The organism is Escherichia sp. WS1265 (assembly GCF_046487585.1).
GTDB lineage: Bacteria > Pseudomonadota > Gammaproteobacteria > Enterobacterales > Enterobacteriaceae > Escherichia > Escherichia coli.
Map to the genome: position 1 here is coordinate 170,377 of NZ_JBJQJE010000002.1, position 57,671 is coordinate 228,047.

The 57,671-nt window shown below is 52.2% G+C and carries 47 protein-coding genes, 1 tRNA gene, 1 pseudogene and 1 riboswitch (2 of these 50 only partly in view); of the genes and pseudogenes, 17 read left to right on the plus strand and 32 right to left on the minus strand.

What is annotated here, in order from left to right; translation table 11 throughout:
* The 3 genes from uxaC to ACJHX3_RS03215 form a co-directional block, all read left to right on the plus strand.
* Window positions 1-564, plus strand: partial view of a glucuronate isomerase gene (gene uxaC, locus ACJHX3_RS03205; RefSeq protein ID WP_000187442.1) — the 3' end only. It extends 849 nt beyond the left edge of the window; only the last 564 of its 1,413 coding nucleotides appear in the window; its start codon lies off the left edge, out of view; its stop codon occupies window positions 562-564.
* A 14-nt stretch (window positions 565-578) separates the two neighbouring features.
* Complete coding sequence (uxaA, locus tag ACJHX3_RS03210; RefSeq protein ID WP_001199356.1) at window positions 579-2,066, plus strand: altronate dehydratase; 1,488 nt, start codon at window positions 579-581, stop codon at window positions 2,064-2,066.
* An 82-nt stretch (window positions 2,067-2,148) separates the two neighbouring features.
* Complete coding sequence (locus ACJHX3_RS03215) at window positions 2,149-2,700, plus strand: YgjV family protein (RefSeq protein WP_000128138.1); 552 nt, start codon at window positions 2,149-2,151, stop codon at window positions 2,698-2,700.
* Between the two features lie 4 nt (window positions 2,701-2,704).
* Here the strand turns inward: ACJHX3_RS03215 and sstT are convergent, their stop codons facing one another.
* The 5 genes from sstT to ACJHX3_RS03240 all read right to left on the minus strand — a co-directional run bounded on the left by sstT (window position 2,705) and on the right by ACJHX3_RS03240 (window position 8,150).
* Complete coding sequence (gene sstT, locus ACJHX3_RS03220) at window positions 2,705-3,949, minus strand: serine/threonine transporter SstT (protein ID WP_000211655.1); 1,245 nt, start codon at window positions 3,947-3,949, stop codon at window positions 2,705-2,707.
* 615 nt (window positions 3,950-4,564) lie between these two features.
* Window positions 4,565-5,530, minus strand: coding sequence for a TerC family membrane protein Alx (alx, locus tag ACJHX3_RS03225; RefSeq protein WP_001098805.1), 966 nt, complete (start codon window positions 5,528-5,530; stop codon window positions 4,565-4,567).
* Between the two features lie 282 nt (window positions 5,531-5,812).
* Entirely contained in the window at window positions 5,813-6,799 is a 987-nt protein-coding gene (locus ACJHX3_RS03230) for a Gfo/Idh/MocA family protein (protein ID WP_001308965.1), read from the minus strand.
* Window positions 6,800-6,877: 78 nt separating this feature from the next.
* Window positions 6,878-7,570 carry a vancomycin high temperature exclusion protein gene (locus tag ACJHX3_RS03235; protein ID WP_000942561.1) on the minus strand — a complete coding sequence of 231 codons (693 nt, stop codon included), beginning with the start codon at window positions 7,568-7,570 and terminating at the stop codon, window positions 6,878-6,880.
* Between the two features lie 76 nt (window positions 7,571-7,646).
* The gene (locus ACJHX3_RS03240; protein WP_001308964.1) at window positions 7,647-8,150 is read right to left on the minus strand and encodes a M48 family metallopeptidase; all 504 of its coding nucleotides are present in this window, start codon (window positions 8,148-8,150) and stop codon (window positions 7,647-7,649) included.
* A gap of 84 nt (window positions 8,151-8,234) precedes the next feature.
* Here ACJHX3_RS03240 and rlmG point away from each other — a divergent pair, with 84 nt between their 5' ends.
* Complete coding sequence (gene rlmG, locus ACJHX3_RS03245) at window positions 8,235-9,371, plus strand: 23S rRNA (guanine(1835)-N(2))-methyltransferase RlmG (protein WP_000018671.1); 1,137 nt, start codon at window positions 8,235-8,237, stop codon at window positions 9,369-9,371.
* A 117-nt stretch (window positions 9,372-9,488) separates the two neighbouring features.
* Here rlmG and fadH read toward each other — a convergent pair whose 3' ends face one another.
* The 8 genes and pseudogenes from fadH to ebgR all read right to left on the minus strand — a co-directional run bounded on the left by fadH (window position 9,489) and on the right by ebgR (window position 23,417).
* Window positions 9,489-11,507, minus strand: a complete 2,019-nt coding sequence (gene fadH, locus ACJHX3_RS03250; protein ID WP_000121430.1) for an NADPH-dependent 2,4-dienoyl-CoA reductase — start codon at window positions 11,505-11,507, stop codon at window positions 9,489-9,491.
* Window positions 11,508-11,811: 304 nt separating this feature from the next.
* Complete coding sequence (locus ACJHX3_RS03255; RefSeq protein WP_024044313.1) at window positions 11,812-13,353, minus strand: hypothetical protein; 1,542 nt, start codon at window positions 13,351-13,353, stop codon at window positions 11,812-11,814.
* 290 nt (window positions 13,354-13,643) lie between these two features.
* Window positions 13,644-15,995 carry an alpha-glucosidase gene (ygjK, locus tag ACJHX3_RS03260; RefSeq protein ID WP_024044314.1) on the minus strand — a complete coding sequence of 784 codons (2,352 nt, stop codon included), beginning with the start codon at window positions 15,993-15,995 and terminating at the stop codon, window positions 13,644-13,646.
* A gap of 16 nt (window positions 15,996-16,011) precedes the next feature.
* Window positions 16,012-17,082: pseudogene (ygjJ, locus tag ACJHX3_RS03265) on the minus strand (protein YgjJ).
* Between the two features lie 133 nt (window positions 17,083-17,215).
* The gene (locus tag ACJHX3_RS03270) at window positions 17,216-18,649 is read right to left on the minus strand and encodes an amino acid permease (protein ID WP_001285446.1); all 1,434 of its coding nucleotides are present in this window, start codon (window positions 18,647-18,649) and stop codon (window positions 17,216-17,218) included.
* Between the two features lie 62 nt (window positions 18,650-18,711).
* Window positions 18,712-19,161: a beta-galactosidase subunit beta gene (locus ACJHX3_RS03275; protein WP_001219943.1), complete on the minus strand. Its 450-nt coding sequence runs from the start codon at window positions 19,159-19,161 to the stop codon at window positions 18,712-18,714.
* On the minus strand, window positions 19,158-22,250 hold the full coding sequence (gene ebgA, locus ACJHX3_RS03280) for a beta-galactosidase subunit alpha (protein ID WP_094321856.1): 3,093 nt from the start codon (window positions 22,248-22,250) through the stop codon (window positions 19,158-19,160). Before ebgA ends, ACJHX3_RS03275 begins: the two co-directional genes overlap by 4 nt.
* A 183-nt stretch (window positions 22,251-22,433) precedes the next feature.
* Window positions 22,434-23,417 (minus strand): transcriptional regulator EbgR, encoded by a 984-nt coding sequence (ebgR, locus tag ACJHX3_RS03285; RefSeq protein WP_000212444.1) that lies wholly within the window; start codon window positions 23,415-23,417, stop codon window positions 22,434-22,436.
* A gap of 218 nt (window positions 23,418-23,635) precedes the next feature.
* On the opposite strand from ebgR, the gene ACJHX3_RS03290 reads away from it, so the two are divergent.
* On the plus strand, window positions 23,636-23,968 hold the full coding sequence (locus ACJHX3_RS03290) for a tRNA-binding protein (RefSeq protein ID WP_000450588.1): 333 nt from the start codon (window positions 23,636-23,638) through the stop codon (window positions 23,966-23,968).
* A gap of 41 nt (window positions 23,969-24,009) precedes the next feature.
* Here ACJHX3_RS03290 and ygjG read toward each other — a convergent pair whose 3' ends face one another.
* Window positions 24,010-25,389: a putrescine aminotransferase gene (ygjG, locus tag ACJHX3_RS03295; protein ID WP_001309772.1), complete on the minus strand. Its 1,380-nt coding sequence runs from the start codon at window positions 25,387-25,389 to the stop codon at window positions 24,010-24,012.
* 417 nt (window positions 25,390-25,806) lie between these two features.
* Here ygjG and aer point away from each other — a divergent pair, with 417 nt between their 5' ends.
* Window positions 25,807-27,327: an aerotaxis sensor receptor Aer gene (gene aer / locus ACJHX3_RS03300; RefSeq protein WP_000094690.1), complete on the plus strand. Its 1,521-nt coding sequence runs from the start codon at window positions 25,807-25,809 to the stop codon at window positions 27,325-27,327.
* Between the two features lie 28 nt (window positions 27,328-27,355).
* Here aer and nfeR read toward each other — a convergent pair whose 3' ends face one another.
* Window positions 27,356-27,979 carry a DNA-binding transcriptional regulator NfeR gene (nfeR, locus tag ACJHX3_RS03305; protein ID WP_000018005.1) on the minus strand — a complete coding sequence of 208 codons (624 nt, stop codon included), beginning with the start codon at window positions 27,977-27,979 and terminating at the stop codon, window positions 27,356-27,358.
* Between the two features lie 276 nt (window positions 27,980-28,255).
* Here nfeR and nfeF point away from each other — a divergent pair, with 276 nt between their 5' ends.
* A complete protein-coding gene (gene nfeF, locus ACJHX3_RS03310) occupies window positions 28,256-29,020 on the plus strand; it encodes an NADPH-dependent ferric chelate reductase NfeF (RefSeq protein ID WP_001065912.1) in 765 nt (254 codons plus the stop codon).
* 53 nt (window positions 29,021-29,073) lie between these two features.
* On the opposite strand, the gene ACJHX3_RS03315 is transcribed toward nfeF, so the two are convergent.
* Window positions 29,074-29,149, minus strand: a tRNA-Ile gene (locus tag ACJHX3_RS03315).
* A gap of 124 nt (window positions 29,150-29,273) precedes the next feature.
* On the opposite strand from ACJHX3_RS03315, the gene mug reads away from it, so the two are divergent.
* Window positions 29,274-29,780 (plus strand): G/U mismatch-specific DNA glycosylase, encoded by a 507-nt coding sequence (gene mug / locus ACJHX3_RS03320; RefSeq protein WP_000228933.1) that lies wholly within the window; start codon window positions 29,274-29,276, stop codon window positions 29,778-29,780.
* A 77-nt stretch (window positions 29,781-29,857) separates the two neighbouring features.
* Here the strand turns inward: mug and rpoD are convergent, their stop codons facing one another.
* The 3 genes from rpoD to rpsU all read right to left on the minus strand — a co-directional run bounded on the left by rpoD (window position 29,858) and on the right by rpsU (window position 33,965).
* Window positions 29,858-31,699 carry an RNA polymerase sigma factor RpoD gene (gene rpoD, locus ACJHX3_RS03325; RefSeq protein ID WP_000437371.1) on the minus strand — a complete coding sequence of 614 codons (1,842 nt, stop codon included), beginning with the start codon at window positions 31,697-31,699 and terminating at the stop codon, window positions 29,858-29,860.
* Window positions 31,700-31,893: 194 nt separating this feature from the next.
* Window positions 31,894-33,639, minus strand: coding sequence for a DNA primase (gene dnaG, locus ACJHX3_RS03330; RefSeq protein WP_000918848.1), 1,746 nt, complete (start codon window positions 33,637-33,639; stop codon window positions 31,894-31,896).
* A 110-nt stretch (window positions 33,640-33,749) separates the two neighbouring features.
* Complete coding sequence (gene rpsU, locus ACJHX3_RS03335; protein WP_001144069.1) at window positions 33,750-33,965, minus strand: 30S ribosomal protein S21; 216 nt, start codon at window positions 33,963-33,965, stop codon at window positions 33,750-33,752.
* A 237-nt stretch (window positions 33,966-34,202) separates the two neighbouring features.
* Between rpsU and tsaD the strand changes: the two genes are divergently transcribed.
* Window positions 34,203-35,216: a tRNA (adenosine(37)-N6)-threonylcarbamoyltransferase complex transferase subunit TsaD gene (tsaD, locus tag ACJHX3_RS03340; RefSeq protein ID WP_001264372.1), complete on the plus strand. Its 1,014-nt coding sequence runs from the start codon at window positions 34,203-34,205 to the stop codon at window positions 35,214-35,216.
* Between the two features lie 42 nt (window positions 35,217-35,258).
* Here the strand turns inward: tsaD and ttdT are convergent, their stop codons facing one another.
* Genes ttdT through ttdA form a run of 3 tightly spaced genes read right to left on the minus strand, consistent with a single transcriptional unit; the run spans window position 35,259 to window position 38,284 of the window.
* Window positions 35,259-36,722, minus strand: coding sequence for an L-tartrate/succinate antiporter (gene ttdT, locus ACJHX3_RS03345; RefSeq protein WP_087890874.1), 1,464 nt, complete (start codon window positions 36,720-36,722; stop codon window positions 35,259-35,261).
* A gap of 48 nt (window positions 36,723-36,770) precedes the next feature.
* Window positions 36,771-37,376: a L(+)-tartrate dehydratase subunit beta gene (gene ttdB, locus ACJHX3_RS03350; RefSeq protein ID WP_000722957.1), complete on the minus strand. Its 606-nt coding sequence runs from the start codon at window positions 37,374-37,376 to the stop codon at window positions 36,771-36,773.
* Window positions 37,373-38,284 carry a L(+)-tartrate dehydratase subunit alpha gene (gene ttdA, locus ACJHX3_RS03355; RefSeq protein WP_000986801.1) on the minus strand — a complete coding sequence of 304 codons (912 nt, stop codon included), beginning with the start codon at window positions 38,282-38,284 and terminating at the stop codon, window positions 37,373-37,375. Before ttdA ends, ttdB begins: the two co-directional genes overlap by 4 nt.
* Window positions 38,285-38,490: 206 nt before the next feature.
* On the opposite strand from ttdA, the gene ttdR reads away from it, so the two are divergent.
* On the plus strand, window positions 38,491-39,423 hold the full coding sequence (gene ttdR, locus ACJHX3_RS03360; RefSeq protein ID WP_000935209.1) for an L-tartrate utilization transcriptional activator TtdR: 933 nt from the start codon (window positions 38,491-38,493) through the stop codon (window positions 39,421-39,423).
* A gap of 12 nt (window positions 39,424-39,435) precedes the next feature.
* Here the strand turns inward: ttdR and plsY are convergent, their stop codons facing one another.
* Window positions 39,436-40,053, minus strand: coding sequence for a glycerol-3-phosphate 1-O-acyltransferase PlsY (plsY, locus tag ACJHX3_RS03365; protein WP_001272796.1), 618 nt, complete (start codon window positions 40,051-40,053; stop codon window positions 39,436-39,438).
* Between the two features lie 104 nt (window positions 40,054-40,157).
* Between plsY and folB the strand changes: the two genes are divergently transcribed.
* Together folB and bacA are read left to right on the plus strand one after the other, a co-directional pair.
* Window positions 40,158-40,526, plus strand: coding sequence for a bifunctional dihydroneopterin aldolase/7,8-dihydroneopterin epimerase (gene folB, locus ACJHX3_RS03370; RefSeq protein WP_001469253.1), 369 nt, complete (start codon window positions 40,158-40,160; stop codon window positions 40,524-40,526).
* A 90-nt stretch (window positions 40,527-40,616) separates the two neighbouring features.
* Window positions 40,617-41,438 carry an undecaprenyl-diphosphate phosphatase gene (gene bacA / locus ACJHX3_RS03375; RefSeq protein ID WP_088541766.1) on the plus strand — a complete coding sequence of 274 codons (822 nt, stop codon included), beginning with the start codon at window positions 40,617-40,619 and terminating at the stop codon, window positions 41,436-41,438.
* A gap of 80 nt (window positions 41,439-41,518) precedes the next feature.
* Here the strand turns inward: bacA and cca are convergent, their stop codons facing one another.
* Both cca and ACJHX3_RS03385 read right to left on the minus strand, forming a co-directional pair.
* Window positions 41,519-42,757: a fused tRNA nucleotidyltransferase/2',3'-cyclic phosphodiesterase/2' nucleotidase/phosphatase Cca gene (gene cca / locus ACJHX3_RS03380; RefSeq protein WP_000708491.1), complete on the minus strand. Its 1,239-nt coding sequence runs from the start codon at window positions 42,755-42,757 to the stop codon at window positions 41,519-41,521.
* 63 nt (window positions 42,758-42,820) lie between these two features.
* Window positions 42,821-43,441, minus strand: a complete 621-nt coding sequence (locus ACJHX3_RS03385) for a TIGR04211 family SH3 domain-containing protein (RefSeq protein WP_001125331.1) — start codon at window positions 43,439-43,441, stop codon at window positions 42,821-42,823.
* 241 nt (window positions 43,442-43,682) lie between these two features.
* Here ACJHX3_RS03385 and ygiF point away from each other — a divergent pair, with 241 nt between their 5' ends.
* From ygiF to hldE, 3 genes are read left to right on the plus strand one after another with little or no spacing between them, the layout of a single operon-like run.
* Window positions 43,683-44,984, plus strand: a complete 1,302-nt coding sequence (gene ygiF, locus ACJHX3_RS03390; protein WP_024044407.1) for an inorganic triphosphatase — start codon at window positions 43,683-43,685, stop codon at window positions 44,982-44,984.
* A gap of 22 nt (window positions 44,985-45,006) precedes the next feature.
* Window positions 45,007-47,847 (plus strand): bifunctional [glutamate--ammonia ligase]-adenylyl-L-tyrosine phosphorylase/[glutamate--ammonia-ligase] adenylyltransferase, encoded by a 2,841-nt coding sequence (glnE, locus tag ACJHX3_RS03395; protein ID WP_094308177.1) that lies wholly within the window; start codon window positions 45,007-45,009, stop codon window positions 47,845-47,847.
* A 47-nt stretch (window positions 47,848-47,894) separates the two neighbouring features.
* Window positions 47,895-49,328, plus strand: a complete 1,434-nt coding sequence (gene hldE / locus ACJHX3_RS03400; protein ID WP_000869178.1) for a bifunctional D-glycero-beta-D-manno-heptose-7-phosphate kinase/D-glycero-beta-D-manno-heptose 1-phosphate adenylyltransferase HldE — start codon at window positions 47,895-47,897, stop codon at window positions 49,326-49,328.
* Between the two features lie 119 nt (window positions 49,329-49,447).
* On the opposite strand, the gene ibsE is transcribed toward hldE, so the two are convergent.
* The 3 genes from ibsE to ACJHX3_RS03415 all read right to left on the minus strand — a co-directional run bounded on the left by ibsE (window position 49,448) and on the right by ACJHX3_RS03415 (window position 52,063).
* On the minus strand, window positions 49,448-49,507 hold the full coding sequence (gene ibsE, locus ACJHX3_RS03405; RefSeq protein WP_001387082.1) for a type I toxin-antitoxin system Ibs family toxin: 60 nt from the start codon (window positions 49,505-49,507) through the stop codon (window positions 49,448-49,450).
* A 238-nt stretch (window positions 49,508-49,745) separates the two neighbouring features.
* Complete coding sequence (locus tag ACJHX3_RS03410) at window positions 49,746-51,407, minus strand: flotillin family protein (protein WP_000341036.1); 1,662 nt, start codon at window positions 51,405-51,407, stop codon at window positions 49,746-49,748.
* A 26-nt stretch (window positions 51,408-51,433) separates the two neighbouring features.
* Window positions 51,434-52,063, minus strand: coding sequence for an OB-fold-containig protein (locus ACJHX3_RS03415; RefSeq protein WP_000599927.1), 630 nt, complete (start codon window positions 52,061-52,063; stop codon window positions 51,434-51,436).
* 268 nt (window positions 52,064-52,331) lie between these two features.
* On the opposite strand from ACJHX3_RS03415, the gene glgS reads away from it, so the two are divergent.
* Window positions 52,332-52,532 (plus strand): cell surface composition regulator GlgS, encoded by a 201-nt coding sequence (gene glgS / locus ACJHX3_RS03420; protein ID WP_001296424.1) that lies wholly within the window; start codon window positions 52,332-52,334, stop codon window positions 52,530-52,532.
* A gap of 34 nt (window positions 52,533-52,566) precedes the next feature.
* Here the strand turns inward: glgS and ubiK are convergent, their stop codons facing one another.
* On the minus strand, window positions 52,567-52,866 hold the full coding sequence (gene ubiK / locus ACJHX3_RS03425; protein WP_001298379.1) for a ubiquinone biosynthesis accessory factor UbiK: 300 nt from the start codon (window positions 52,864-52,866) through the stop codon (window positions 52,567-52,569).
* Window positions 52,867-52,987: 121 nt separating this feature from the next.
* A riboswitch (FMN riboswitch) is annotated at window positions 52,988-53,136 on the plus strand.
* Window positions 53,137-53,239: 103 nt separating this feature from the next.
* Between ubiK and ribB the strand changes: the two genes are divergently transcribed.
* The gene (gene ribB / locus ACJHX3_RS03430) at window positions 53,240-53,893 is read left to right on the plus strand and encodes a 3,4-dihydroxy-2-butanone-4-phosphate synthase (protein WP_001076997.1); all 654 of its coding nucleotides are present in this window, start codon (window positions 53,240-53,242) and stop codon (window positions 53,891-53,893) included.
* A gap of 53 nt (window positions 53,894-53,946) precedes the next feature.
* On the opposite strand, the gene ACJHX3_RS03435 is transcribed toward ribB, so the two are convergent.
* The 3 genes in view from ACJHX3_RS03435 to ACJHX3_RS03445 are tightly spaced (at most 15 nt apart) and all read right to left on the minus strand, a layout consistent with a single transcriptional unit that may run on beyond the window.
* Window positions 53,947-54,996 carry a pilus assembly protein gene (locus ACJHX3_RS03435; RefSeq protein WP_087890875.1) on the minus strand — a complete coding sequence of 350 codons (1,050 nt, stop codon included), beginning with the start codon at window positions 54,994-54,996 and terminating at the stop codon, window positions 53,947-53,949.
* Window positions 54,993-55,733, minus strand: a complete 741-nt coding sequence (locus ACJHX3_RS03440; RefSeq protein WP_001366880.1) for a molecular chaperone — start codon at window positions 55,731-55,733, stop codon at window positions 54,993-54,995. Before ACJHX3_RS03440 ends, ACJHX3_RS03435 begins: the two co-directional genes overlap by 4 nt.
* A 15-nt stretch (window positions 55,734-55,748) precedes the next feature.
* A protein-coding gene (locus ACJHX3_RS03445; protein ID WP_001060686.1) for a fimbria/pilus outer membrane usher protein crosses the window boundary here: on the minus strand, window positions 55,749-57,671 show its 3' portion. The gene runs 600 nt beyond the window's last position; the window shows 1,923 of its 2,523 coding nt (coding positions 601-2,523); its start codon lies beyond the right edge, outside the window — the gene reads right to left on this strand; it ends in the stop codon at window positions 55,749-55,751.

The window sequence follows — 57,671 nt, forward strand, 5'->3', positions numbered from 1 at the left end:
GGTGCCGAATATGCGCGTCGCGGCTGGGTACAGCAGTACCACATTGGCGCGCTGCGTAATAACAACCTGCGTCAGTTCAAACTGCTGGGGCCGGATGTAGGTTTTGATTCCATCAACGACCGTCCGATGGCGGAAGAGCTGTCTAAGTTGCTGAGCAAGCAGAACGAAGAAAACCTGCTGCCGAAAACCATTCTCTACTGCCTGAACCCGCGCGATAACGAAGTGCTGGGCACCATGATCGGTAACTTCCAGGGCGAAGGTATGCCGGGCAAAATGCAGTTCGGTTCCGGCTGGTGGTTTAACGATCAGAAAGACGGTATGGAACGTCAGATGACCCAACTGGCGCAGCTCGGTCTGCTGAGCCGCTTTGTCGGTATGCTGACTGACAGCCGTAGCTTCTTGTCATACACCCGTCACGAATACTTCCGCCGCATTCTGTGCCAGATGATCGGTCGCTGGGTGGAAGCGGGCGAAGCACCGGCGGACATCAACCTGCTGGGCGAGATGGTGAAAAATATTTGCTTTAACAATGCGCGTGACTACTTCGCCATTGAACTGAACTAAGGTCTGGGGTTGATATGCAATACATCAAGATCCATGCGCTGGATAACGTCGCGGTCGCTTTAGCAGATTTGGCGGAAGGCACAGAAGTCAGTGTCGATAACCAGACTGTTACGCTGCGCCAGGCTGTTGCTCGTGGACATAAATTTGCGTTAACGGATATCGCAAAAGGGGCCAACGTCATCAAATATGGCCTGCCGATTGGTTATGCATTGGCGGATATTGCGGCGGGGGAACACGTTCACGCCCACAATACGCGCACGAATCTGAGCGATCTGGATCAGTATCGCTATCAACCTGATTTTCAGGATCTGCCTGCGCAAGCGGCAGATCGTGAAGTGCAGATCTATCGTCGCGCTAACGGCGATGTCGGGGTGCGCAATGAGCTGTGGATCCTGCCAACCGTGGGCTGTGTTAACGGCATCGCGCGGCAGATCCAGAACCGTTTCCTGAAAGAGACCAACAACGCCGAAGGTACTGACGGCGTGTTCCTCTTCAGCCACACCTACGGCTGCTCACAGCTGGGCGACGATCACATCAATACGCGGACTATGTTGCAAAACATGGTGCGCCACCCGAACGCGGGCGCAGTGCTGGTGATTGGTCTGGGCTGCGAAAACAACCAGGTTGCCGCATTCCGTGAAACGCTGGGCGATATCGATCCTGAACGCGTTCATTTCATGATCTGCCAACAGCAGGATGATGAGATCGAAGCCGGGATCGAGCATCTGCATCAGCTGTATAACGTGATGCGCAACGACAAGCGCGAGCCAGGCAAACTTAGCGAACTGAAGTTTGGTCTGGAGTGCGGTGGTTCTGACGGTCTTTCTGGTATTACTGCTAACCCGATGCTGGGGCGTTTCTCTGACTACGTGATTGCTAACGGCGGTACTACCGTACTGACCGAAGTGCCGGAGATGTTCGGCGCAGAGCAGTTGCTGATGGACCATTGCCGTGACGAAGCAACGTTTGAAAAACTGGTCACCATGGTCAATGACTTCAAACAGTACTTTATTGCCCATGACCAGCCGATCTACGAAAACCCATCGCCGGGGAACAAAGCGGGGGGTATCACCACGCTGGAAGATAAATCCCTTGGCTGTACCCAGAAAGCCGGTTCCAGTGTCGTGGTTGACGTGCTGCGTTACGGCGAGCGTCTGAAAACGCCGGGGCTGAACTTGTTAAGTGCGCCAGGTAACGATGCCGTAGCGACCAGCGCTCTGGCGGGTGCGGGCTGCCATATGGTGCTGTTCAGTACTGGTCGCGGCACGCCATACGGCGGCTTTGTACCGACGGTGAAAATCGCCACCAACAGCGAACTGGCGGCGAAGAAAAAACACTGGATCGACTTTGACGCGGGTCAGCTGATCCACGGTAAAGCGATGCCGCAGTTGCTGGAAGAATTCATCGATACCATCGTTGAGTTTGCCAACGGTAAGCAAACCTGTAACGAGCGTAACGACTTCCGCGAACTGGCGATCTTCAAAAGCGGCGTAACGCTATAAAGTCGAAATGAGTTGTTAATAAAAAACGGCGTTTCATAATGTGAAGCGCCGTTTGCTTTTCCAGACCTGCTAAGGATTTATCATGACCGCGTATTGGCTGGCCCAGGGCGTGGGTGTCATCGCCTTTCTGATTGGTATCACAACATTTTTCAACCGTGACGAACGCCGCTTTAAAAAGCAGCTTTCGGTCTATAGCGCCGTTATTGGCGTACATTTTTTTCTTCTGGGCACCTATCCCGCCGGTGCCAGTGCCATCCTTAATGCCATTCGTACATTGATTACCTTACGCACGCGCAGCTTATGGGTAATGGCGATTTTTATTGTGCTGACTGGCGGAATTGGCCTCGCGAAGTTCCATCATCCTGTCGAACTACTGCCGGTAATCGGCACGATTGTCAGTACCTGGGCGTTGTTCCGCTGTAAAGGGCTGACCATGCGCTGCGTAATGTGGTTTTCAACGTGTTGCTGGGTGATTCACAACTTCTGGGCGGGGTCGATAGGCGGCACGATGATTGAGGGGAGTTTTCTGCTCATGAATGGCCTGAATATCATTCGTTTCTGGCGGATGCAGAAAAGGGGAATTGATCCTTTTAAAGTAGAGAAAACCCCTTCCGCCGTAGACGAAAGGGGTTAAACAATTAATTACGCAGGGCGCTATTTGCCAGACGATCGTCTTCTGCCTGGCAAGCTGCCGCAGTGAACAGCACGTCAGTTGAAGAGTTCAGCGCGGTTTCGCAAGAGTCCTGCAATACGCCGATGATAAAGCCAACGGCAACCACCTGCATGGCGATATCGTTCGAAATACCGAACATATTACAGGCCAGTGGGATCAGCAGCAGAGACCCCCCCGCCACGCCGGATGCGCCACAGGCACACAGAGAAGCCACTACGCTCAACAGCAGCGCTGTGGGCAGATCGACCGGAATACCCAGCGTATTAACCGCAGCCAGCGTCAACACGGTAATGGTGATTGCTGCGCCCGCCATATTGATGGTGGCTCCCAGCGGAATAGAAACGGAATAGGTATCGCGATCCAGATTCAGCTTTTCACACAGCGCCATATTCACCGGAATGTTCGCTGCAGAGCTGCGGGTGAAGAAGGCATACACACCGCTTTCACGCAGGCACAGCAGCACCAGCGGGAACGGGTTACGACGAATTTTCCACCACACCAGCAATGGGTTAACCACCAGCGCCACCAGTAACATACAGCCAACCAGCACGACCAGCAGTTGCGCGTAGCCCCACAGTGTGGAGAAACCGGTGGTTGCCAGGGTAGAAGAAACCAGACCAAAAATACCGATCGGTGCGAAGCGAATGACCAGTTTCACCATAAAGGTGACGGCATTCGACATATCGTTGACCAGGTTTTTGGTGGTCTCGTTACCGTGACGCAGTGCGAAACCGAGGCCAATTGCCCACACCAGAATCCCGATGTAGTTACCTTTCAGCAGCGCGTCGATGGGGTTGGAAACCATGCTCATTACCAGCCCGCGCATCACTTCGACAATGCCAGACGGCGGCGAAATATCACCCGCGCTACTGGACAAGTGCAGGGTAGAAGGGAAGGCAAAGCTGAAGACTACTGCGGCCAGAGCAGCAGAGAAGGTGCCCAGCAGATAGAGGAACAAAATAGGGCGGATATTGGTTTTCTGCCCGTGCTGGTGGTTAGCAATAGATGCCATTACCAGCATCAACACCAGGATGGGGGCAACGGCTTTCAGTGCGCCGACGAACAAAGTACCTAACAGACCAACAGCTTCCGCCGCGGGTTTTGAGATCCATGCCAGAAGAATCCCCAGAACAAGGCCGACCAGGATTTGTTTTACCAGGCTGCCATGAGCCAGACGCCGGAATAGCCCCGGTGAACGTTGCGTAGTCATTTTTCGATCCTTTCATTGTGTTGTCGCACATCCCTGGTGCGTTCTGTCGACGCATCTTTCAGGATGTAACAAAGTGTTTGCAAGGTCGAGTATAAGGAAAGTTACAGCTTCGGGAAGCGAAAAATGCTGGATTTTAAAGAGAGGTCATATTTTGCAACTTAATGGTTACATTTATTTGACATAAACAGAGGGAAGGACTGGCTACTAAGGCTGATTAGATAACATATGGGCAAAACTATTTGGAATATGAGAACGGTTGCGCTCCTTTAATGTGCTATGCCATATAAAGTCACTGCCGCAGGGAGCGCGCAGGGGGCGGCCAATCGCCGCCGCCCCCTGCACCCCCAGGCTCTGGCGAACAAAATCGCCGCTGCGCGGTTCCCTCAGCTTATCCCTTGCGGCTACCGGGTCGGGCGCAAGGGAACGTCCCTGTAAGATGCGCCCTCGCCGCGCATCCATGCGCGTCGCCCCGGCCTCCAGGGAACGCTTCGGCGATTTTGACGCCACCAACACCCGTGCGGTCTTTTTGTAAAGAGCTATAAGCCGATTACATAATTAATAGCTCACCTTTGTCTGGAATGAGTTATCGCTAGTAATGGCTTAATATACAGCGAATCATTCTCCCCGCTGCTTATCATGCCGATAATTCACCCAGGCGTTGATAATAAACGTCATCACCAGAATGCCAAAAACCACGCCCAGCGAGACGGCGATTGGAATATGGTAGAAGTCGACAATCAGCATCTTGATACCGATAAACACCAGAATCACCGCCAGGCCATATTTGAGCATCGAGAAACGTTCTGCTACGCCCGCCAGCAGGAAATACATCGCACGCAGGCCGAGGATCGCAAACAGGTTTGAGGTCAGCACAATGAACGGGTCAGTGGTCACGGCGAAGATAGCCGGAATGCTATCCACGGCGAAAATCACGTCGCTCAATTCCACCAGAATCAGCACCAGCATCAGCGGCGTGGCATACAGCAAGCCATTCTTACGCACAAAGAAATGCTCGTTGTCGATGGTGTCGGTCATGCGCAAATGACCGCGCAGCCAGCGCACCAGCGGCTTGTCGCCAATGCCTGATTCATCTTCATGGGCCAGCGCCATCTTCACGCCGGTAAACAGCAGGAAGGCACCGAAGATATACAGGATCCAGTCGAACTGCGAAATCAGCCAGCTGCCAGTGAAGATCATGATGGTACGCAGAACAATCGCCCCGAGTACGCCATACACCAGCACGCGCCGTTGTAACGCCGCCGGAACAGAGAAATAGCTGAACAACATCAGCCAGACAAAGACGTTATCGACCGCCAGCGATTTCTCAATCAGATAACCCGTGAGAAAGGCCAGTGCCTGTGGATCGGCAACGGCGCGACCTTCGGTTTGCACCAGATACCACCAGAAAGCGGCGTTAAACAGTAACGACAGCGTCACCCAGACCAGCGACCAGGCCGCAGCCTGTTTCATGGTCATGGCATGTGCCCCACGACGCCCCTGCAACAACAGGTCGATAGCCAGCATAATGGCGACAACAACAGCGAATCCGCCCCATAGCAACGGCGTGCCGACAGTATTCATAGAAGTTCCTTACACATAAAAAAACGGCCAACGTCGGAAGACGTCAGCCGCTGCTTTTTATGCATAGACCTCGCCTTCCGGCAAGGTCTCACTTACAACAAAAAAGGAATACGTCTGCGTATTCCTTTCGGGTTGCCCGGTGACCGGATGTGGTTTTGCACACATCGTAATGACGATCGACCGGCAATGAAGTTACTCCCCTTTGCAGGTAACAAAGTATGACAGACCATTCAGTCAGTCAATGGTCTGTTACATGCCTTTTACACTGCTTTACGGTAACCATTATTGTTTTACGCTATCTGCCGGAAAAATCACCCCAGTCTGGCGGCGGATCTCAGTCAGCAGTTTGGCGGTGATGCGACTGACCGCCAGCCCTGGATGATCCACCAGATGTTCATCCACCAGTTCAGCAAACAGCTCTGCTTCGTAGAGCATGGTATTAATATGCTGCGGTTGGGTGAGATCCTGCATCTGGCTGCCACGCGGAACAAAGCAAACTTTCTGGCATTCAGACAGTTTTTCAATCACCAGCGATCCTGCTTCGCCCTGAATCTCGCTTGCCAGGACAGAATCGCTCACTTTTGAGTGCTGCAACGTAACGCTGAAATCACCGTAATCCATCACCACCACGCCGTGGGCATCCACACCGCTTGCCAGCAAACTGGCGGTTGCCTGCACGCTTTTCGGTTCACCGAATAATGCCACCGCCGACGCCAGGCAGTAAAAGCCGATATCCATAATTGAACCGTTAGAGAATGCCGGATTAAAGGTGTTGGGATTCTCACCATCCAGGTAACGTTGATACCGCGAGGAATACTGGCAATAGTTGAAAAAGACTTTACGCAGTTTGCCGACTTTCGGCAGTGCCTGGCGTAACAGATGAAAGTTCGGCAGGCTGGCGGTTTTAAATGCCTCAAACAGCACCACCTGATTTTCCCGCGCACAGGCAATGGCGGCATCCACTTCCGCCAGATTCGATGCCAGCGGCTTCTCGCAAATCACATGAATTTTGTGGCTAAGGAAAAGTTGTGTCTGGGAAAAGTGCAGGGCATTCGGGCTGGCAATATACACCGCGTCAATGGCATCGCTTTCTGCCATCGCTTCCAGCGACGTAAACAGATGCTCGACAGAAAAATCATTGGCAAAGTGCTGGGCCTGTTCAAGGCTGCGGGAATATACGGCGGTTAACTTGTATTTACCGCTCTCATGGGCGGCCTCGACGAACTGGCGAGTGATCCAGTTCGTACCAATCACAGCGAAACGTATCATAACGCGTGGATACTCCATAAAGGGATTCTGCCGTCAATGTAGCACGCCTTTTTCATCTTCGACGTGCGCAGATACGCATTATTTCTGCGCCGGACAGCCATGCTCACTAAACGGCCCAATCATGACCGATGGCCCGAGATATTTCGGCTGGCGATGGAGGATTTTGGCGTCAATCACCGCGCTGACTCTGGCGAGTTTCTCCCGTAACTGAGTATAAAAACCGTGCTTCATATTGAGGTCTGGCGCGTTAAAGCCGATAGCGTCGATGCCGTACTGTTTTGCCAGCCAGATGGCGCGTTGGTTATGAAATTCTTGCGAAATAATGGTGATATGGTTTTCACCAAACACCTTTTTGGCACGCACCACGGAATCAAGCGTTGAGAATCCGGCATAGTCGCAGAAGATCACTTTCGCCGGTACGCCTTTAGCGATCAAAGCCTGCTGCATACCTGAGGCTTCATCGTAATTTTTACGTCCGTTATCGCCACTTACCAGTAGCCATTTCACTTTTCCGGCGTGGTACAACGCTGCTGCGGTATCAATACGTCGGGTAAAGTAGCGATTACCCGGCCTCGCCCCCAGCAATAAACCCACGTTACGCGCCGGAACTGCATTGACATCGCTCCAGGTCAGCTGCTTGCTGGCGTTGACCATAACGCGATCGGCAATAAAAATGGTCGCTCCTGCTATAAGCAACAATAAACAGCCAAGCTTTAGAGTCCGGCGAGAAAAACAAATACGGAGAAGAAGGCGGGCAAAGGCGCGCAGCATGGTCGTTATCCTTAACGAAAGGGGGGAGGTCGATTTTAGGCGCTAAAGGAAGAAAAGATAACGCCTGACATCATTTTCAGATTTTGTCCTGCCCAAGCGACAACTGGGTTAGCCACAGTCGGGTGTCGAACTCAAGCTGGTGGTACTGGGGTTCCATATGACAGCACAACTGGTAAAACGCTTTGTTATGCTCTTTCTCCTTCAGGTGCGCCAGCTCGTGCACCACGATCATGCGCAAAAACGGTTCCGGCGCGTTGCGAAACACGGTAGCGACGCGGATCTCCGCCTTTGCTTTCAGCTTACCGCCCTGCACACGCGAAACGGCAGTATGTAATCCGAGCGCGTTTTTCAGCACGTGGATCTTATTGTCATACATCACTTTATTGATCGGCGGGGCATTGCGCAGAAACTGATTTTTCAGATCCTGGGTATATTGCCAGAGGGCTTTATCGGTGGCGTAGTCGTGTGTTCCCGGATAACGTTTTGCCAGCACATCGCCCAGACGCTGTTCGTTAATCAGCGTTCGCACCTGGGAAAGTAGCTGGTCGGGATAACCCTGAAGATAAGTAAGATTGCTCATAACCGCCCACGAAAAAGAGAAAAAGGGTATACTCACGCACCCTTTTCAGGGGCAACGTCGAAATTTTATCATTCAGGAGGGCCGATGAGCCACTTAGACAACGGTTTCCGTTCACTGACACTACAACGTTTTCCGGCGACGGATGACGTTAACCCACTACAGGCGTGGGAAGCGGCGGATGAATATTTGCTGCAACAGTTGGACGACACAGAAATCCGCGGCCCGGTGTTGATCCTGAATGATGCCTTTGGTGCGTTAAGTTGTGCGCTGGCGGAACATAAGCCATACAGCATTGGCGACTCATACATCAGCGAACTGGCGACGCGCGAGAATTTACGCCTCAACGGGATTGATGAGTCGAGCGTGAAGTTTCTCGACAGCACCGCCGACTACCCGCAACAGCCGGGCGTGGTACTGATCAAAGTACCGAAAACACTGGCGTTGCTGGAACAACAACTGCGTGCGCTGCGCAAAGTGGTCACGCCGGATACACGTATTATTGCCGGTGCCAAAGCCCGTGACATCCACACTTCCACGCTGGAACTGTTCGAAAAAGTGCTCGGCCCGACCACCACCACGCTGGCATGGAAGAAGGCACGCTTAATTAACTGTACTTTCAACGAGCCGCCGCTGGCCGATGCGCCGCAGACCGTTAGCTGGAAACTGGAAGGTACTGACTGGACTATCCACAACCATGCGAATGTCTTCTCCCGCACCGGGCTGGATATTGGCGCGCGCTTCTTTATGCAGCATCTGCCAGAGAATCTCGAAGGTGAGATTGTCGATCTCGGTTGTGGTAATGGCGTTATTGGTCTGACGCTGCTTGATAAAAACCCGCAGGCGAAAGTGGTGTTTGTCGATGAATCGCCGATGGCGGTTGCTTCCAGCCGTTTGAACGTTGAAACCAACATGCCAGAGGCGTTGGATCGCTGCGAGTTTATGATCAACAACGCGCTCTCCGGCGTGGAGCCTTTCCGCTTTAATGCTGTGCTCTGCAACCCGCCGTTTCATCAGCAACATGCGCTGACCGATAACGTCGCCTGGGAGATGTTCCACCACGCCCGCCGCTGTCTGAAAATCAACGGCGAGCTATATATCGTTGCCAACCGTCACCTGGATTACTTCCATAAACTGAAGAAGATTTTCGGCAACTGCACCACCATCGCCACGAATAATAAATTTGTGGTGCTGAAAGCAGTGAAGCTGGGGCGTCGTCGGTAAGATTGGCAGCTACCTGCCAGATAAGGCGTAAACGCCTTATCTGGCATACGTTCAGCACGTTACCCCCAGGTCGGATAAGACGCGGCAAGCGTCGCATCCGGCGCTTCAAATAACGATTTAAATCTCCAGCGCCAGCCGTGTTCCCTGGGCAATTGCCCGTCGTGCGTCCAGCTCCATAGCTACATCGCAGCCGCCAATTAAATGCACAGTTTTCCCGCTATCAATCAGCGGTTGCGCCAGCGCGCGGTTTGGCTCTTGCCCTGCGCAGATCACCACATTGTCCACTGCTAATACCTGCGTTTCGCCGTTGATCACCACATGCAGCCCGTCATCGTCGATCTTCTGATAACTTACGCCTGGGATCATTTTCACGCCGCGCGAGAGCAGGGTGGTGCGATGGATCCAGCCGGTGGTTTTGCCTAACCCCTGTCCCGGTTTGCTGGCTTTGCGCTGGAGCATCACAATCTGCCGTGGGCTACGCGGGATCTGCATTCCCTGCGGGCTTAAGCCACCAGCCTGTTGCAGGCTGCTGTCGATCCCCCACTCATTACAGAACTCGGCAATGTTCTTGCTGGTGGACTCACCCGGCTGACTTAAAAACATCGCCGTATCAAAACCAATCCCGCCACAACCGATGATTGCTACCTTTTTGCCCACAAGCGCTTTGTCGCGCAGTACGTCGAGATAACTCAACACCTTCGGATGATCGATTCCGTCGATAGGTGGAATGCGCGGTACGATCCCGCTAGCGAGGATCGTTTCATCGAACGACTGTAACTGATCCGCCGTCACGGTGTGATTGAGTTTCAGCGTCACGCCCGTCACTTCGATCATCCGGCGGTAATAGCGCAGCGTTTCGTAAAACTCCTCTTTGCCAGGGATCTGTTTGGCGATATTAAACTGACCGCCGATCTCACTGTGAGCATCAAACAACGTTACCTGATGACCACGCGCCGCCGCGTTAATGGCAAACGCCAGCCCTGCCGGACCTGCGCCGACCACCGCCAGATTTTTTTTCTGCACGGCAGGAAGGATCGGCATTTTGGTTTCGTGGCAGGCGCGAGGATTCACCAGGCACGAGGTGACTTTGCCAACGAAGATCTGATCGAGGCAGGCTTGATTGCAGCCAATACAAGTGTTGATCTCATCGGCTCGCCCTGATTGCGCTTTTGACAGCAGCTCCGCATCAGCAAGAAACGGTCGCGCCATCGATACCATATCGGCATCACCGCGCGAGAGAATGTCGTCGGCAACCTGCGGATCGTTAATCCGGTTGGTGGTCACCAGCGGCAGCGAGACGTGGCCTTTCAGTTTGCGCGTGACCCAGCTAAAGGCACCGCGCGGCACGGGCGTGGCAATGGTCGGAATACGTGCTTCATGCCAGCCAATGCCGGTGTTGATAATGGTCGCGCCCGCCGCTTCAATGGCCTGCGCCAGCCCTACCGTTTCGGCAAAAGTACCGCCGCCTTCTACCAGGTCGAGCATCGACAGACGGTAGATAATAATGAAGTCATTGCCGACGCGTTCGCGCACTGCTCGCACCACTTCAACTGCAAAGCGCATCCGGTTAGGGTAATCGCCGCCCCACTGGTCGCTACGCTGGTTGGTGCGCAGGGTCAGAAACTCGTTGATCAAATACCCTTCGGAACCCATCACTTCTACGCCGTCGTATCCGGCCTCCCGCGCCAGTTGCGCGCAGCGGGCGAAATTGTCGATCAGTTGCAGGATCTCTTCATGGCTTAACTCATGGGGAACGAAACGGTTGATGGGAGCCTGCAATGCGGAAGGAGCGACCAGATGCGGTTGGTAGCTGTAGCGCCCGGTATGCAAAATTTGCAGGGCGATTTTGCCGCCTTCCTGATGTACGGCTTCGGTTATGGTGCGATGGTGCGGGATCTGGCTTGCGTCATTGAGCATTGCGCCGCCTTCCATGCCAACGCCTGTTAAATCTGGTGCAATACCGCCGCTAACAATCAACGCCACGCCATGACGGGCGCGTTCCGCGTAAAACGCTGCCAGCCGTTCAGCGCCGTCCGGGTATTCCTCCAGTCCCGTGTGCATTGAACCCATCAGTACTCGGTTTTTTAACGTGGTGAAGCCTAAATCCAGCGGGGCGAACAGCGACGGGTAGCTCATAAAATTGTCCAGTATGTAAAATAATTGTTATGTGGTCGGATGAGTTCTAATTTAGCCGTCGCCAGAGAAAAGGGAAAAGGGGAGTGCGGGGTTTGTGATGGGATTCAAAAAGAATACGCCCATTGGAAATGCCGGATACGACGCTTGTCGCGTCTTATCTGTATATGGACACCTCTCGTTGTGCAAGTACGGTGTTCGAAAAATTAATAGGTAACGTGGTGGTCGTCCTGACAGGACGGCAGGCTATGAAGATAGTCAATCACGCTATCTTTAGCCCGCTCATCCGGGGGCAACTTCGACCATTTCAGGATGACTTCGCCGATAATGGGGGCTTTTTGGTCCCTTTCTGTCTTGCCCGGACGGAGGGCAATTGCGGGCCAGGCGCATGTTCCGCACTCTGATTTCCATCCATCAGTAAGGGCTGTGAAGACCTGAAACTTCGGATGTTTTTGACGTGGGGGCTGGCCCTTTTGGCCACTTTCCGCCTTACCTGGACGCGGGGGCGGGTGGGCAGTGGCGGGGTAGCCTCATTTTCCGTGCTCAGGTTTCCTTCCGCCAGGAAGGGGAGGGAGGATCTGAAATCAAGTGTTCCTTGCTGGTTGCTTGATACCAGTGCTGCGGCAATGGTGCGAAACAGAGTACGGTCAGCTGTTGCACAAGCTGGCACCCCGCCCCCACAGACCTTAAGGTTCACAGAGCGACTATACCTTCCCGGCGTGACGGTGATGGTATGGCCGGAAAATCCGAAACTGAACGATTCAGGGATTATCTGCTTATCACCCCTCACCGTCTGGTACCGATATAGTGCGTTCGTCATGGCAACTGCCAGTTCGTTAACCCGGTCAGGAACAGCTATGCTGCGGTCCGTATCCGCGTTGATTAATTTTATCATCAGCTTCAGAATTACCCGACTGTGCAGGGTCTGCTGCAGGGCCAGGGAAGTTGCAGCGGCCTCACTGATACGGCATGACACCATTGCCGCGGCAATGGTGCGAAACCGGGCACTGCCAACACATTCACGGACCGTCACCCCGCCCCTACTGATCTCAATCTGCACTAATTTGCTATTACTCTCCGCCTTCGTAAAGGTGATGGTGTGGCTGGAAAAAAAGAAACTGAACCTGAACGGCTCAGTGAATGGCTCAGTGCGTTGCAGCTCAGTCCTCACCACCGTCTGATACAGAAACAGCGCGTTCGTCATGGCAACTACCAGTTCATTAACCTCGTCCGTATCCGCGTTGATTAAATTTATTATCTTATTCAGAATTTCACAGCCGTGCTGGGTCTGCAGCAGGGGCCGAGACATTATCGCGCCCGCGCTGATGCTGGAGTTACGTGGTGTTACCATGAAATGCATTCCTTCCCCTTGTTTTTCTTCCTTGAGTGAGGGAAAGAAATCATATGTTCCTGGCTGGCGACTGCGTGACATCATTTTTGTGACAAAGGCGTGAAACAGGGCACAGTCAGCATCGCCACGGGCATTCCCCCCGTCCTTGCTGACCGCAATGTTCACGAGATTGGCCCCGTTGTAATCCCTTTTCGTGTTCGTGAAGGTGATGGTGTGGCCGGAAAAACAGAAACTGAACGGCTCAGGAATGTACAGGACACGTCCCGGCATGTTCGGATACTCCGGCAGTTCGTTCGTCATCATTGTGTACGGCTGCAGAGCGTCCGCCATGGTAGCCACCAGTGCGTTAACCTGGTCAGGAACACCCGTGCTGCAGTCTGTATTCCTGTTGATTAAATTTATCATCTCTTCCAGACGTGTCCTGCAGCTCTCCTGGTTCTCCAGGGCCAGGGGCAATGTCATACCTGCACTGGCTTTGATGTGGCATGGTGTTACCATGTAATGAATTCCTTTCTTTCAGGGGGCAGATAGTGCCGTGTTTGCTCACTGGCCCCCCGGAGAGCGGCTGACCCGTTTGTTCAACTCAACAGCTCCAGCACCAGTCAGTGAACAGGGCGCATAACCGTCGGACCATTAAACGTCAGACGGCAAATCAGTATTATTTTATTAATTTCGGTCAGTTGCATTCCGGTTTTTACCGCAGTTTAAAAGAAAAGAGTGCGTATACCCCCGATGCCGCGGGCTAGGGCGGATAAGGCGTTCACGCCGCATCCGCCAGCTGTTGCAAATTACTGCTTACGGAAAAAATCGTTATACAACATATACAAATGCGCGGCACTCCAGGAGAAATTTGGTGCGCCTTGCTGTGCGCCAGTCAGCGGGTTGTAATTCTCCTGAATTGGGCCATCGGCGGTTAATCCTTTGGCGTGCCGGAAGAACGTATCCGCCAGCTTCAGGGCATCATCGCGATAACCGTAACGCTCCATCCCTTTCAGACCAAACCAGAACTGATCCACCCATACGCGCCCGCGCCAGTAGATATCAGCGCCAAAAGCCGGATTGGTTAACGCCGCCGTTCCCAGCGGTACAAAGGTGTTGAACTCTTTAGGATCGAGCATCACCTTCACCACCGCGTCGGCGTTGGCCTGCGTTGCCGCACCGTTAAACAGCGGTGACCAGCCTTCTGGCCCTTTACCGCGCTCGACAATCGGTTTGCCCGCGCAGCCGTTCGCCAGTGGTTTATCTTCAATGCGCACGTCATAGTAAAACTGTGTAGTCGGGTCGAACATACAGGTGTTGATGTAGTCCGCGAGCTGCTGTGCCAACTGGCGATAGCGTTTGGCCTCTTCCGGCTTACCGAGTATGGTTGCCATCTCCGCCAGATAATGGTTATCGCTGTACATATAGCTGGCCTGATCCACCGACTCCTGCAATAGCGAGTATCCCAGCAACGTTCCTTCCTGACTGCGGTTTTCGGCGAATTTCACCGTCCAGTCGCTACGTTTGCCGCCATTAGCGACATATTTATCCAGCTGTTCTTTGTCGATAAACCCAAAGACGGCGGCGTCATCACGACCTGATTCCCACGACGCAGCAACCTGTGCCGGAATTTCCAGACTGTCGTACTGGCCTTTCTCCACCACACGGGCGTAGTTGTTCAGCCCAGACTGCGTCTCTTCTTTGTCGCCTTTTTTCACCGTAAACAGCATCTCGCCGCTCTCGGTGTTGTGGGCTTTGTCGCGGGTCGCACCATATTCCGGCACGCCGTTGCCGTTGTGATCGCGATTACGTAACCACCAGTCGTGATAGGCCACCAGCTTCGGGTACATCTCTGCCAACCAGGCTTTATCCTGGGTGACGTTATACACTTCCATTACTGACCAGGCGGCAAGGCTGGGTTTGGTATTACGTTCGTTCCAGTTGCCGCCATCGCCGCCACGCTCGGGGCTAAGGTTCCACGCTATCAGATCGGGGACAAAGCCCACATCCTGCGGACGCACGCTATCGCCAGGCTGGATCTGCCAGGAGAAGACCGCGCGGATATTCTCTTTGGCGATGTCCGGATTGAAATGCGCCATCGCAAACGCCTGCTTCCAGGTATCCCACGGCCAGGTCTGATTGCCGGAGAACCAGCGTCCGGTCACCGACGGCGTGACGGTGTTATATTTCACCGCCCCCCCAGGCGAGCGCCAGTTACCGTTGAGCGTTTCGATCGCTTTCACCGCGACGCGCGTCTGTTCCGGCGTCGCATCCGGATTGGTTAACCCTTTCTTCAGGTATTCTTCCCAGCGTTGCTGCGAGGCGGTGAGATAGAACGCCGGACGCGCCAGAATATCGCGGATCTGCATTTGCTCTTTGCTAACTTCCTGAGCGGTCAGCAGATGGGAATAGGTGGTGTAGAGCGTCGTCGAACCGTTGATATGCGCCATACTGGTAAAGCGATTACCGTTGATTTCAGTCTGCACCGGCAGGGATTTATGCACCTGATATTCTGATTCACCGGAGGTCAGCAGATCCCAGGTGGCGCGCACTTTGCCAAAGGTGACTTTCAGGCCATCACGGGTGGCGCTGATTTTGCGCTGATAGTCAGGGTATTCGCCAGCAATGGTTTTATCGGAAAGCGGTTTCCCTTCTTTCGCTTCCAGTTTTTCCAGTAGTTCGCCGTCCCACACCAGATCCAGCGGTTTATTGCTGGTGATTTTGGTTTCCAGTAGTGACGTGCGCGGCGTGGCGAAGCGAAGAGTCATTTCAACCTGCACATCTTTTGCTGTCAGTTTTTGCACCAGCGCGCCGGGAATACTGTATGCCTCCAGCGTGAAGTCGACTTTCTTGCCGTCCTGCCAGACAGTCAGGCGGTCGAAATTGCTGGCCATAAAGTTGATGTACTCTTCCGTCAGCAGCGCAACGCCCGGAAAGCCGCCCATGGTGTTCGGGCCGTCTGGCAACAGATGACCATGCCAGGCTCCGAGATCGAAAAACGGATTAAAACGCTGGTGATCGTCGTAATCGTAATCCTTCATGTACTGCGGCGCGCCAGTACGGTTAATCACGTTTTTATAATTGTCGGCGTCAGCGGCATGGGCGGAAAAACTTATCAGCAGAGCGCAGGTTACTGGCGTTAAAATAGTTTTTATTTTCATGAGATTACAGTCCTTATTACCAGTAAAAATATTGCATCAGGAAGATTTGGTCGCTGGGATCGTGAGAGGCATTTTTCATGTAGAAGCGGCTATCAAAAGCCGTTGCGAAACGTCCGCCGCCGTATTCGTACCAGATACCAAACTGCATGAAAGAGGTGGTTTCATCGTCAGCGTGGTCAGGGCGATGTTTGGCGTAGGTGTAAGCGGTGGAGAGATAAACGCCCTTTAACGCTTCATACATGGCGCTCACCATCATCCCGCTTTCACTTCCCGGTACGTCCAGCCCGTCGGCGCGTCCGGTATGGTGCCAGGCGCGAGCGGCAAAGTTAGGGGTAAGCAGGCCCGTCAGATAGAGTTGTCCTGTGCCGTCGGTGATTTCCAGACCGTTCATCCAGGTGATGCCTTCGGCAAGGTCATACTGGATGTAACCGTTCATCATTGCCGGATAGGTGTATTTGTCGTCGTAGCGATCGTACTTGCCAAAATGTAGCTAGGCTTTGCTTTCGTCATGATGTCCGGCAGGTGTGGCGGTGACGCTATAACGAAAGTTGCCGCTTAAGTTCTGCACCTTCAGCGCAGTCATAATGTCGCGGGTATTGGGAATGACGTAGCCCAGATCGGGCGTGAAATCGCCCCACCATTGCAGGTCATCCAGCGAGGAATCCTGACGCAGACTGAGCATGATTTCGGTGCCATCATTGGTACGATAACCGCCATAGAAACGGTTAATCCCGCCCTCGAAACCGCCCCAGCTATGGTCAGGCACCCAGGCATTACCGTCGTGGTCGGCCTGCACGGTCCAGCCTTCGCCGTAAATCAGGCCGAACCAGGAGCCGTACTTCATCTCCAGGCCACCTTCAATATAGGTGCCGTCACTGTATTTATGTTTATTCTCACCCTCTAAATCCATATATCCACCAACCCCTAATTCGCCGTAAAAACGAAATGAAGGAGAAGATGTCGAGGTCATTACGGGTGTTTTTGTGTCGTCATGTTCTGCCGGACGTGCTTCTTCTCCTGCCGCAGAAAAGGCGTAGCAAAACGGCAGAGCAAGTAATGCTCTGCATGGTGCAGTGATTAATTTCATCGTGTTAATCCATGAGCTAAAGAAAAAGTACAGCCTTTTATCGTTGTAATTATAAAAATATAAAGGCAGAAACTATTTTCCCTCTCCCCATCCAGGAAGAGGGAAAATGCCTGCTCATTTTTTATTAGTCTGCTTAATCAACATTGCTGGCTGGCGTCGCTTCAATATGGCGCTCTTCAGCCGTTAATCCCTTTATATATTTACTGTATTTCCACCACGCAAAGCCGAGGAAGATAACAATACCGCCGACGTTATAAAAAATGATGGTCAGAATATTCGCGCCAGTCGGGAATGTCGAAGCGACAAACCCTACGGCAAATATCGCAATCAGCATTGAAACAACGATAATACCGGTGCGGCGGGAACCCATACGGAAATCACGTGGCAGGTGATCTAATTTGGCGCGTAAATTCAGGTAAGCCAGCATGATGAATAACGGCGGAAGCATGGACGCTGCGGCGGTCATATTAATAATGGTATTCATCAGATCCTGCACGGTATTGGAACCGAGCATCGGGATAATCATCAGCGGGATGACGATCAGGAACTGGATCCACGCTGCGCGCGCCGGAACGCCGTTTTCGTTAAGTTCGACGGTTTTCTTACCAAAGATACCTTCCGGGATTTCGGAGAAGAAAATTTTCACCGGCGTTGCGGTCCACATCAGCAGGGAACCGAACATCGCGGTAAAGGACACCAGACCGACAAAGCGATTCATCAACGCTTCCGGCAGACCAAAATACGCCGCCATGCCGTGGAATACCTGTACCGAGCCGCCAGTAAATTTCAACTCTTTGCTGCTGACGAAGACGTTAATCAGCACCGAGGAGACGGAATACAGCACACCGATAAAAATCCCGGCGAGGATGATCACTTTAACGAACGATTTCGAACCGCCTTTGACGTCGTTAACGTACACCGCGACGGACTCCGCGCCACCTGCGGCCATAAAGATCCAGGTGGTAACGCCGAGGAACGCCCAGTTGAAGTTCGGGATCATCGCGTCAACGGTGATCGGATCGGCAGGCTGTACGCCGCCAACCAGTGCCGTACCTGCCAGTAAAATGTAGGAGAGCGTTAACAGCAGCATCAGCGTTGAAGTGACGGAGGTAATTGGCCCCAACATTTTCGCCCCGTTGGTAGAAACCCAGGTGGAGAAGGCGAACAGCACCATACTGATAATGGTGGTGGCAACCGGTGTCATAATATATTCGTAGCCGAGGAAGGCATACGAAGCATAAGCAATAACGCGCGGTAACAGCGAGGTGAAAAAGAACAGGTTTACGAACCAGTAGGTATAGGCAGTAATAAATGCCCAACGCCCGCCCAGCGAACTTTTTACCCACGCGTAGACACCAGCTTCTGAGTTTTTATTTAACGAAACAAATTCTGCGATGATCAGACAGAAGGGAATAAAATAAAAAATCGTCGCGAGGAAAAACATCGGTGCCGAGGCCAGTCCAAGCTCAATATTATTATTGATAACGTTGTTAAAGCTGTAAACGGCGGCAAAAGTCAGCGAGAGCAAGCCGAATTTGCCGATTGTATTACGTTTGGTATCAGACATAACACATCTCCGAAAATGAGTAGGGTAGCGGTGGCGGCAAACTCCTTTTGCCGCCGTAGTTGTTATTTGTTATGGAAATAACCATCTTCGATGGTGACTTTGAGAACCACTTTTTTGACCGCGTTATTGCAGATAAACCGATAAGCTTCATGGATATCGCAAATAACGATTTGCCCTTCGTGGACCTCAACGGTTTCTCCGCAGCCTTTTAAATATTCACGGTCAGTTTCATCACGATAATATTCCACTACTTGTAATGTCTCTTTCGGCGCATATTCAATTTTTTGCTGCCCTTGCAGGTAGTAATGCACTTCAAAATAGCGTCGATGCCCGGTAAATAGCGCATCGGTCGCGGAGTCATTTTCCACACGGTAGGTCAATGAATCACCGATGGAGTGGGCGACGCCAGGCTGAATGTTGTCGATATTTTCAATCGCTTCAACGCAGCGTTGCCACTTCTTGCCAGAGGCGTAAATCTGGCGGAACTGTTCTAAGTTATCGATGATCCTCATTGCTTATTCTCGCTGTGCAAATTCGTGGAAAAGAACCCTGCGCCGAACTCATACGACGCCAGGCTTTGCGCGGTAGCTTCTCCGCCAGAAACCGGCAGCAACGTAAAGCCGTAGCTGAAGTCACGGAACCAGACGCGCCAGGAGTCCAGCACCTCGCTGCCCCAGGAGTTGGAGCCGAGGCCAAGCAGCTGGTGGTCGAGATTCAGAGTGATGTCATCACTGCGCTGAAGCTCGTTACAGTGCTGGGCAGCGTGGATGTTTTCCTGGGTATAGCGCCAGGCGCTGAAGTTAATGGGGCGCTGTGGAACCACCAGCAGACCGTTGCCGTGGCGGTTAGTGAGTGCCGTCCAGCGGACATGCTGACGGTTACCGTTGTTCTGCGGGAAGGGATAGTTCTCGAACATGGCATCGACGGTGCTGCGCCAGATATCAATGATGTTAGCCTGCTGGCTGTCGGCGTAGTTTTCGCCCGGTCCACGACCGTAATACGCCACCTGGTCGTATTCGCCGTTAATCCCCATGGTGAAACCGATGCACGGAATGATGTGCGGATAGTCGCCGTAACGCTCGCCGGAAAGCGCCACGTTAACCTGGCCATCGGCAGCGATGCGCCAGATGTAGGTGCAGCGCATTCCGAAGTCAAACACCGGCGGTGCTATAACCGTGCGGCTGATGATCAACACTTCACCATCGCTCTGTTCTACGGCAAAGTCGCGCAGATGTTCCTGCATGATCTGCAAATGATTCGGTTGCCACAGCCCTTCGTATTCCTGCTTGTGGTTGTCGATCATCGGCTTGAAGAAGTTGATCTTTGGCTCGCGGGTCAGCAGCGACTCGCCATTCACCTGCCAGGATGTCGGTTTGCCACTCATTTTTGAGAAGGTGATTGCGAAGTTGTAGCCGCGAACGGTGCAGCTCAAACGATCGTCTTCCAGCGTCAGCGGACGCGCATTATTCGGCGCGAAAGGCACAGGCTGCGCGGTGTTTTCCTTCAGCGGGAACTGATAAGTGGCGATAGGGTGTCCGGCTTCGCTGTAGCGGGTGCGGGAATCTTTGGTCACCGTAATGTTGAGAAACGCTTCACGAGCGTCCAGTTGCGGCAGCGTGATCTGCAAGGAGGCTTCGCTGTTCGGTGCAACGTCGCACAGTTTAATCTGCTGCGTCGCGAGCGTTTCACCTTCGGCGCGCACCTCTGCGTGCAGGGTGTAGTCATCAAGCGTGGTAAACCACAGTTTATTTTCGACTTTCAGTTCGCCGCGAGTCAGATCCAGCGCGTGGATTTTTACCGGCGCAATAACCTGTTTGTACTCTTTCAGGCCCGGTCCCGGCGTCTGATCGGAATAGATCAAACCATCAAGACAGAAGTTATAGTTGTTGGGATAGTCGCCGTAGTCGCCGCCGAATTTATACCAGACATTGCCGTTGTCATCCTGCGCCTGGATCCCGTGGTCGCACCATTCCCAGACATAATGTCCCTGAATGCAATCGTGCTTATAGAAGACGTTCTGGTACTCCGTCAGCCCGCCCGGTCCGTTCCCCATCGCATGAGCATATTCACAGATGATGCGCGGCTTCGGATGCGGGTATTCACCAAACTCATTCATCAGCGGCACGCGGGTGTACATGGTGGAAATAATATCGACCACTTCAGCATCGCGATCTTCTTCGTAATGCACCAGTCGCGTGTCATCCAGCGCCTTCGCCGCATGGTACATCGCGCGGATGTTACAGCCATAGCCGGATTCATTGCCCAGCGACCAGATGATGATCGAAGGATGGTTTTTCTGCGCGTGAATATGGCGAACAATGCGCTCGACGTAGACGTTTTTCCACTGCGGATCGTCGGTAATACGGCTGATATCGCCGACATTGGCAAAGCCGTGCGATTCGACGTCGGTTTCCGCCATCACAAACAGGCCGTAGATATCACACAGTTCGTAAAAACGCGGATCGTTCGGGTAGTGAGCGGTACGTACGGAGTTGATGTTGTGCTGCTTCATCAACTGGAGATCTTTCTCGACGCGATCCATCCCAACGGCACGGCCTTTGCGATGATCGTTGTCGTGACGGTTGACGCCGTGCAGCATCACATAACGGTTATTGATCCAGAACAGGCCGTCGCGCACTTTGATATCACGGAAGCCAACGCGTTGTGGTACCACTTCCAGAACGTTGCCGTCGGCGTCTTTCAGCGTCATGACCAGATGGTAAAGATAAGGGGATTCTGCTGACCATTGCTGGGGCTGTTCGACAGTAAAAGCAAAGCTGGCGCTGGTCAGTTTTTCAATTGCCAAATGATCAATGGCGCTGCTGTGCACCAGGCGTTCCCCATCAAACAGGGTATATTCCAGCGTCGTGACGACAGGGGAGGAGGCGAGATTTTCCAGCACCACTTCGCAGGAAAGCGTGGCATCGCAATAGGCTTCGTCAAAGTCGGTACGAACGGTGAAATCGTTAATATGCGTTAGTTGTTTACCGACCAGATAAACATCGCGGAAGATCCCCGCCGACCACCACATATCCTGGTCTTCCACGTAGGTGGAATCCGCCCACTGCATCACGCGCACACACAACAGGTTGTCGCCGGTTTTAACCATCGCGCTGATGTCAAACTCTGCGGTCAGGCGACTGCCCTTGCTGAACCCCACATACTGACCGTTAACGTAGACTTCAAAATAGGTTTCGACGCCGTCAAATTTAATCAGCGTCTGTTTACCCTGCCAGCCGTCGCTGAGGGTGAAAATACGTTGATAGGCACCGGTTGGGTTATCGCTGGGAACAAACGGTACATCGATGGGGAATGGAAAACCTTCGTCGGTATATTGCAGTTTGCCGTGACCTTCCATTTGCCACATGGCGGGGACGGTAATATGCCCCCAGTCAGCCATTAACTCAGAGGTGAAGGCTTCTGGCACTTGCAGCGGGTGGTCAAAAAAGTGGAAATTCCACTGACCGCTTAAGGGCAGAAACAGGCTGCTGGTTTCACGGGCAAAGGTACGCGCTTGCGCAACAGAATCATATGAAAAAAAGTACGCACGCGGCGCAAGTCGGTTTTCGTGGGTGAGCTGAATATTTTCCCAGCGATTCATAGGGCCTCCCGGTAGAGAGAAATCGGAACCATTCATGGTGATGGTAGTTTGTGTAATTGCTGGGGAGTTTAGTAAAATTTTTACTAAAAAGTAGCGGATAAATGCATTTACTTTAACTGGATCACGAAAATAAACGGCAGCACTGTCCGGCAAAAACGATTGCCGGACAGTGTGTAAGGGGATTTAGCGGGTCGTGCCGCGCAGTTTTAATTTGCTGGGAACGAAGACTAACAGCGGCAGCGCGCGACCATCGCGAGCCTTTTCATACAACAGGTTAACGCCCTGACTTCCCATCATCTCGGAATGGATGCGCACGGTTGAGAGCGGCGGAAAGGTAAATCGCGCGGTGGGGATGTCGTTCACGCTGATAAGCGAAATATCCTGTGGGATGTTCAGGCCTCGTTCATGAATTGCCCGCAGTACGCCGATAGCAATGGAATCAGAAGCGACAAACAACGCCTTCGGGTAGTCTTCCCGCGCCAGCATTTGCTTTGCCAGTTCATAGCCCGACGAACTGGAAAAACCGCCGCGCCAGATATCCTCTTCGCGTACCACTTGTTTCAGTCGGCCATATTCCGCAAAGGCGACCTCACGAATATCCGCCTTGCCAGGCTCATCTTCACCGCCAATAAAACCAATACGATTAACGCCCTGATTGATATAGAAGTCGATGATTTCTTTACTGATACGTGCCAGATCGATATCCACCGCATCGTAACCGCTGCCGGGTTCGTGAAAGTCGATAAAACAGATATTGTCGGTCAATGCGCTGGCAGCGGCGCGCAGGGCGGGCGTGGGTTTGCCGACAATTAAAATACCGGTGACGTTTTTAATGTCTGGTAAGCCGTTGTGTTCATAACAGTTGGTCAGTTCGATCGCCAGCTTTTCGCACTGAGTTTCAATGCCGTGGCGGATCGCCAGATAGTAAGGATCGTTGATCTCCAGCTCCTGCTGGTAGCTGTAGATAGCCAGAATATGGTGTTGGTTAACTGCGCCTGTCTGGAGTTTACGGGCGCTACTGGTCTTGTACTCCAGCTTTTCGGCGATCTCGAGAATGCGATGTTTCGTCTCTTCTTTCACATTCAATGTCGGATCGTCATTTAAGACCCTGGATACTGTCGCCAGGGATACGCCAGCTTCGATTGCGATGTCTTTTAGTGTTGCCATGTTTACCTTTTTTACTTTCCCTGATGTGCGCCCCCATTGTAGAGGAAGTGCTTATCGGGTCACCTGTTTTCAGTAAATAAAGCGCGTTTCTTTGACGCTGTAACGGTAACACAGCGGCTTGCGAATGTGATCACGCCTGCATTCTCCATTTTTAGCCTACAGGATTGAGAAAAACTTTTGCTATAGTTTAGTAAAATTTTACTCGAAGGGAGGAAACAATGGAAACCGTGGCTTACGCTGATTTTGCACGTCTGGAAATGCGCGTCGGAAAGATTGTGGAAGTGAAACGTCATGAAAACGCCGACAAGCTGTACATCGTACAGGTTGATGTGGGTGAAAAAACGCTGCAAACCGTGACCAGCCTGGTGCCGTACTACAGCGAAGAAGAGCTGATGGGAAAAACGGTGGTGGTCTTATGCAATCTGCAAAAAGCGAAAATGCGCGGTGAAACGTCGGAATGCATGCTGTTGTGTGCGGAAACCGATGACGGCAGTGAAAGCGTGTTGTTAACGCCGGAGCGGATGATGCCTGCGGGCGTTCGTATCGTATAAAACAATCGGATGGCGACGTCGAATCGCCATCCGATTTGATATTACGCTTCTTCGACACTTACTCGCATGGCCGCCAGCGCCTTACGCGCCGCTTTGATCACCAGTTCACACTGTTCAATGGTCAGTGTCAGTGGCGGTTCAATGCGGATCGTTTTGGCGTTATTGAGCGTTCCGGCCACCAGGACGCGCTGACGGAACATCTCGCTGGCAAAGTTATAGCCGATTTCGTTATCAACAAACTCAATCGCCATCAACATTCCTTTACCACGCGCCTCTTGCACCAGATCGGGATATTCCCGCGCCAGTTGACGGAAACCGTCCAGCAACATATCGCCTTTTTGTTCAGCCTGAGCCGGTAAGTTCTGCTCCAGCAACACATTGATGGTCGCCAGCGCCGCCGCACAGGCCAGCGGGTTGCCGCCAAAGGTAGTGGTATGCAGGAACGGGTTGTCGAACAGAACGGAAAACACCTCTTCAGTGGCGATGGTTGCGCCAATCGGCATCACGCCGCCGCCGAGGGCTTTTGCCAGGCACAGGATGTCCGGCTGTACGTTCTCATGCTCGCAGGCGAACATCTTACCCGTGCGCCCCATGCCTGTTTGTACTTCATCGAGGATCATCAGTGCGCCGAACTCATCGCACAGCTTACGCACGGCGGTGAGATAGCCCGGCGGCGGCAGAATGACGCCACCTTCGCCCTGAATCGGCTCAAGGATCACTGCAGCAACATCATCACCGGTTTTTTTGCACTCGCTAAGGGCCGTGCGCATGGCTTCGATATTGCCAAATGGTACATGACGGAACCCTGGCAGCAGCGGCATAAATGGTTTGCGGAAGGTCGATTTCGCCGTGGCCGACAGCGCGCCAAGGGATTTACCGTGGAACGCGCCGCTGGTGGCAATAAAAGTAAACTTGCCGCGCGGTGACTGATAAGCCTTCGCCAGCTTCAGCGCTGCTTCAACGGACTCGGTGCCGCTATTACAGAAGAAGCTGTATTTCAGTTTACCGGGCGTTAGCGCCGCAAGGGTTTTCGCCAGCATCGCCCGTAACGGATCGAGCAGCTCCTGGCTATGTAACGGTTGCTTCGCAAGTTGATTCTGTACGGCGGAAACCACAACTGGATTACGGTGCCCCACGTTGAAAATTCCAAAACCTCCAAGGCAGTCGATAAACTCCTGTCCCTGGGTGTCGACAAGCGTATTTAAACCTCCCGCTTGCCACTCTACGGCTCCGTAATCCCCGCCGGCGGTAACAGATTTGCGATACTCTAAAAACCCCGGATTGACATGCTCTTTGAAGTATTCAATCACCTCCCGGTTAAGTGCTTTCATCTCCTCATGATCCAGCGTTCGCTTCTCAATGAGATTCAGGGCGTGGGCGCTGCACGCTAAAGCCGATGCGCTCGAAGGTAACCTGTTCAAAATATGCTCCGGAGGCTCGCGTATCACATGATACCGATTTAAGTATTGCAGGGATTGCGCCACTCCGGCTGCGATCGCGAAAATCGGGATAAACACAAATGTGGTTATCATTTGCGCAATATTTAATGCTATTTGTTAACATCTGTTGTTATTTTGCACGGTTTTTGTCGGGTATGGATTTGGCGATTGCTGCGCAAATGCACACTTTCAGGGCAACAACTGCCTGATTTTTGGGCAAGATAATTAACGTTTTCGTATAGTAACAGAGTGAAAGTATTTTAAATCAAGGGATTAGATTTATGCTTTAATCGCAAATTGCGATCTAAATCAAATTAATCAGTTAAAGATAACCGCAGCGGGGCCGACATAAACTCTGACAAGAAGTTAACAACCATATAACCTGCACAGGACGCGAACATGTCTTCTCATCCGTATGTCACCCAGCAAAATACCCCGCTGGCGGACGATACCACTCTGATGTCCACTACCGATCTGCAAAGCTATATCACTCATGCTAATGACACTTTTGTGCAGGTGAGCGGCTTTACCTTGCAAGAGTTACAAGGGCAGCCGCACAACATGGTGCGTCACCCGGATATGCCAAAAGCGGCGTTTGCAGATATGTGGTTCACCCTGAAAAAAGGGGAGCCCTGGAGCGGCATCGTGAAAAATCGCCGCAAAAATGGCGACCATTATTGGGTGCGGGCCAATGCGGTACCGATGGTGCGCGAGGGAAAAATCAGTGGCTATATGTCGATTCGCACCCGGGCGACGGATGAAGAGATCGCGGCGGTGGAGCCGCTGTACAAAGCGTTGAACGCCGGACGTACCAGTAAGCGTATTCATAAAGGCCTGGTGGTGCGTAAAGGCTGGCTGGGTAAACTGCCTTCATTACCGCTTCGCTGGCGGGCGCGTGGCGTGATGACCCTGATGTTTATCTTGCTGGCGGTCATGCTTTGGTTTGTTGCTGCCCCGGTGGTGACGTATATCCTCTGTGCGTTAGTGGTATTGTTGGCAAGCGCCTGTTTTGAATGGCAGATTGTCCGCCCGATAGAAAATGTCGCCCGTCAGGCACTGAAGGTGGCGACCGGAGAGCGTAATAGTGTTGAGCATCTGAATCGCAGCGATGAGCTGGGGCTGACATTACGCGCGGTAGGGCAGCTTGGCCTGATGTGCCGTTGGCTAATTAACGATGTCTCAAGCCAGGTGTCCAGTGTCAGAAATGGCAGTGAGACGCTGGCGAAAGGCACCGATGAACTGAACGAACATACCCAGCAGACAGTTGATAACGTTCAGCAAACGGTGGCGACCATGAACCAAATGGCGGCGTCGGTGAAACAGAACTCTGCCACGGCGTCGGCTGCCGATAAACTTTCTATCACTGCCAGTAATGCGGCAGTGCAGGGCGGGGAGGCGATGACCACGGTGATCAAGACAATGGACGATATCGCCGACAGTACCCAGCGCATTGGCACCATTACTTCGCTGATTAACGATATTGCGTTTCAGACCAATATTCTGGCCCTGAATGCGGCGGTGGAAGCGGCACGAGCCGGCGAACAAGGCAAAGGTTTTGCAGTGGTGGCAGGGGAAGTGCGTCATTTAGCCAGCCGCAGCGCCAATGCTGCCAACGATATTCGCAAGCTGATTGATGCCAGTGCTGATAAGGTGCAATCCGGTTCGCAGCAGGTACACGCAGCCGGACGGACGATGGAAGATATTGTGGCACAGGTGAAAAACGTCACCCAGTTGATCGCCCAGATTAGCCATTCAACGCTGGAACAGGCCGATGGGCTTTCCAGCCTGACCCGTGCAGTGGATGAGCTTAACCTCATCACCCAGAAAAATGCCGAGCTGGTGGAAGAGAGTGCGCAGGTGTCGGCGATGGTGAAACACCGCGCCAGCCGACTGGAAGACGCGGTGACGGTGCTGCATTAATCGGTATGTCGCATCCGGCAATCGGTGATTAATCCAGTTGCGTAATATCAAAAGCGGCGCGGTCGATCACCGCAATGATCTTTTTTATTTGTGCATCAGTGATATCGCTTTGGTTGACGCGTAAATCCAGCACCGCTTTAAAATTATCCAGTGCCCGCTTCATTTGCGGGTTCTGGCGGAGTGCAGCACCAACGCAACGCGCTTTGATGCGTTCTTCGATCATCTCCACCTGTTCGCGGTTTTCTTCCAGCCACTGCGCGCCCTGTTCGGTCAGCGCAATCTGCTTCTTACCACCTTCCTCTTCGCGGATGGTAATCAGCGACTGCTCCTGCAGAAAATCCAGCGTCGGGTAGATGACACCCGGGCTTGGGGTGTAATTCCCCTGGGTTAGATTCTCAATCGCTTTAATCAATTCGTAACCGTGGCTGTCATCGCGCGAGAGAATATCCAGAATCACCAGACGCAATTCACCGTGACCAAAGAAACGTTGCCGACGACCGCCGCCGCGACCGTGGCGACCACCGCAGCATTGACCGTGTTCATGCTGGTGACCGTGTCCGCAGTGCTCGTGTTCTGACTTCTCACCTTTGCAGCAGCCCTCATGGCGTGGCTGGCCTTCATGTTTACAACACCCTTCGTGATGATGGCTCATATCAGCCTCCTTTTGTTTAATTAGATATATCTAATTTATATCTGATATGAGCATTACTGCAAGTACAAAAATGATTTTTAAACGTGGATTCATCTCACACGTAGGCCGGATAAGGCGTTCACGCCGCATCCACCAGCCTTTCTACGACGTTGAATGTCTTCTCATACCTCAGATATATCAGTTCTACAAATCGCTTGCATTTATCATGATTAACAATCATTATCATTTACGAAATTTATTTAGATATATCTGATTACTATCACGAAGGCGATAACAATGAATAACTCCCCCCGCTACCCGCAGCGCGTTCGCAATGATCTGCGCTTCCGTGAACTGACTGTGCTACGCGTTGAGCGTATTAGCGCCGGTTTTCAGCGCATTGTCCTTGGCGGCGAGGCGCTGGACGGTTTTACATCGCGCGGCTTTGACGATCACAGCAAACTCTTCTTTCCTCAATCTGATGCTCACTTTGTGCCGCCAACGGTAACGGAAGAGGGTATCGTCTGGCCGGAAGGACCACGCCCACCGTCGCGTGACTATACGCCGCTGTATGACGAACTACGCCATGAACTGGCGATTGATTTCTTTATTCACGAAGGTGGCGTCGCCAGCAGCTGGGCAATGCAGGCGCAACCGGGCGATAAACTTACGGTGGCAGGTCCGCGCGGTTCGCTGGTGGTGCCAGAGGATTACGCGTATCAGCTGTATGTCTGCGATGAATCCGGAATGCCCGCACTGCGCCGCCGCCTGGAAACGTTGAGCAAACTTGCCGTTAAACCGCAAGTTAGCGCACTGGTTAGCGTGCGGGATCACGCCTGCCAGGATTATCTCGCGCACCTTGATGGTTTTAATATCGAATGGCTGGCGCATGATGAGCAGGCGGTAGATGCGCGTCTGGCGCAGATGCAAATCCCTGCCGATGATTACTTCATATGGATAACCGGCGAAGGCAAAGTCGTTAAGAATTTAAGCCGCCGCTTTGAAGCGGAACAGTATGACCCACAGCGGGTACGTGCAGCGGCTTACTGGCACGCAAAGTAACTGATATATAAAAAGAAAAAGGCTGACGATTTCTCGTCAGCCTTTGCTATATCTGGTGGCCCCTGCTGGACTTGAACCAGCGACCAAGCGATTATGAGTCGCCTGCTCTAACCACTGAGCTAAGGGGCCATGGTAGCGGATTATAAAGTAACTCCGTGTCGCAATCCAGCCATTACCGCGCGCCTGCTGTTTTTATAAACAATGTATTTTCAATCCGTTATACTTTTCCTGGTGATGTTAGAAAGGAGTAAATATGGTTGAGGATATTTTGGCTCCAGGGTTACGGGTCGTGTTTTGCGGTATCAACCCTGGGCTTTCATCCGCCGGGACTGGTTTTCCCTTTGCTCATCCGGCAAATCGCTTCTGGAAGGTGATATATCAGGCCGGGTTTACCGACCGTCAGTTGAAGCCGCAGGAGGCACAGCATCTGCTGGATTATCGTTGTGGCGTCACCAAACTGGTAGACCGTCCAACGGTGCAAGCCAATGAAGTTTCAAAGCAGGAGCTACACGCAGGCGGGCGTAAGCTGATTGAAAAAATTGAAGATTATCAGCCGCAGGCGTTGGCGATTCTGGGCAAACAAGCATATGAACAGGCATTCAGCCAGCGCGGTGCACAGTGGGGGCAACAAACGCTCACCATTGGTTCGACGCAGATTTGGGTGCTGCCAAATCCCAGTGGTTTAAGTCGCGTTTCACTGGAGAAACTGGTTGAAGCGTATCGCGAGCTGGACCAGGCACTGGTGGTGCGTGGGCGATAAAAACGCCACCGAAAAGGTGGCGTTTGTGCGGAGGGACTAGTGCCGGGTGCGGCGTAACACCTGATCCGGCCTACCGATTAATCGTCCAGGAAGCTACGCAGCACTTCAGAACGGCTCGGGTGACGCAGTTTGCGCAGCGCCTTCGCTTCGATCTGACGGATACGTTCGCGGGTAACGTCGAATTGTTTACCCACTTCTTCCAGCGTGTGGTCGGTGTTCATGTCGATACCGAAACGCATACGCAGAACTTTCGCTTCACGCGCGGTCAGGCCAGCCAGCACGTCGTGCGTTGCCGCACGCAGGCTTTCGGTGGTCGCAGAATCCAGCGGCAGCTCGAGGGTGGTATCCTCGATGAAATCCCCCAGATGCGAATCTTCATCATCACCGATCGGCGTTTCCATGGAGATTGGCTCTTTGGCGATCTTCAGCACTTTGCGGATCTTGTCTTCCGGCATCAGCATACGTTCAGCCAGTTCTTCCGGCGTTGGTTCACGGCCCATCTCTTGCAGCATCTGGCGAGAAATACGGTTGAGTTTGTTGATAGTCTCAATCATATGCACCGGAATACGGATGGTGCGCGCCTGATCCGCGATAGAACGGGTGATCGCCTGACGGATCCACCAGGTTGCGTAGGTGGAGAACTTGTAACCACGGCGATATTCGAACTTATCTACCGCTTTCATCAGGCCGATGTTACCTTCCTGAATCAGGTCAAGGAACTGCAAGCCACGGTTGGTGTATTTCTTGGCGATAGAAATAACCAGACGTAAGTTCGCTTCAACCATCTCTTTCTTCGCACGGCGGGCTTTTGCTTCACCGATGGACATACGACGGTTGATATCTTTAACCTGCTCGATGGTCAGGCCTGTTTCTTCTTCAATCTGCTGCAGTTTCTGCAGGGCGCGATGCACTTCTTCAGAGACATCGTGCAGTTTTTCCGACCACGGCTTGTTCATTGCAATTGCCGCGTTGAACCAGGTATCGCTGGTTTCGTTGCCGGTAAACAGGGTAATGAAGTTTTTCTTCGGCATTTTGCACTGCTCAACGCAGAGCTTCATGATCAGACGTTCTTGCGTACGAACGCGGTCCATCATGACGCGCATGCTGTTGACCAGGTAGTCAAACTGCTTCGGCACCAGGCGGAACTGTTTGAATACTTCAGACAGTTTCAGGATCTCTTCCTGAGCGGCAGCGTGACTGCGACCTTTCGCTTTGATGGTGTCACGCGTTACAACGTACTGAGCGCGCAGTTCCGCAAATTTTTCACGAGCCAGTTCCGGGTCGATGCTGTTGTCATCATCGGCGCTGTCGTCATCGCCATCTTCTTCGTCTTCATCTTCGTCATCGTCCAGATCTTCCTGGGAAAGCTCAGAACCGACGTGAGTGGCGGTAGGTGCCAGATCTTCTTCTGCGTTCGGGTCAACAAAGCCGGTGATCAGATCGGACAGACGCGCTTCTTCTGCTTCAACACGATCGTACTGTTCCAGCAGATAGGTGATCGCTTCCGGATATTCAGCAACGGAGCATTGAACCTGGTTGATCCCGTCTTCAATACGCTTAGCGATGTCAATTTCGCCTTCACGGGTCAACAGTTCAACGGTGCCCATTTCACGCATGTACATGCGTACCGGGTCAGTCGTGCGCCCGATTTCAGATTCCACGCTGGAAAGCACCTGCGCGGCGGCTTCGGCAGCATCTTCGTCCGCGGTGTTTTCAGCCAGCATCAGATCATCGGCATCCGGTGCTTCTTCCATCACCTGAATGCCCATGTCGTTGATCATTTGGATGATGTCTTCGATCTGATCTGAATCGACGATATCTTCCGGCAGATGGTCATTGACCTCGGCATAGGTCAGATAGCCTTGCTCCTTACCACGGGTGACAAGAAGTTTCAGCTGTGACTGCGGGTTTTGCTCCATAAGACGGTATCCACACTTATTTCATGAGGTTGGTGTTGGGCGATTGACCCGATGTCCTTCAGCCGTTAACGCTGAAATCCAACGGTTGTTTACCGCCAACGATAATTACGAGGGCGTACTTATATATTTGCCGCTGCCTCTCAGTGCGGCTGTCGGGGGCTTCCCGATCGCTCTTCGGCACTTAAGCCGTTAAATCACTTTTTCGCCAGCTCCTGGTTTAATGTCCAGAGCTCCAGGCGTTCTTCGTTGCTTAAACCATGCGTGCGCTCACGAGCGATTAACTCTTCCTGGCGCAGTTCAAGCAGCGAATCAAACATATGGTTGAGTGAGTCGGTGAAGGTTTGCTCAGCAATATTCTTATCTGCTATATCGTCCCACATCGACAGTTTTTCAAGGGTGGCAGCATTATTTGTACCACGATAGTGCTCTAAAAGTTGCCCGGTGGTCAGACCTGGCTGAGAGAGACAAGTGTTGACCAGTTCTCTGAATAAGCCAAGTCCAGGGAGCTTATTTTCATCCAGATTCTCAAGCGGCGGGACCAACGTCGCTAATTCTGGATTTTGCACCAGCAACCCTATAAGTATACGCATGGTCGTGCGTTTTAGCTGCGGAACAGGGCGAGAAACGCCGCTCTCTGCCGCTTTTGGCATTAATCGTTCAAGCTGGCTGTCATCAAGTATGCCTAATTTGTTGCCTAATTCCTGACGAAGATATATTCGCAGCGTTTCGCCCGGCACTTGCGATATCAGTGGCAGTGCCAGCGTACTCAAACGTGCGCGCCCGTCAGGGGTACTCAGATCAACTTGCGGCATCAGACTGTTAAACAGAAATGCGGAGAGTGGCATCGCCTGCTCCATCCGCGCTTCAAACGCTTCTTTACCTTCTTTTCGTACCAGCGTGTCAGGGTCTTCGCCATCCGGCAAAAACATAAAGCGTAGCTGACGGCCGTCTGTCATGTAAGGCAACGCCGTTTCCAGCGCTCGCCAGGCGGCATCGCGGCCTGCACGGTCGCCGTCATAACAGCAAATGACATTGTTGGTCGCGCGGAACAACAGTTGTATGTGATCGGCGGTGGTTGACGTACCTAACGACGCAACGGCGTAATTAATGCCGTATTGCGCCAGCGCCACCACGTCCATATAGCCTTCGACCACAAGCAGACGATTGGGTTCAGCGTTATCCTGCTGCGCTTCATAAAGACCGTAAAGCTGGCGGCCTTTATGGAAAATGTCCGTTTCCGGCGAGTTCAGGTATTTGGGGGTATCGTTGCCCAGCACGCGTCCGCCAAAACCAACCACCCGACCGCGTTTATCACGAATGGGGAACATCACCCGCTCGCGGAAACGGTCGTAACTGCGCCCCTGATCGTTAGTGACCAACATGCCCGCATCAATCAATGACTGGCGATTTTCTGGATTGCCGCCAAACCGCTTCAGGACGTTGTCCCAGCCAGGGGGGGCAAAACCAATCGCAAAGCGGGCGATAACCTCGTGGCTTAATCCGCGTTTTTCCAGATACTGGCGCGCAGACGTGGCAACAGGTTGCTGTAAAGATTGTTGGTAAAACGTATTCAGACCGTCCATCAACTGATAAAGCGTTTGTCGTTGATGGCGCTCGATCTGGCTGGGGCCGCTACCTGCTTCAAATGGCACTTCAAGATTGTGCATTGCCGCCAGCTCTTCGACCGTTTCGACGAACTCAAGCTTGTCGTAGTTCATCAGGAAGTCGATCGCGTTGCCGTGCGCGCCACATCCAAAGCAGTGGTAAAACTGTTTCTCACCGTTAACGGTGAATGATGGGGTTTTCTCGTTGTGGAATGGACAACACGCGTGGAAATTCTTGCCCTGCTTTTTCAGCTTTACACGGGCATCGATCAGATCGACGATGTCAGTGCGTGCCAGCAGATCATTAATGAATACGCGTGGGATTCGTCCAGCCATAGGCCCCGATTTTTAGCAATTCATAAACGAAAATAAGCCGCGCATTCCTTTCGGAAGCACGGCCTTACAACTACAACTCGGTCTGATCGGAGAGCAACGCTCTCGGGGAATTAGTACAGACGAGTGCGGCGTGCGTTTTCGCGAGCCAGTTTCTTCGCGTGACGTTTCACTGCAGAAGCTTTAGCGCGCTTACGTTCGGTAGTCGGTTTTTCATAGAACTCACGACGACGAACTTCCGCCAGAACACCTGCTTTTTCGCAGGAACGCTTGAAGCGACGCAGAGCTACGTCGAACGGCTCGTTTTCACGTACTTTAATTACCGGCATGTGCCTCTCACCTTTGATTAATTCGGTTTGCCGCTGGCATCAACGCCAGCTTATTTCAAAATGGTGCGGAATTTTACTGCAATTGCTGCTGCTTTGTAAAGCACCGCGGCCTTTTTTGAAAGGGACTTTTATAAGGGTGAGGAGTATACACGAGGCTTTCTCCAGGGGCGAACAAAGTTTTACATCAACCCGCATTGGTCCTACACTGCGCGGTAATAAAGCGAGGTAAAACAAGTCATGCGTGTACTGGGTATTGAAACTTCCTGCGATGAAACCGGCATCGCCATTTACGACGATGAAAAAGGTTTGTTAGCCAACCAATTGTATAGTCAGGTGAAATTGCACGCTGACTACGGCGGCGTCGTGCCTGAACTGGCCTCCCGCGATCACGTGCGTAAAACCGTACCGTTGATCCAGGCGGCGCTAAAGGAGTCTGGTTTAACGGCAAAAAACATTGATGCTGTGGCCTATACCGCAGGCCCTGGATTAGTCGGCGCACTGCTGGTTGGCGCGACCGTGGGGCGTTCTCTGGCGTTTGCCTGGGACGTTCCGGCGATCCCGGTACACCATATGGAAGGGCATCTGTTAGCGCCGATGCTGGAAGATAACCCACCGGAATTTCCGTTTGTGGCGCTGCTGGTTTCCGGCGGTCATACGCAGTTAATCAGCGTGACTGGCATTGGTCAGTACGAGCTGCTCGGCGAGTCTATCGATGATGCGGCTGGTGAAGCGTTTGATAAAACCGCGAAGCTGCTGGGGCTGGATTATCCTGGCGGACCATTACTGTCGAAAATGGCGGCTCAGGGTACAGCCGGGCGCTTTGTCTTCCCGCGCCCGATGACCGACCGTCCAGGGCTGGATTTCAGCTTTTCTGGTCTGAAAACCTTCGCGGCAAATACCATTCGTGATAACGGCACCGACGACCAGACGCGTGCTGATATCGCCCGCGCCTTTGAAGATGCGGTGGTCGATACGTTGATGATTAAGTGTAAGCGAGCGCTGGATCAGACGGGCTTTAAGCGACTGGTCATGGCGGGCGGCGTGAGTGCTAACCGCACGTTACGGGCGAAGCTGGCTGAAATGATGAAAAAACGCCGTGGCGAAGTGTTCTACGCGCGTCCGGAATTTTGTACTGATAACGGCGCGATGATCGCCTATGCCGGAATGGTGCGGTTTAAAGCAGGCGCGACGGCGGATCTCGGCGTTAGCGTGCGTCCGCGCTGGCCGCTGGCGGAGTTACCGGCTGCGTAAAACTATTGGGTGCCAGAGAGTCACTTCCGGCACCGTCCTCACTTAAAGCAACACCATGGGCATCCACAGTAAGCCGGTAATCACCAGCAACACGAGGAATATCAGCCCAAAAATTGCCCCCAGTCGCCAGTAATCCACCGTTGGCAGATAACCACTGCCGTAGTAAATCGGACTGGGTCCGGTGGCGTATGGCGTAAGAATGCTCCCCAGACCAATTGCCGCACCAACCATCAGGCAGAACACCGGCAGCGGGATTTCCGGCATCGCCAGCGCGGCGGCAATCATCATCGGTGCGAGAGCGGAGGTATACGCTGTGGCGCTGGCAAAAAAGTAGCGCAGCAGATAAAAGACCACAATCAACGCCACCATCACTATCGTTGGCGAATAACCGCTTAAGCTGCCTGCTAACAGTTTGCCAAACCAGCTAATAAAACCGGTGTTGTTGAGTCCGGTAGCGAGGGTGATAAGCGAGGCCAGCCAGAAGAAAACGTTCCACGCCGCTTTATTACTGACAATATCGTCCCAGCAGATAATGCGCAGAAGCAGCATCAGCGCCACCACGCTGTAACCGACCATCGCGGCATCGATATAATCACCGCCAAAAATCCACAGCACCAGTGCGCCTACCATCAGCCCCAGCATCCGTTTTTCACGCGAACAGAGCGGGCCCATTGCCTGCAGTTCCGTCTCTGCCCAGCGCGGCACCTGATCGCCAGACTTCAGTACCGGCGGGTACAGCACGTAAGCCAGCCAGGGAACCAGCAGAACCAGTAAAATGCTGAGCGGCAACATCCCGAGGAACCAGTCGCCCCAGCTCAGCGTGGCGTGAGATGCGCTTTTCATCAGTCCAATTAACAGCAAATTTGGAGCCATCGCCGTCAGGAAAATGGCGCTGGTCACGCAGTCGGCAATAATCCCCATCCACATGATGTACGAGCCAATGCTGCGCGAACTGCTGTCGTTTGGTTGTGATTGATAGAGCGGCGGCAGGTTACGGATGATGGGATAGATAATCCCCGCACCGCGCGCCGAGTTGGACGGTGTTACAGGTGCCAGGATCAGCTCGGAGAACATCACCGCATAGCCGAGAAACAGCGTACGATGCCCCATCTTTTTTACCAGAATCAGCGCGATACGTCGCCCCAGCCCGGTTTTTTCATAGCCTGTGCCAAACATAAAGGCGGCGAAAATCAGCCAGATAACCGAATTAGAAAAACCAGAAACCGCCCAGGAGAGGGATTTGGCGGTGAACTTAAAACCTGGCTGGGCAAGCTGCTCCGGGCTAAACAGTAGCCACGGTGAGAGAATGGCGATAATGGAGATACCCACCATCGCCACCACGGCACCCGGCACGGGTTCGAGGATCAGTCCAACGATCACGCCAGTAAAAACGGCAAAGTAGAGCCAGGTATGACTCTCCAGCCCTGCGGGAACCGGAATTAGAGCAATAATGGCGATGACCGCCAGCGGCGCAAGGTATCGCCACCATTCAGTGGAAGGTTTCATCGTGTTATGCCTGCGAAAAAGGAGAGGGGGTGAGCCTCTCCGGGAGGGTTATTTGATGTAGTGGACGTGCTCGCAAATCTCTTCCACGATGGGATCGCGGCGTTCGGCGAACAGCTTTTTGTTTTCGGCTATCAGGTTGTTGCCGTGGGTATCAATAGAGACAATCAGCGGACCGAACTCTTTGACCCGGCAGACCCACAGCGACTCCGGCATCCCGAGTTCTGTCCAATGCACTTCTTCAATCTCTTCCACCTGGGTTGCCGCCAGTACTGCGCAGCCTGCCGGGAAAATCACATGCAGCGCCTTGAATTTCTGGCAGCCTTCTTCGGTCAGCGGCCCCATTCCGCCTTTGCCGACCACCAGTTTCACGCCGGTCTGTTCGATAAATTCACGTTCAAAACTTTCCATACGCATACTGGTTGTCGGGCCGACGGATACCATCTCCCATTTGTCGCCGTTTTTGCGCACGATGGGGCCAGCGTGGAAAATCGCTTTGCCGTTGAGATCGTAAGGGATCGGACGTTTCAGTTCGATCAAGCGGCGGTGACAAACGTCACGGCAGGTCACCAGCGTACCGGTCAGGTAGATCACATCGCCGACGCGAATATCTTGCAGATCTTCAGCTTTGATCGGGGTTGTCAGGATCTTTTTCATAACGCGCTCCGGGTGTGAGACAGATTTTCAAAGGAGAGATCGGCATGAACCAGCAGTGTGCCGCGACGATGCGCCCAGCAGCCTGTAGAAACAGCAACGCCGATGGTTGACGGATGGCGGGCGGCAGATTCGATATGCACGCCCATCACTGAACTGTTGCCAGTCAGCCCTTGTGGACCAATCCCCAGACGGTTGAGTCCTTCTTCCAGGCGTACTTCCAGCTCTGCCGCTTTTGGATTTGGATGGCGGCTGCCAATCGGGCGCAAAATGGCTTTTCGCGAGAGCACGGCGGCGGTTTCCACCGAGGTGGCGATGCCCACGCCCACCAGTACCGGTGGACAGGCGTTTACGGCGAGGGTGGAGATATTTTCGAAGACGAATTTCACTACGCCTTCGTAGCCTTCTGACGGCATTAACACTTTCGAGCGGCCTGGTAGCGTGCAGCCGCCGCCTGCCATGTAAACTTCGATTTCCGCATCGTCATTGTCGGGGATGATGTCCCAGGTGACCCACGGTACGCCGCTGCCGGTATTTTTGCCGGTGTTCACTTCGTCAAAAATTTCCACCGCGTTGTGGCGCAGTGGCGCTTTGACGGTTGCTTCTTCCACAGCTTGCTTAAGAATGCTTTGCAGCTCGCCAAGCAGCGGGAAGCGGGAACCGACTTTAACGAAGAACATAATCTCCCCGGTGTCCTGACAGGCAGGACGATTCAGGTCAATCGCTTTTTGCATGTTGTCGAACATCGTATGGTAGATAATTTTCCCCATCGACGACGTTTCGGCATCCTTTAGCTGTTTTAGTTTATCCACCACGTCATCAGGCATTCGGGTAGAAATCATGGCGGTAAAGTTAGCGACAATCTCCGTCAACTTATTCACTGCCTGTTGCTTATTACTTTCGCTCATCATGGCAACTCCAGTTTCTTTATTTGTCTGGAAAAATTCACTGCAACAAACTACCACTAAAAATGTGGTTTTATATTTTTTGCCACCGTGAATATGTAATTAACAGTTCGTGAATCAACGCGAAAATAAGAATGAATATTGCGCCAGAGCAGGGAATGGCAATGTTTTGCGAAATACACTGCGCTTATCACAACTGCGGATAATTAACGATGCTGAATAGCTGGCCTTTAGCCAAAGATTTGCAGGTACTGGTAGAAATCGTCCACAGCGGGAGTTTTAGCGCTGCAGCGGCGACGCTTGGGCAGACGCCTGCATTTGTCACCAAGCGGATCCAAATCCTTGAAAATACGCTGGCAACAACGCTTCTGAACCGCTCCGCTCGCGGCGTGGCGCTGACTGAAAGTGGCCAACGTTGTTACGAGCATGCGCTGGAAATCCTCACCCAATATCAGCGACTGGTCGATGACGTTACGCAAATCAAAACGCGCCCGGAGGGGATGATTCGTATTGGCTGTAGTTTTGGTTTTGGGCGCAGCCATATTGCGCCAGCTATTACCGAACTGATGCGCAATTATCCTGAGTTACAGGTGCATTTTGAATTGTTCGATCGGCAAATTGATTTAGTGCAGGATAATATTGATCTGGATATTCGTATTAATGACGAAATTCCTGATTATTATATTGCGCATCTTTTGACAAAAAATAAACGAATATTATGTGCTGCACCTGAGTATCTGCAAAAATATCCGCAGCCACAATCCTTGCAGGAATTAAGTCGTCATGACTGTCTGGTGACCAAAGAGCGTGATATGACCCACGGAATATGGGAGTTGGGGAACGGTCAGGAGAAAAAATCGGTGAAGGTAAGCGGGCACCTTTCCTCCAATAGTGGTGAGATTGTGCTGCAATGGGCGCTGGAAGGAAAAGGAATTATGCTGCGTTCTGAGTGGGATGTTTTGCCGTTTCTGGAGAGTGGCAAACTGGTGCGAGTATTGCCGGAGTATGCACAAAGCGCCAATATCTGGGCGGTTTACCGGGAGCCGCTCTATCGCAGCATGAAATTACGTGTCTGCGTGGAATTTCTGGCGGCATGGTGCCAGCAACGGCTGGGCAAGCCCGACGAAGGCTATCAGGTTATGTAGACTCGCGAAAAATCACTCAGGATCCTTTTCGCGCTTTCTTTTGAATTTCGTCCAGATTTTTGTCTCTTGACGACGCCACAGACGCTGGATGTTGTCATGATGGCGCAGCAGGATCAGGCATGAGAGCATCGAAACCGGGAAGGTGAATTGTGGCTTAAACCACCAGACGTAAAACGGAGCAATCAGTGCGCTTACAATCGCTCCCAGCGACGAGTATCCGCTCAATAGCACGGTCAGTAACCAGGTTCCCGCCATTACTCCGGTGAGATCCCAGCCAATTGGTGCGATGGCACCAAAAGCGGTAGCAACGCCTTTTCCTCCTTTAAAACCGAAGAAAACGGGCCAGATGTGTCCAAGGCAGGCGGCGATGGCAATTAAGCCTAGCCAGAAGGGGCTGACACCTAATTCATACGCGCCCCAGACGGGCAACATTCCTTTCAGAACGTCGAAAATCAGTACTGCTACGGCTGCTCCCTTGCCACCGATACGTAACACATTGGTTGCGCCTGGATTGCCGGAGCCGCTGGTTCGCGGATCGGGCAGCCCACACAAGCGGCAAACCAGAATGGCACTGGAAATGGAGCCGCAGAGGTACGCGATGAGGATCATTCCAGGCGCGATTGCACTCATAAGCTGTTCCGTTTTGAAAATTCGTGTTCAACGATGAATCTGTGGATAATACGCACATTTCGCCGGAAGTGGTATCCGGTTAGCCAAAAAGCAGGCAGGACGTGATGGATATTGTATTTATAGAGCAACTTTCGGTAATCACCACTATTGGTGTTTACGACTGGGAACAGACCATCGAACAGAAGTTAGTGTTCGATATCGAAATGGCATGGGATAACCGTAAAGCGGCGAAAAGTGATGATGTGGCGGATTGCCTCAGTTACGCTGACATTGCAGAAACGGTGGTCAACCACGTCGAGGGGGCGCGTTTTGCGCTGGTGGAACGCGTGGCTGAAGAGGTGGCGGAGCTGCTGTTAGCACGCTTCAACTCGCCGTGGGTGCGTATCAAACTCAGCAAGCCAGGCGCAGTTGCGCGGGCGGCGAATGTTGGCGTCATCATTGAGCGTGGCAATAATCTGAAAGAAAATAATTAATTTTACAGCTGTTAAACCAAACGGTTATAACCTGGTCATACTGCAGTAGTTCGGACAAGCGGTACATTTTAATAATTTAGGGGTTTATTGATGAGCGATATGCACTCGCTGCTGATAGCGGCAATATTGGGTGTGGTCGAAGGATTGACAGAATTTCTGCCGGTATCCAGCACGGGCCATATGATTATTGTCGGTCACTTGTTGGGGTTTGAGGGCGACACGGCGAAAACCTTTGAAGTCGTGATCCAGTTAGGATCAATTCTGGCAGTGGTTGTCATGTTCTGGCGACGTCTGTTTGGCCTTATTGGTATTCACTTTGGCCGCCCGTTGCAGCACGAAGGAGAAAGCAAAGGTCGTTTAACGCTGATCCACATTTTGCTGGGGATGATTCCGGCGGTGGTACTGGGGCTGTTGTTCCACGACACGATTAAGTCATTGTTTAACCCGATAAATGTGATGTATGCGCTGGTCGTTGGCGGTCTGTTGCTGATTGCCGCCGAATGCCTGAAACCAAAAGAACCGCGTGCGCCGGGTCTCGATGATATGACCTATCGTCAGGCGTTTATGATTGGTTGCTTCCAGTGTCTGGCGCTGTGGCCGGGTTTCTCTCGCTCCGGGGCGACCATTTCAGGTGGGATGCTGATGGGTGTGAGCCGTTATGCGGCTTCTGAGTTCTCGTTCCTGCTGGCGGTGCCGATGATGATGGGCGCAACGGCGCTCGATCTCTACAAAAGCTGGGGCTTCCTGACAACCGGCGATATCCCGATGTTTGCCGTTGGGTTTATCACCGCTTTTGTGGTGGCGCTGATAGCGATTAAAACCTTCCTGCAATTGATTAAGCGCATTTCGTTTATCCCTTTCGCCATTTATCGCTTTATTGTGGCGGCTGTGGTGTATGTCGTGTTCTTTTGATTGAGGGATAGTGTCGGATATGACGCATGTGCGTCTTATCCGACCTGGACGGTGTCTGCAATATATTGAAATTCAAGTGCTTAATCAGGCTTTGGACAACGTTGTTCCTTCCAGCTGGCTACCGCCGCAATCCGCCGTCGGGTCAGCTCCTCGCGAATCTCCACACCTTTAAATCCCGCTTCAACGACGGCTTTTGTCGGCACTGACTGTGCCACTTCCCAGGCTTCGCGCAACCAGCGGCCTTGCGGGTAGTCCGCTGATTCAAAACCGGTTCTGCCGCGCACATCAGCCTCGCTGGTCAGCGCCAGTTGCTCGACACGCTGCGGTTTACGCCAGGCGTCGATGGAATCAAACAATTTGACGATGGTTTTTGGGTTCAGCATTGGGAAGGTGTGGATGAGATCGTGAAACTCAGCCACCAGTCTGGCTAAATCGCGAATTTCATTTGGCACGCGCAGACGCTGACAGAGTTGTTCCACTAACTTAACACCCGCCGGGCCATGACCATGATGACGCGGCCAAAGTTCTGGTGGCGTCAGTCCTTTACCGAGATCGTGGCATAAAGTTGCGAAACGGACATCGACCTGCGGACTCAGCATCGCCGCCATTGAGAGCGTCATTAAGGTATGAATACCGGTGTCGATTTCCGGATGCCACCTGGCAGGGGCCGGAACGCCAAACAGGGCGTCAATTTCCGGGAATAAAACGCGCAGTGCACCACAATCGCGCAGTACCTGGAAGAACACCTGGGGATTGCGGGTGGTGAGGGCGCTTTCCGTCTCTTTCCATACCCGTTCAGGCGTCAGGTGTTCCAGTTCACCCGCATGGGTCATCTCGCGCATCAGCGCCAGAGTTTCATCGGCAATACGAAAACCGAGGTGGGCATAACGCGCAGCAAAACGCGCCACGCGCAGTACGCGTAACGGATCTTCGCCAAAAGCGGGGGAAACATGGCGCAGCAGACGATTTTGCAGATCGCCCAGACCGTTGTACGGGTCGATAATCTCGCCGTTATCGTCCTGGGCCAGCGCATTAATGGTCAGATCGCGCCGCTTAAGATCATCTTCCAGCGTGACATCCGGTGCGGCATAGCAGGTAAAACCGGTGTAACCGGAACCGGATTTCCGTTCGGTACGTGCCAGCGCATACTCTTCATGCGTTTGCGGATGCAGAAACACAGGAAAATCGCGGCCTACCTGCTGGTAGCCCGCGTCGAGCATCTCCTGTGGCGTACTGCCGACTACCACCCAATCTCTGTCTTTGACCGGTAGCCCTAACAATGCATCCCGAACAGCACCACCGACCAGATAAATCTTCACGCCATCATCCCTTCGTCAAATACACAATTCCTAATAATAAGACAGTGCAACGAAGAAGGCGATTTAGTTCATCCAGCGATCTTTGCGTTTGCGGCTTGGGATCAGGTGCGGCAGTACCAGACCGAGCAGCAAGCCAAGCCCCAGCACGCCGCCGCCATACATAAACCACTGCATGATGATGGTGCGCTGTTTGTCATCCAGCTGTACGCTGGCGGCATCGACCTTTTTCTGCGCGACAATCAGCTCGTTTTTCAGTTTCTGATTTTCTTCTTTTAACCCGTTGATCACGCTGTCGCTCTGCGCCACTTTTTGCTGCATTTCTGCGGTGCGCTGATTCCAGGTGTTATCGATATTGGTGAGTTTATCGGTCAGGGTTTTGACCTGATTTTCCAGATCTGGCACACGGGAGCGCAGGCTTGGCTCTGTGCTAAGTTGTTTCAACGGGATCCAGGCGGTACGGCCAGAGCTGTCTTTCACCTGGGCATAATTGGTGTTGGCGTCAGTTTGTAATAAGGTCACTTCCTCGCCGGCGTTAACCGTACCCACGAGGCGATAATGGTCTCCCGGACCGCTACGGACCCAGGTATTCAGTTCGTCGGAAACATAGCGCGTTTCTTCAGCGTGTGAGACGGCAGTGGCGCTAAGTGCGAGTAAAGTTAATCCGATCAGGCGTAATTTTGGCATCAGGCTGTCGTTATTGTCATGGAAAGTGGAACGATAGTAGTGGCATCAGTGTCGCTACGCAAAGCATTCGACATCAATCGGAATCCTCTGTGTCAGATCTTGCCACTGCTTCAAACTTTTACGCCCGTCAAATTGCCCGTTGCATGGCAATTTGGCGCAAAATACTATCTACTGACAAAAAAGATCGCATTAAGTTTGCCGTTCATCGTCACTTATGTGACATAACCGATAAGTAAAGGCCATGGCTCAGGAAATCGAATTAAAGTTTATTGTTAATCACAGTGCCGTTGAGGCGTTGCGTGACCATCTCAATACGCTGGGCGGCGAGCACCATGACCCCGTGCAGTTGTTGAATATTTACTACGAAACGCCGGATAACTGGCTGCGTGGGCACGACATGGGCTTGCGTATTCGTGGCGAAAACGGTCGCTATGAGATGACCATGAAAGTTGCAGGAAGAGTGACAGGCGGCTTACACCAGCGCCCGGAATATAACGTGGCGTTGAGCGAACCGACGCTCGACCTGGCGCAGTTACCGACGGAAGTCTGGCCGAACGGCGAATTGCCTGCCGATCTTGCTTCCCGCGTACAACCGCTGTTCAGCACCGATTTTTATCGCGAAAAGTGGCTGGTAGAGGTTGATGGTAGCCAAATTGAAATCGCCCTCGACCAGGGGGAAGTGAAAGCGGGTGAATTTGCTGAACCTATCTGCGAGCTGGAACTGGAACTGCTTAGCGGCGACACGCGCGCGGTGCTGAAACTGGCGAACCAACTGGTATCGCAAACCGGATTACGCCAGGGCAGCCTGAGCAAAGCGGCGCGTGGCTATCATCTGGCGCAGGGCAATCCGGCGCGTGAAATCAAACCGACCACCATTTTACATGTTGCGGCAAAAGCTGATGTCGAGCAGGGGCTGGAAGCGGCGCTCGAGCTGGCGTTAGCGCAATGGCAGTATCATGAAGAACTATGGGTACGCGGCAATGATGCGGCGAAAGAGCAGGTGCTGGCAGCCATTGGCCTGGTCCGTCATACGCTGATGCTGTTCGGTGGCATTGTGCCGCGTAAAGCGAGCACTCACTTACGTGACCTGCTGACCCAATGCGAAGCGACCATCGCTTCTGCGGTGTCTGCCGTAACGGCGGTCTACTCTACCGAAACGGCGATGGCGAAGCTGGCGTTGACCGAATGGCTAGTAAGCAAAGCCTGGCAGCCGTTTTTAGATGCCAAAGCGCAGGGCAAAATCAGCGATTCCTTCAAACGCTTTGCCGATATCCATCTTTCCCGCCATGCCGCGGAACTGAAAAGCGTTTTCTGCCAGCCGTTAGGCGATCGCTACCATGACCAGTTGCCACGCCTGACGCGTGATATTGATTCGATATTGTTGCTGGCGGGTTACTACGATCCTGTCGTCGCGCAAGCCTGGCTGGAGAACTGGCAGGGGCTGCGTCACGCTATTGCGACCGGGCAACGCATCGAAATTGAACATTTCCGTAATGAGGCAAACAATCAGGAACCGTTCTGGTTGCACAGCGGAAAACGTTAATCAGGCAAGGATAAAATCGCTTATGAAGCCGCTCTCTTCACCGTTACAGCAGTACTGGCAGACCGTTGTTGAGCGGCTGCCAGAGCCTTTAGCCGAGGAATCACTTAGCGCACAGGCGAAGTCAGTACTTACTTTCAGTGATTTTGTGCAGGACAGCGTGATTGCGCATCCAGAGTGGCTGACGGAACTGGAAAGCCAACCGCCGCAGGCCGACGAATGGCAGCATTACGCGGCATGGTTGCAGGAGGCGCTCAGTAATGTGAGTGATGAAGCCGGGTTAATGCGCGAACTGCGGCTATTCCGGCGGCGCATTATGGTGCGCATCGCCTGGGCGCAAACGCTGGCACTGGTTACTGAAGAGAGCATTTTGCAGCAGCTGAGTCATCTGGCGGAGACGCTGATTGTTGCGGCGCGTGACTGGCTGTATGACGCCTGCTGCCGCGAGTGGGGAACGCCGTGCAATGCGCAGGGCGAAGCGCAACCGCTGCTGATTTTAGGCATGGGTAAGCTGGGCGGCGGGGAACTGAATTTCTCATCAGATATCGATCTGATTTTTGCCTGGCCGGAACATGGTTGTACGCAGGGCGGACGCCGGGAACTGGATAATGCGCAGTTTTTTACCCGCATGGGCCAGCGGCTGATTAAAGTGCTGGATCAACCAACGCAGGATGGCTTCGTCTATCGCGTGGATATGCGACTGCGTCCGTTTGGCGAAAGTGGCCCGCTGGTGCTGAGCTTTGCGGCGCTGGAAGATTATTACCAGGAGCAGGGGCGCGACTGGGAGCGTTACGCGATGGTCAAGGCGCGGATTATGGGGGATAGCGAAGGCGTCTATGCTAACGAGTTGCGTGCGATGCTGCGCCCGTTTGTTTTCCGCCGTTACATCGATTTCAGCGTCATCCAGTCGCTGCGCAACATGAAAGGGATGATTGCCCGTGAAGTGCGCCGACGCGGTTTGACCGACAACATCAAACTTGGCGCGGGTGGCATTCGTGAAATTGAATTTATCGTCCAGGTATTCCAGCTCATTCGCGGCGGGCGCGAACCGTCGCTGCAATCGCGCTCTTTACTGCCAACGCTCAGCGCCATTGCCGAGCTGCATCTGCTTTCTGAAAACGATGCTGAACAATTGCGAGTGGCGTATCTGTTCCTGCGGCGTCTGGAAAACCTGCTGCAAAGTATTAACGACGAACAAACCCAGACGCTTCCTTCTGATGAGCTTAACCGTGCGCGGCTGGCGTGGGCGATGGACTTTGCTGACTGGCAGCAACTGACTGGGATGCTGACCGGACATATGACCAATGTGCGCCGGGTGTTTAATGAATTGATTGGCGACGACGAAAGTGAAACTCAGGAAGAGTCGCTGTCGGAACAGTGGCGTGAGCTGTGGCAGGACGCGTTGCAGGAAGATGATACTACACCAGTGCTGGCGCATCTTAGCGGGGACGATCGCAAACAGGTGCTGACGCTGATTGCCGATTTCCGCAAAGAGCTGGATAAGCGCACAATCGGGCCACGCGGACGTCAGGTGCTCGACCATCTGATGCCACATCTGCTAAGAGATGTCTGTACACGTGAAGACGCTACTGTAACGCTGTCGCGCATTACGGCCTTGCTGGTGGGGATTGTTACCCGCACCACCTATTTAGAATTGCTCAGTGAATTTCCTGCGGCGCTTAAGCATTTGATTTCTCTGTGTGCCGCATCGCCGATGATTGCCAGCCAGCTGGCGCGCTATCCGTTATTGCTGGATGAACTGCTCGATCCAAACACTCTCTACCAGCCGACGGCGACCGATGCCTACCGTGATGAACTGCGCCAGTATTTGCTGCGCGTGCCGGAAGATGACGAAGAACAACAGCTTGAGGCGCTGCGTCAGTTCAAACAGGCGCAACTGTTACGTATTGCGGCAGCGGATATCGCCGGTACGCTACCGGTAATGAAAGTGAGCGATCACTTAACCTGGCTGGCGGAGGCTATGATAGATGCCGTCGTTCAGCAGGCGTGGGTTCAAATGGTTGCCCGCTACGGTAAGCCAAATCACCTGAACGAACGCGAAGGGCGTGGTTTTGCGGTGGTCGGCTACGGCAAGTTGGGCGGCTGGGAGTTAGGCTACAGTTCCGATCTTGACCTGATCTTCCTCCATGATTGCCCAATGGATGCGATGACTGACGGCGAGCGGGAAATCGACGGGCGACAGTTTTATCTGCGTCTGGCGCAACGCATTATGCATCTGTTCAGTACGCGAACCTCTTCCGGCATTTTGTATGAAGTGGATGCACGACTGCGTCCGTCCGGGGCGGCGGGAATGCTGGTGACATCCGCAGAAGCGTTTGCCGATTATCAGAAAAACGAGGCCTGGACGTGGGAACATCAGGCGCTGGTGCGTGCGCGTGTAGTGTACGGCGATCCGCAGCTCACCGCGCACTTTGACGCAGTACGCCGGGAGATTATGACGCTGCCGCGCGAAGACAAAACCCTGCAAACAGAAGTGCGGGAAATGCGCGAGAAAATGCGTGCCCATCTCGGCAATAAACATCGCGATCGCTTTGATATCAAAGCCGATGAAGGCGGAATTACCGATATCGAATTTATTACTCAATATCTGGTATTGCGCTACGCTCATGAAAAACCGAAGTTAACGCGCTGGTCAGACAACGTGCGCATTCTGGAACTACTGGCGCAAAACGACATTATGGAAGAGCAGGAAGCGATGGCGCTGACCCGTGCTTACACGACGCTGCGCGATGAACTTCATCATCTGGCATTACAGGAATTGCCGGGCCATGTGTCGGAGGATTGCTTCACCGCAGAGCGTGAACTGGTGCGGGCAAGCTGGCAGAAGTGGCTGGTGGAAGAATGAAGTATGGTATTATCGCGCGCAAATTTTGAATCTCTCAGGAGACAGGAATGAAAGTAACGCTGCCAGAGTTTGAACGTGCAGGAGTGATGGTGGTTGGTGATGTGATGCTGGATCGTTACTGGTACGGTCCCACCAGCCGTATCTCGCCGGAAGCGCCGGTGCCCGTGGTTAAAGTGAATACCATCGAAGAACGTCCGGGCGGCGCGGCTAACGTGGCGATGAATATCGCTTCTCTCGGTGCTAATGCACGCCTGGTCGGGTTGACGGGCATTGACGATGCGGCGCGCGCGCTCAGTAAATCTCTGGCCGACGTCAACGTCAAATGCGACTTTGTTTCTGTACCGACGCATCCGACTATCACCAAATTACGGGTACTTTCCCGCAACCAACAGCTGATTCGTCTGGATTTCGAAGAAGGTTTCGAAGGGGTTGATCCGCAGCCGCTGCACGAGCGGATTAATCAGGCACTGAGTTCGATTGGCGCGCTGGTGCTTTCTGACTACGCCAAAGGTGCGCTGGCAAGCGTACAGCAGATGATCCAACTGGCGCGTAAAGCGGGTGTTCCGGTGCTGATTGATCCAAAAGGTACCGATTTTGAGCGCTACCGCGGCGCTACGCTGTTAACGCCGAATCTCTCGGAATTTGAAGCTGTTGTCGGTAAATGTAAGACCGAAGAAGAGATTGTTGAACGCGGCATGAAACTGATTGCCGATTACGAACTCTCGGCTCTGTTGGTGACCCGTTCCGAACAGGGTATGTCGCTGCTGCAACCGGGTAAAGCACCGCTGCATATGCCAACTCAGGCGCAGGAAGTGTATGACGTTACCGGTGCGGGCGACACGGTGATTGGCGTCCTGGCGGCAACGCTGGCAGCGGGTAATTCGCTGGAAGAAGCCTGCTTCTTTGCCAATGCGGCGGCAGGCGTGGTGGTCGGCAAACTGGGGACATCCACGGTTTCGCCGATCGAGCTGGAAAATGCAGTACGTGGACGTGCAGATACCGGCTTTGGTGTGATGACCGAAGAGGAACTGAAGCTTGCTGTAGCGGCGGCGCGTAAACGCGGTGAAAAAGTGGTGATGACCAACGGCGTCTTCGACATCCTGCACGCCGGGCACGTCTCCTATCTGGCAAATGCCCGCAAACTGGGTGACCGCCTGATTGTCGCTGTGAACAGCGATGCCTCCACCAAACGGCTGAAAGGGGATTCCCGCCCCGTTAACCCGCTCGAACAGCGTATGATTGTGCTGGGCGCACTGGAAGCGGTCGACTGGGTGGTGTCGTTTGAAGAAGACACGCCGCAGCGCTTAATTGCCGGGATCCTGCCAGACCTGCTGGTGAAAGGTGGCGACTATAAACCAGAAGAGATTGCCGGGAGTAAAGAAGTCTGGGCCAACGGCGGCGAAGTGCTGGTGCTCAACTTTGAAGACGGTTGCTCGACTACCAACATCATCAAGAAGATCCAACAGGATAAAAAAGGCTAACCGGAAAGCGTTTCACAGATCTCGCTTCGTACCTGGCAGGCCTATTGACGCTGTTGTTTTTTCAACCTAGAGTAAAGGAACAAGGGTAAGGGAGGATTTCTTCCCCCTCTGATGAGTTGTTAGTAAGTCGGGAAACTTAACAGTAACAACACAACCAGTATGATGACGAACTTCATCATAACCCTTTCCTTCTGTAAGGCCCCTTCTTCGGGAGGGGCTTTCCCGTTTCAGCCCCTTGCTGACTCCCCGATTGTTGATGAGCGCCGGACCCCGCGCAACGCTTTCCCTGAGGCAGTTTTGCCTTCCCCGAGTGGTCACGCAAAAGGCTGCAACGACCTGAGCATTTGCAGTTTTTTGCGGAACGCAGATATAAAAAATCCCCGGCCTTTTGGGCCAGGGATGTTCATAGTTGAAAATTTATTCTACGTTTTCTGCGACGGGAGTTGTTGAGGTTAAGGGGGATGTCAATGCCGCCAGCGAGCCGCCTGAAACGCCAATTTCATTGAGTAAGGAGTCAATCAGCGGTGCCTGTGTGCGGTAAGAGAGTGCGGCTGATAACGCTTGTTCCGCCAGGTTTCCGCCCCCTACATTACCCGTGTTTGCATCACCCGCAGCGCTGCCACGATTCAGACCATCGACCTGAATAATCTTGATACCGTCAATAGATTTCATCGGCTCAACGGATTTTTCTATTACCGCAGGTAGCGCCTGCAACAAGGCCAGTTTGAATTTAAGGCTAGTTTGCTCGTCAGAAAGTACGTTGATAGCGTCGTTCAGCGCACGTTGCGCTTCTGCTTCCGCCAGACCCTTTTTACGCGTAGCTTCGGCTAACTCAACGATTGCCGCCGCCTGCATCTCTGCGGCTTCTTTCTCTGCTTTCGCCCGCACGGTCAGTTCAACCGCTTTGGTTTCTGCATCCTGCGCGGCAGCGATTAGGGCAACTTGTTTAGCACGATCGGCTTCTGCGGTCTGGCGAGTTGTTTCTACGTTTTGCTGGGCGCTTACCGCTTCTGCAAGTGCAAGGTTGGCACGCGCTTCCGCTTGTGACTGTTGTTCCGATTTGGCGGCAATCGCGATCGATTTCGTCTGGTTAGCGATTTCGGTGACCTGCTGCTGTTCGATCTCTTTAATGCGAACTTCACGTTCAGCTTCAACTTTTCTTGAGCGGACGGCCTGTTCGCGGTCGATTTCTGTTTCCTGAATCTGTCGTTCAGCCAGAATTCGCGTCTGCTCTGCTTCCCGACGACGCTCGGCCTCAAAAGCCGCAATTTTCGCATTCTGCTCAGCGGTACGGGTTTTAACCTGCTGCTCCTGCTCAAGCGTCATAAACGCTTCTTGTTGTTCAATCTCCAGCTTCCGCGAAAGTGCATCACGGTTTTTCTCACGCACCGCAACTTCTACATCCTGTTCAACTTCGTTACGTTCGCGACGACGGCGCTCCGTCTCCTGCGTCAGCTTGGTTAAACCTTCGGCGTCAAAGGCGTTGTTAGGATTGAAATGTTCTTTCGACGTCTGGTTAAAGTTGGTAAGTGAAACGCTTTCCAGTTCCAGGCCATTTTTCGACAGATCTTCAGCTACGGTATTTTGTACGCCCTGCACGAAGTTCTCGCGGGTATCCTGTAACTCATGCATGGTCATTTGTGCAGCTGTTGCACGGAGGGCATCGACAAATTTATCTTCAACCAACATACGTAAGTCTTCAGGCGACAGGGTGCGTTGCCCCAGCGTCTGGGCGGCGGTGGCAATACCTTCCACTGACGGTTTTACCCGCACAAAGAAAGCGACAACGACATCGACGCGCATACGATCTTTCGTAATCAGGCTATCAATGGTTGAGCGGCTGACTTCCAGCTTCAGAGTATTCATATTGATGGGGATTATTTCATGAAAGATCGGCATCACGATTGCGCCACCGCTCATTACCACTTTTTGCCCACCTAAACCAGTACGAACAAAAGCTTGCTCTGCCGAAGCGCGACGATAGAGCCTGGCGAAAATAATTCCAATAATAAACAGAATGCATACGGCAATAATTGCGGTAAACATCCAGGAGGGCACAGAATTAACAATATCATCCATTATTAAATTTCCTTTTGATTAATAAATTACAATATTTGGGGCCAGGGATTGTTTTCCGCCAAATATCGCGTTGCAGAAAGTCGGCAAATAATTAACACTTTGTCTCCTTTAGTGAAAATTTTTCCTTCTTCAGGCTCTAGTAGTAAATAATGTATTTGGCCAAATTGATCGGTGAGTTTTCCTTCGCAGGGATTACCTGAAGTGGCTTGATGACCGGTAATTAATGCCATGCTACCAATATATTCTTCTTCTGTAATAGCTGAACTATGGTCGCGTGGAATCCAGGTCGCAACTATTTTACCGGTATAATGCACCGCAATAATCGTAAACAGTAAACTGACAGGAACCACGAACAGGTTCGACAGTGGTGATTGCCAGACCATGATGCAGGCATGCTGCAACAGGATGCCAATAAGACCAAAAAAACCAGCCAGCAAGCAGAGAACGACGAGAGCTGGCAATCTTCCGATATTGAGATAATGAAGTGCCTGGCTAATATGACCTGTGGTTATGGAATCATAATGGTCAAGATGTGCATCAAGAGCACCGGAGAGCATGTGACCGCAGATAAGCGCAAAAATTTCTAAAAGGCCGATCAACAGTACAAAGGAAATAGCGAAAAGATAAGGGGTATTATAGTCGGCGAATAAAATCATATGTCACTCCAATGTCCATTTAGTGACGCAATATTTACTTTGGGATAGTTTCCTTGCTTACATTTGTCTTTGTTAATAATAACACATGTTAGAGAAGTTCTGGAAGAGAAAGTCTTTTAATATGGTTTTTTATTTTTCACTAAAAAGTGTGATCGGGGACAATATATTTACGCACGTTATGTTTAAAGGCACTACACTGATTGGGGAATACTGAAATCAGAAAAAGCATATGGCCTTAAAAGGTATGCGATAACCGGAGGATGTGCTTATGGATCATAGTCTTAATTCTTTAAATAATTTCGATTTCCTGGCGCGTAGTTTTGCCAGAATGCACGCAGAAGGTCGCCCGGTCGATATTCTGGCCGTTACTGGTAACATGGATGAAGAACATAGAACCTGGTTTTGCGCACGTTATGCCTGGTATTGCCAACAGATGATGCAAACCAGAGAACTTGAATTAGAACACTGATATTACGGGCCGTCTGGCCCGTTTTTGTGTTGCTTTATTCTGCTTTATCAATAGGCGGGATAGCCGGAGGAGATTGAAGATCTGCTACCGAATTATTGCGCGCTTCCAGTTCACTGATGCGCTGCTCCAGTAATGCCAGTTTCTCACGAGTCCGTAACAGGACTTGTGTCTGTACGTCGAATTCTTCGCGGCTCACCAGATCGAGACGCGTCAGCTGCGCTTGTAGGGTTTGGCGGATTTTTTTCTCCACATCTTCCCCGAACTCCCTGATTCCTTTAGGCATTGATTCGTGAACCTGGCGAGCGATTTGCTCAATTTTTTTCGGGTCAATCATTGTAGTTTCCCTGTACTGATAGGTGTTGAGTGCCATTGTAGTGCGATAAGGGTAAGTCATAAACCAGAATTATGTGAAGCTATGCGTTGCTGCCGCTAATCATTAGCGTTATAGTGAATCCGCTTATTCTCAGGGCGGGGCGAAATTCCCCACCGGCGGTAAATCAACTCAGTTGAAAGCCCGCGAGCGCTTTGGGTGCGAACTCAAAGGACAGCAGATCCGGTGTAATTCCGGGGCCGACGGTTAGAGTCCGGATGGGAGAGAGTAACGATTCTGTCGGGCATGGACCCGCTCACGTTATTTTGGCTATATGCCGCCACTCCTAAGACTGCCCTGATTCTGGTAACCATAATTTTAGTGAGGTTTTTTTACCATGAATCAGACGCTACTTTCCTCTTTTGGTACGCCTTTCGAACGTGTTGAAAATGCACTGGCTGCGCTGCGTGAAGGACGCGGTGTAATGGTGCTTGATGATGAAGACCGTGAAAACGAAGGCGATATGATCTTCCCGGCAGAAACCATGACCGTTGAGCAGATGGCGCTGACCATTCGCCACGGTAGCGGTATTGTTTGCCTGTGCATTACTGAAGATCGCCGTAAACAACTCGATCTGCCAATGATGGTAGAAAATAACACCAGCGCCTATGGCACCGGTTTTACCGTGACCATTGAAGCGGCTGAAGGTGTGACTACCGGTGTTTCTGCCGCTGACCGTATTACGACCGTTCGCGCAGCGATTGCCGATGGCGCAAAACCTTCTGATCTGAATCGCCCGGGCCACGTTTTCCCACTTCGCGCTCAGGCTGGTGGTGTACTGACGCGTGGCGGCCATACTGAAGCTACTATTGATCTAATGACGCTGGCAGGCTTTAAACCGGCTGGTGTGCTGTGTGAGCTGACTAATGACGATGGCACCATGGCGCGTGCACCAGAGTGCATTGAGTTTGCCAATAAACACAATATGGCGCTCGTGACTATTGAAGACCTAGTGGCATACCGTCAGGCACATGAGCGTAAAGCCAGCTAATGACGTTAAATACTCAATATGAAAATGCCGGGGCGTTCCCGGCATTTTGCTGTTTAGTGGTAGTTGATTTTAACTATCAGGTCTTTCTGAAATGGACCATAGACGAGCGGTTCACCAGGCTTCAGGGTTAATTCGGCCTGGTAATCGCGGGTTGCCATTGCTGCACTCTGACCGGGAATATAAGTGCTGAATAATTTGAACTGGTTAAATTCAATATCTTTTTGCGTTTTTTGATCGGTAATCCGCATGAGCAACCCGTTACCTATTTCCAGATGCGTATTGTCATATAATGTATCTGAAGTAAAGAAATTGGTTGCAACATCAAACTGTTCGGTACAATCAGACGCAATGTCTTTTATGGTAGAAACGCTGAATGCTGCCTTCGGTGGGAAAGTTGTAATGGAATTCGCAGCGATCTGCCCAAAATTGACTATCTGACTTTCAGGGAAAATACGGACGTCGACACTACAGTCAAGGAATGAAATATTATCTAACCCCGTAATCGCATAGCGTAAATTTTTCGCGTTGGGGGCCATGTTCGCCCCGCCTTCACCGTCGAATTGCAGCACATTGACTATGCCAAAGTTCACCGTCTGATCTCCTGTCGGGCGGCTTTTGAATTTTACATAGACGCGAAAATGGGCATTAAATGTTATATTCTTTTGAAGTGTACTGCCATTACATATAGGGTCATAATAATACCCGTAATAGTATTGCTCATATTTATCCAGGCACGCATGGGTATCAATTTTTTCATTTATCCCTTCATAATCCACACCATTATAAGTCACGCCAAAGGTTAAATACGGATTATTCAACATATCGGCACTATTTATTTGGGGTAATTTGATCCAGGCATAGATATTTTCTGATGGATTATCTCTTGTCCATCCTGGTGCATTGTCACAATAAACTGTGATATTAATATCTCCGCTCTCCCAAATTTTTTGCCCAGGTTGCGCATTCTCTGGAATTTTGAATGCTGGTAAATCTCCATTTATGATGGTTGTTCCTCTGTACCCATCCTGATAGCAATCAACAGCAAAAGCTGAAACGTTAAAAAACAGGCAAAGAATTGCCAGTAGTCGAAAAAGCGTAATCATATTTTCCCCTTCTTCGCAGGAGTACTTTGGCAGAGGGACTGGACGGAATTGCATACCACTTTAAACATTTCCAGCCCGCCGTAGTCCGCCACAAAGCCTAACTGGAAGGTAGAGGGCAGGTTGTTTAAGTGTTGAGTCGCAGAAGCAAATGGTGCCACCATAATACTGTCCGCACCAGGCATCAGTGTCTTGCCATTAGTGCCGATATAGCCGACGGTAATATGATAAGGCGTCGGGTTATTCAGGGTCAGCCCGGCGGCGGTGCGGGTAATCGTCACTTTTTGCAGAGGAACCATCTCTCCTTCTTTTAACTCAATCGCTTTCGGTCGCCAGAACAGTTTCAGACGGCTTTGCATGGCGATTTGCATGACATTCTGTTCTTTGGCGCGCGGCGGAATTTCCCGCACGTTATAGTAGAACAGCGTTTCTCTGTCCTGTGGCAAGTTATTTAACGAGGCCAGCGCCATCAGGCGAATTTGTACCTGTTCATCAGGCTCAATACGTTCCATCGGCGGCAGTGTTGAAATGTAATCGCGCGTTTTTTTACCGCTGGCATCTTCAATCCACGACTGAGCCAGATAAGGATCGATTTTACTTTGATTGGTCAGGCGAACCGTTGCGCTTTTATTCGAAGCATTAAAAATGATGCGTGTCCTGTCGGGGGAGACAGTAGCCTGGGCAAAGTTGCAGATCCCCAGAAAACAAATCATTCCTGTTGTGATTAATGGTAATTTCATTATATTCATCCTGAATTATTTGACTGTTTTACAAGGTAAAATTATTGCGCTTTCACTAATGTTACTTTGGTTTGGCGGCGTGACTTCACAGGTATTATCACCCCAGGTTAAATGCAGAATACTGTTTTCCTGAATACCGCTGAGATAAACGAAGCCATCTTCCGCTACCAGGCCCACATCTTTACCTGTCGCTTTATCCGTGACATTCACACCTAGTGGAGGGAAGCGGCCATTTTCCTGACGAATAACGCCGACGATTTGGTATCCGGTGGTGGCATTCAGTTTTGCGTAGCCGATGGCACCCTGGGTGAGCGTAGTACGAATAACCGAGTTTTCGACATCGACACCTTCAGGCAGATCGTTATTGTTCACCCGCAACATGGAGGTGGTGTAGTTCGATAACGAAGGTATCACGGCGATGCCCAGCCCGTTGGTAACAGTTCGGTTAGAGTTGATTTCAACGCCGGAGATGCCATCGGTATCGACCATCATGCGGGCGTTATCGCCATAGCTATAATCGTGAAGGGCGACACCATGACGTGTAGCGGTAAGTGAACCGTACCAGCCTGCGGTAACAGAATTGTACTGATTCGGCTGTACACTGCCATTAATGTTCAGACGTCCCCACGGCGAATAGTGCTGGTAGCTGCCGCGCAGTGTGGGTTCGCCATCACGTATATTGTCGTCAGTTGCCGACGCAGAAATATTCCAGATATTGTTGCGATCTGATGAATCGTACCAGGAAATCATCTGCGAAGTATTACTGCTTCCCGTACGCTGCATACTGTAGGAGATGTTGCGGTTTTGTTGTAAAGGTAGAGAGAAAGAGAAGTAATATTGATTCTCTTCGTCGTCATCCCAGCGGATTCGACTTACTGCCAGCGATGCAGAGATACCTTTGAAATCGCCAATATCAAAGTTTTTGCTTACAGATACGGAGTAGTTGGTATTGCTGGCGCTGTCCCAATAAGTATTGCGTGTAACGTTGAGATAAGAGTTTAATTCCAGCGTTTCAAAGTACTGGTTCAAGGAAATGACATAACTCTCTTTTTCATTATCAATTGACTCATCGCCATTACGCGAGCTTAGGTACTCACTCATCGACACGTAATCTTTATCTGAGAAGCGATAACCCGCGAAGGTAATCTGACTACCTGTCGATTCGAAATGCTTTGCATAGTTGAAGCGATAGCTGTAACCACGCAGATTGTCGCTATTTTGTTGCTGCAGAGAGGCGTCTGCTCCGGTGACATCAAAAGAAAGCGAACCGAATTGGTTAAGGTTAAAGCCAATACCGGTAGTGATAGCCTGATAATCATCAGCGGTGAACATGCCGCCACCATACAGCGACACATTGTTCAGCCAGCCCCAGGAGGCTTCCGCCGTCCAGAAAAAGGGATTATTGATATCGTTATGCCCGACGGATGTTGGTTTTCCCAGCGACGTCTTATAGCGCACTTGCCCTTTACGGGTTAAATAGGGAATGGATGCGGAGCCAACCTGGAAGGTGCTGGTGCGGCCATCTTCTTCTTCCACTGTGACATCCAACTGCCCCTGAAACGATTGCCCCAAATCAGAAATAGTAAAAGGGCCTGGCGCGACAGTGGTTTGATAAAGTACACGACCATTTTGTGCCACAGTTACTTTCGCGTTGGTCTGCGCGATGCCGGTAATTTGTGGCGCATAACCCTGTAAATCTGGCGGCAGCATGCTTTCATCACTTTCCAGCGATGCGCCAGTAAAGTGGAAGGTATCGTAAAGATTGGAGCTCAGGTCATACTGGCCCATAGTGAATTTTGACGACCAGGAGGGGATAGGGCGAAACAGATAAGTTCGCGCAAATTCGCTGTCGTGGTTTACCGAGCGTCCATCAGCAAAATTCTGATTATATTGGTAATCGCTACGTAAGCGCCATGCGCCGAGGTTAAAGCCTAACGT

Coding starts and splice junctions, on each gene's coding strand:
- uxaA (WP_001199356.1), top strand. CDS start 579: ATGCAATACATCAAGATCCATGCGCTGGATAACGTCGCGGTCGCTTTA.
- ACJHX3_RS03215 (WP_000128138.1), top strand. CDS start 2,149: ATGACCGCGTATTGGCTGGCCCAGGGCGTGGGTGTCATCGCCTTTCTG.
- sstT (WP_000211655.1), bottom strand. CDS start 3,949: ATGACTACGCAACGTTCACCGGGGCTATTCCGGCGTCTGGCTCATGGC.
- alx (WP_001098805.1), bottom strand. CDS start 5,530: ATGAATACTGTCGGCACGCCGTTGCTATGGGGCGGATTCGCTGTTGTT.
- ACJHX3_RS03230 (WP_001308965.1), bottom strand. CDS start 6,799: ATGATACGTTTCGCTGTGATTGGTACGAACTGGATCACTCGCCAGTTC.
- ACJHX3_RS03235 (WP_000942561.1), bottom strand. CDS start 7,570: ATGCTGCGCGCCTTTGCCCGCCTTCTTCTCCGTATTTGTTTTTCTCGC.
- ACJHX3_RS03240 (WP_001308964.1), bottom strand. CDS start 8,150: ATGAGCAATCTTACTTATCTTCAGGGTTATCCCGACCAGCTACTTTCC.
- rlmG (WP_000018671.1), top strand. CDS start 8,235: ATGAGCCACTTAGACAACGGTTTCCGTTCACTGACACTACAACGTTTT.
- fadH (WP_000121430.1), bottom strand. CDS start 11,507: ATGAGCTACCCGTCGCTGTTCGCCCCGCTGGATTTAGGCTTCACCACG.
- ACJHX3_RS03255 (WP_024044313.1), bottom strand. CDS start 13,353: ATGGTAACACCATGCCACATCAAAGCCAGTGCAGGTATGACATTGCCC.
- ygjK (WP_024044314.1), bottom strand. CDS start 15,995: ATGAAAATAAAAACTATTTTAACGCCAGTAACCTGCGCTCTGCTGATA.
- ACJHX3_RS03270 (WP_001285446.1), bottom strand. CDS start 18,649: ATGTCTGATACCAAACGTAATACAATCGGCAAATTCGGCTTGCTCTCG.
- ACJHX3_RS03275 (WP_001219943.1), bottom strand. CDS start 19,161: ATGAGGATCATCGATAACTTAGAACAGTTCCGCCAGATTTACGCCTCT.
- ebgA (WP_094321856.1), bottom strand. CDS start 22,250: ATGAATCGCTGGGAAAATATTCAGCTCACCCACGAAAACCGACTTGCG.
- ebgR (WP_000212444.1), bottom strand. CDS start 23,417: ATGGCAACACTAAAAGACATCGCAATCGAAGCTGGCGTATCCCTGGCG.
- ACJHX3_RS03290 (WP_000450588.1), top strand. CDS start 23,636: ATGGAAACCGTGGCTTACGCTGATTTTGCACGTCTGGAAATGCGCGTC.
- aer (WP_000094690.1), top strand. CDS start 25,807: ATGTCTTCTCATCCGTATGTCACCCAGCAAAATACCCCGCTGGCGGAC.
- nfeR (WP_000018005.1), bottom strand. CDS start 27,979: ATGAGCCATCATCACGAAGGGTGTTGTAAACATGAAGGCCAGCCACGC.
- nfeF (WP_001065912.1), top strand. CDS start 28,256: ATGAATAACTCCCCCCGCTACCCGCAGCGCGTTCGCAATGATCTGCGC.
- mug (WP_000228933.1), top strand. CDS start 29,274: ATGGTTGAGGATATTTTGGCTCCAGGGTTACGGGTCGTGTTTTGCGGT.
- rpoD (WP_000437371.1), bottom strand. CDS start 31,699: ATGGAGCAAAACCCGCAGTCACAGCTGAAACTTCTTGTCACCCGTGGT.
- dnaG (WP_000918848.1), bottom strand. CDS start 33,639: ATGGCTGGACGAATCCCACGCGTATTCATTAATGATCTGCTGGCACGC.
- rpsU (WP_001144069.1), bottom strand. CDS start 33,965: ATGCCGGTAATTAAAGTACGTGAAAACGAGCCGTTCGACGTAGCTCTG.
- tsaD (WP_001264372.1), top strand. CDS start 34,203: ATGCGTGTACTGGGTATTGAAACTTCCTGCGATGAAACCGGCATCGCC.
- ttdT (WP_087890874.1), bottom strand. CDS start 36,722: ATGAAACCTTCCACTGAATGGTGGCGATACCTTGCGCCGCTGGCGGTC.
- ttdB (WP_000722957.1), bottom strand. CDS start 37,376: ATGAAAAAGATCCTGACAACCCCGATCAAAGCTGAAGATCTGCAAGAT.
- ttdA (WP_000986801.1), bottom strand. CDS start 38,284: ATGATGAGCGAAAGTAATAAGCAACAGGCAGTGAATAAGTTGACGGAG.
- ttdR (WP_000935209.1), top strand. CDS start 38,491: ATGCTGAATAGCTGGCCTTTAGCCAAAGATTTGCAGGTACTGGTAGAA.
- plsY (WP_001272796.1), bottom strand. CDS start 40,053: ATGAGTGCAATCGCGCCTGGAATGATCCTCATCGCGTACCTCTGCGGC.
- folB (WP_001469253.1), top strand. CDS start 40,158: ATGGATATTGTATTTATAGAGCAACTTTCGGTAATCACCACTATTGGT.
- bacA (WP_088541766.1), top strand. CDS start 40,617: ATGAGCGATATGCACTCGCTGCTGATAGCGGCAATATTGGGTGTGGTC.
- ACJHX3_RS03385 (WP_001125331.1), bottom strand. CDS start 43,441: ATGCCAAAATTACGCCTGATCGGATTAACTTTACTCGCACTTAGCGCC.
- ygiF (WP_024044407.1), top strand. CDS start 43,683: ATGGCTCAGGAAATCGAATTAAAGTTTATTGTTAATCACAGTGCCGTT.
- glnE (WP_094308177.1), top strand. CDS start 45,007: ATGAAGCCGCTCTCTTCACCGTTACAGCAGTACTGGCAGACCGTTGTT.
- hldE (WP_000869178.1), top strand. CDS start 47,895: ATGAAAGTAACGCTGCCAGAGTTTGAACGTGCAGGAGTGATGGTGGTT.
- ACJHX3_RS03410 (WP_000341036.1), bottom strand. CDS start 51,407: ATGGATGATATTGTTAATTCTGTGCCCTCCTGGATGTTTACCGCAATT.
- ACJHX3_RS03415 (WP_000599927.1), bottom strand. CDS start 52,063: ATGATTTTATTCGCCGACTATAATACCCCTTATCTTTTCGCTATTTCC.
- glgS (WP_001296424.1), top strand. CDS start 52,332: ATGGATCATAGTCTTAATTCTTTAAATAATTTCGATTTCCTGGCGCGT.
- ubiK (WP_001298379.1), bottom strand. CDS start 52,866: ATGATTGACCCGAAAAAAATTGAGCAAATCGCTCGCCAGGTTCACGAA.
- ribB (WP_001076997.1), top strand. CDS start 53,240: ATGAATCAGACGCTACTTTCCTCTTTTGGTACGCCTTTCGAACGTGTT.
- ACJHX3_RS03435 (WP_087890875.1), bottom strand. CDS start 54,996: ATGATTACGCTTTTTCGACTACTGGCAATTCTTTGCCTGTTTTTTAAC.
- ACJHX3_RS03440 (WP_001366880.1), bottom strand. CDS start 55,733: ATGAAATTACCATTAATCACAACAGGAATGATTTGTTTTCTGGGGATC.